The following is a 54,139-nucleotide window of genomic DNA, read 5'->3' on the forward strand; positions in this document are numbered from 1 at the left end:
TGGCGCGGCCGCCGGTCTTCGCGCTCTACATCGCCCTGTCGCTGACCGGCGCCTTCGCCGCCGGGCTGCTGTTCCAGGCCTGGAGCGCGCTGGCATGAGACGGCTGACCGTGGCCGTGGCCTCGCCGCTTGCGGGGCCGCTTCTGGTGCCGGTCGGGATCGCGTCGCCCCATGGCATGATCCGCGGGCTCACGGTCGAGGGCGGGCGGATCGCGACGCTCGTCAACGAACCGGAACTGGGTCTTTGCGCCGCACTGGTCGCCCATGACGGCGGGCCGGTCACGTTGGAATACCGGGTGGAGCCTGCCCCCGACGACACGCCCTATCCCGAGGCGGTCTTCCGTCCGCGCGCCAATCGCTACACCACCGCCGCCAGCGCGCTTGCCGAGGCGAGCCGCACCATCGCGCGCGCCGCGGGCGGTGGCGACGCGGGGATCGAGGCACTGGTGGCCGAAGCGGAGAGCCGCTTCGCTTATGACCATCCGGAAACGCGGTTCAACGACGGAACCGACAGCGTCCCGCACCTGTCCTGCGGGCTGACGCCGGGGTCCTGCGTGGACATCAACACCTATCTCGTGGCGAGCCTGCGCGCGGCGGGCTTCGAGGCGGGCTATGTTTATGGGTACTTCTTTCCTGCCGAGCGCGGGGGGCGCACCGACGACGGCCATTGCTGGGTCGTCACGCGCCACGGCGGCACGGTGCGCGAATGGGACATCGCCCATCATCTGAAGGCCGGGCTAGGGCCGACACGGGCCGCGCCGAACCCCCTTCCGGGCGAACGGGTGGCCCTGACCCATTCCATGGGGCACAGCTATGCCCTGCCGGACCGGGCGCTGTTCCTGAAGATCTTGGGCGAACCGCTGCACCTGCCGCCAGACGGTCCGCCCTGCTGGACAACGCTGGATGCGCGTCTGTCGCCGGTGGATGCGACACCCTGACCGGCGAGGCGCACGACGGCACCCATGGTCGCGACCGGCCTGCCTCGGTGTCGCCCCCCGACACAAGGGCGCGTGGCCGTGGCGGCACCGGTCGGCCGTGGTGGGCACGCTGCCAAGAACTTTGTGGCGCTGCCTGTGCACGGGGGGTGGTCTTCGGCCACGCTGACGGTGTCCAAGCTGTCCGCGGTCTGGTTGACGGCGGGGATCGCGATGGCAGCCACGTGCGCGCGTTTTCTGCTGCGCAAGACCTGAGCCGATCTATGCTCAGTCCATCAGCGGCGCGACAGCCAAAGGCTGGCCCGGTCTGACCACGGCCATGTTCGGCGGGATGACGGCGATGCCCATGGCCTGCGCGAGGGGCCACAGCGCGGCGGAGGCGCCTTGCCCCAGCCGGTCCAGCACCGGCCGCCCCACCGGATCGCGCCGATGCCACGTCACAGGCACATACTCGCGCCGCCCCGTTGCCCGCGCATAGGTGAACCCGGCGACGGCGGGCAGCCAATGATCGGGGTCCTCGGTCAGCCCGGCCACCCGGCGCAGGGCGGGACGCGCGATCTGGGAAAAGGTGATCGCCGCCGCATAGGGATTGCCGGGTAGCCCGAAAAACAGGGTCTGACCAAGCCGCCCCACGGTCAGCGGCTTGCCGGGGCGGATCGCGACCTTCAGCACGTCAAGTTCCGCCGCTTCTGCGCGCAAGGCGTCGAGGATGTGATCCTCCTCCCCTGCCGATACGCCGCCGGACGAGATAACGACATCATGGGACCCGGCGGCGGCGCGAAGCGCGGCGCGGATGTGGATCGGGTCGTCGGGCAAGATGCCGAGATCGGTCAGCGCAACCCATGGCAGTCGGTCCAGCGTCGCCCGGAGCAGCACGCGGTTGGAATTGAAGATCTGCCCGGGGCCGCGCGCGCTGCCCGGTTCCACAAGCTCGTTGCCCGTGGACAGGATCGCCACCCGCACCCGGGGGCGCACCGACACGCTGGCCACGCCGCACCCCGCCAGCAGGGCAAGCCGTGGCGCGGTCAGCGCGAGGCCGGCGGTCAGCGCGGGGGCGCCCTCGGCCACGTCCTCGCCCCTGCGCCGGATGTTCTGCCCGGGTCGCGGGCGGGCCGTCAGGATGATCGTATCGCCCCTGCGCGTGACCTGTTCCTGCATGACGACCGCATCGGCACCGCACGGCACCGGCGCGCCGGTGAAGATGCGGGCGACCGTCCCCGCCGCAAGGGTCAGGGCACGCCCGTCCCCGGCCGCGATGCGGGCCGACACGGGCAGGTGCCACGGGCCATCTCCGGTCAGGTCGGCGAGGCGTACCGCGTAGCCGTCCATCGCGGAATTGTCGAAGGGCGGCAGCGCCGACGCCGCGGTGACGTCAGCCGCCGTCACCCGCCCGACCGCAGCGTCGAGCGCAAGTACGTCGTGGCCCGCCACCGGGCAGGCTGCCGCCTCGGCACGCAGGCGTGCGGCATCGACCGACAGGATCGGTCCGGGTTTTCCCGCAGAACACCCCGCCAGACCGGCCATCGTCAATCCCCTTGCTAGACCCGCCCCAACAGTGAGGGGCGGGTCGGTCCTGTCATGTCAGAGCACGATCTCGTGCGCCTTGAACGAGATGCCGCGCGTCTGGGCCGTCGCGTCCGAGATCTTGCGGATGTCTCCCCAGCAGTGCTTGTAGTCCGGCAGCACCAGTTCGTTCACGCCCGGGTTCACTACATTGCCCTGGCTGCCCGCGGGGGCACCGAAGACCATCGCCACCGTGTTCCGCTTCAGCGTCGACATCGGGTAGGCCATGCCTTGCGTCACCCCGTTGTCGTTGATGATCTCGAGCAGGTCACCGGGGTTCAGCCCCAGCTCGACCATGTCATCGGGATGCATCTCGACGAAGGGATGCGGATAGCGATCCTGCACGAAGTCGTTCTTCTGGTCGAGGAACTGGTTCTGCCAGAAGATGTTGGCGCGCACGTTGTTGATCCAGAACCGGTGCGCGGCCTGTTCGCGCGCCTTGCCCGGTGCCTGCCAGCCGCGCCAGCCTGCCGCACAAAAGAGCGCGCGGCCGTCCTCGCGCCCGTGCCGGGTGAACACGCCGTCGGTATAGAGCCGCTTCGTGCCGACAAGCTGCCCGTTCTCATAGCCCGTGACCGGTTCCTGCACCCCGTTGTTGCCAGCGGCGCGCAGGCGGTCGTAGGTCACGTCCGGATGCGCGCGCCCGTAGCCGTCCATGAAGGCGTCTTCCTCGGTGTCCCAGTCGTAGCCCTGGAACTGATCGGCATAGGCATCCTCGCCCATCTCGCGCAGCACGCGTTCCATGTGCTGGGCCAGTCTTGCGGCGATCAGTGCGTCGGGCAGCGAATTGCCGAACGGATCCATGTATTTCTCGGACAACCGCAGCCGCCGCTCGCCGTTCATCGAGGTGAGGTTCATCTCATTCGACTCGCAAGCGGGCAGGATGACATGGGCGTTCTGGCCGATCTGGCTGTGGATGATGTCCACGTCCACCACGAACAGGCCGCCCGCGTTGACGGCCGACACGATGGCATCGACCACCTGTTCGCGGCTACCGCCGGCGGCGCTGTCGATCGCATCCTTGACCATGTCCGACCGGCGCTTGTGGACGCGCTTGAACTCGGATGCGTTCAGCGTCGTCTTGTAGTGGTCGCAGGCCCAGATGTGATGGACACCGCCAAGGCCGCGGATGAGGAACTGGTCCACATATTCCGCCGGCCGGCCCACATGTGCTTCCGAGGGGCGGAAATAGCCTTCTTGGTGGCCACCCAGACGACACGCGCCGCCGCCCTCCCGCCCGATATTGCCGGTGGCCAGCGCGATGTTCACCAGCGCGCCGATCGTGCGGTAGTTGTCGTTGCCCCAGATGATGCCCTTCTCATAGCAGGTCACGCATTTGCGGCGGCTGCCGTCGTCATGGGGCTGGGCGATCCACTCAGCGGCCTTGCGAATATCGTCAGCCGGGACGCCACAGATATCCGCCGCCGCGTCGAGCGAGGTCCGGCAGGTCTGCATGGCATAGTCGAGGCTGCCGAGCCCCGCCGGATGAGCGGCATCCTGCGCCACGGCTTCCCCGTCGGGATAGGTCGATGCGGCGATGAAATCCGCGTCCACCCAGCCCTGATCGACGATATGGGTCAGGATCGCATTGAAGAGCGCCATGTCCGTGCCCTCGGCGATGGGCAGGTGCAGCACGTTCTCGGGCCCGGCGAATTGCTCGGACGACGCGATGGTCAGGGTCCGGCGCGGATCGACCACGATCATCTTCGCACCGCCCTGAAGACCGGGCACCATGTGGTTCAGGTACAGGTTGGTCTGTGTCTCCATCGAGTTCGCGCCGACCATGAAGATCGTGTCGGTAAGGGTGTAATCCTCGTAGGCGTAGTTCAACTCGTCCACACCCATGTCGCGCGAGGAATGCACCTCGGAATTGTAGGCGGGGCGATTGTGGATGCGGCAGTTCTTGATCTTCATGCTCTCGAAATAGAGCTTGCCGGTGCCCCATGTGTTCTCGTAGCCACCCGCCGAGCCGCCATGGTCGAACATCGAGACCACGATGTCATCCTCGGACCCCTGCAGGACGACCTTCGCCGTGACCCGCGCCACGAGGTCAAGCGCGTCGTCCCAGCTTGTCGGTTGCCAGACGCCGTTGCGCCATACCAGCGGATCGGTCAGGCGCTGCGCCTGCGTGCCCGTCACGCGGGAGGGACGGTTTTCCGCCATGCGCCCGCCGCGGATCGACCCGAGCCCGGAATTGACCACGCAGTCCACATCGGGTTTCACCACCAGATGAACGTCGCGGCCGTTCTGGCGAACGATGTTGTACATCGACGGCGCATACCACGCCTCGGTCTCCAGCATCTGCTGTTCGCTCAGGTCCACGCCGAACTTGTTCTCGCCCGGCGCCGTGCCGCCCTGCCTGTTCATCGGCCATGTGTAGGCCTTGTAGCCGCAGCCGACGATGCAGTAGTGGCAGGTGACGTTGAATTCGTCCGCATCCGCGGGGATGATCGGCAGACGGTCGATCTGTCTCTTGTAAGCCATTGATCTCTCTCCCTCAGAGCACGTTGGACAGGCGGCCGTAGATCAGTTCGTCCACGCCGTCGGCGTAGATGTCGCCCTGATCGTCCACCCGGAGCAGGAACTGCGCGAGATTGCTGGTGGCATGGCCCCAGATCTGCTGGCCGCCCGCCTCGCAATCGAACCGCGAATGGTGGCCGGGGCAGTTGAGCGACTTGTCCGCCGCCGAATAGCTCATGGTCCAGCCCTTGTGCGGGCACAGCACCGAGAAGGCGACGATATCGCCGTCCGGCCCGACCCCGCCGTCGACCGCCTGGCCGAGCTTGAGCAGCACGCCGGGGCTCGCTTCGTCGGGGTAGGTCACATCAAGGGGCGTGTTCACCGCCAGATCGGCGATGTTGGCAAGGCGGTTCGCCGGATACTCGACCCGGGCCAGCGACCGGGCCTGCGCCTGCGCCTGGTCCGGCGACATCACGGTGGCGGCGGCGGCCCCGGCGGTGGCCATGACACCGCCCCGCAGGAACTGCCGACGCCCCGCGTCGACCAATCTGTTGCACTTCATTGGCTGGTTCCTCCCCTGGCGCAGCAAGTGATGAGCCAGAGAATATCCAGCGCGAAGGGCGCACACGACCGGACCTAGGGGCGTGCTGCAGCGCGGCTTGTGCCTGTTCCAGCACTTGAAAATCTCATGTTCGGAAATCCGGACATGGCGCCGGCCTGGTCACGAGCCGGACAGATCGAATTTCTGCATCTTTTCCCACAGCGTCGTGCGGGCGATGCGCAGACGCTTCGCCGCCGCGCCGATCTGGCCACCTGTCCGGTCGAGTGCGGCGATGATCTGTGCCTTCTCGGCGGCGTCTCGCGCCTCGGCCAGCGACATCAGGTCTCCCGGTGCCGCAACCCGTTCGGGGAACAGGTCCGACGGGTGCAACAGCGGGCCGGTAGCCGTGGCAAGACCGCTGCGCAAGCGGGCGCGGAGTTCCCGACCGCCGCCGGGCCAGTCATGGGTACGCACCGCGTCGTCGCACAGGGCACTGATCGCCGTGACATCCGGTGCCAGTCGTGGGGCCAGTTTCCCGAACAGCTGCCCCATGAGCCAGACCGCATCGTCCGGCCGCCCGGCCAGCGGCGGGATCGGGATCTCGGTTCCCGCCAGCCGATACAGCAGCTCTGCGTCGAACAGCCCGGCCGCGACCAGCGTGTCCAGATCGTGGCCGCAGGCCGCGATCACCCGCCCGTCGACACCGCCATCCAGCCGCGCCAGCAGCCGCGCCTGCATTTGCGCGCCCATGCGGCTGACGGCGTTGATGAACAGCGTGCCATCGCCCACCGCGTCGAACCCACGTCCCGGCGCGAACAGGACCAAACCAGGATCGGCTTCGCGGGCAAGGTTGACGATGACGAACGGGGCCGCTGACCGGTCCGACAGGTCGTGGATGCGCCGTGCGACAAGGTCCTTGCCCGTGCCCGGCCCGCCCCGGATCAGCGCGGGACGGCTATCGGCCGCGGCCCGCGCGATCAGCGTTTCGACCCGGCGCGCAGCGGGCGAGATGCCGAGCAGCGGGGGGAAATCGTCGTCGGGCCGCGGGTCTTTCCGGGCGCCCATGAGCAGGCCGAGCCGCCCGAGGAAATCGGGCAGATCGAACGGCTTGGCGATGTAATCCGCCGCCCCGGACTTGATCAGCCGCACGGCCTGCCCGATGCCGCCTTGGCCCGTAATGAACAGGAAGGGCGGCGGCGTGCCCGTGCGGGCGAGCGTGGCAAACAGCTCTTCCCCCGTTCCGTCCGGCAGACCGATATCGCAGATGACCGCGTCCACGGGCTGCCGGGGGGTGCGGATCGCGCCAAGCGCCCGGACCATCTGTTTCAGCCACACGACCCGCGCGCCTTCGAGTTCGAGCCGCTGCACCAACGATCCGCCCATGATCTCGTCATCCTCGACGAGGACGATGTATCTGTCCTTCAGCATGCAGGCCCCCCGGTGCCATGGGCAGCCTGCACGCTCCCCTGCGTGGGCAATGCAACCGTCACGCGGGTTACGCCATCCGTCCGCACATGATCTACAATGCCACCCATACGCGTGGCGAGGTCCCGGACGATGCGAAGCCCAACGCCGCCGCCGGGCGACAACGGCCCATCGCCCAGCAGGCGCTCAAGCTCGGCCTGCGACATGCCGGAGCCGGTATCGGCAATGTCCAGCCGAAGTGCGTCGGCTTCCCGCCAGACGTGCAGACCGATGCGGCCGGACGGCGAGGCAGCGGCACAGGAATTCAGCAGAAGGTTGAGCGCGATCTGCCGCACGGGCCCGGCGGGTATTCCGGGCGGGTCGTCTGCGTCAAACTCGACAGACCAGTCGAGCACGAGCGCCCGGCGCGTCACCTCGGGCTGGATCAGCAGCTTCAGATCCTCGAAATCCTCGGGGCCGAGCGGCTGTTCCACGCGGTCCAGCCGGTTCTGGTCAAGTGTCGCGCGCGTCACGTCGCGCAAATGGCGCAGGCCCCTGTCCAGAAGGTCGGCCGAGTGGCGCACCACATCGGGCCGATCCGCGAAAGACCGGATCGTGTCGGTGGCATTCAGAAGCCCGCCCAGCGGGTTGTTGATCTCGTGCGCCAGCGACGACGACAGGCGGCCAAGGGCCACGAACCGCTCGCGCGCGGCCAACCGCCGTTCCGCTTCGGCCTTGTCGGCGACCGCGCCGACCATGGTGTTGTAGGTCCGCGCGAGCCGGGCAAGCTCCCCATGCCCGCGCGGGATGTCCGTGTCGGCAATCGGGTGCGGCTCGCCCTGCGTCTCGGTCATCTGGCGCGCGAGTGTCGTGACCGGGCGCAGCATTCGGCGCAGCGCCGCAAACCCCGCCAGCGACAGGATGCCGACCGCCATGGCGTTGCCGACAAGCAGATACACCAGCGCCTGCCGCCGTTCCGCCAGAAGGTCTGACACGTCCAGTTCGGTTGCGATCTGCCCGACCGTCCGCCCCTGATAGCTCAAGGGTGCGAGCAGGCTGAGAACGCCGGCAGACCCGTCCACCGACAGGTTTTCCAGCGCCACCGCATCGCGAGCGAGGTCGGCGATGTCGCTGTCGATGGGCACGCGCCGCGGATCGGTCGCGGCCAGCACGCGGCCCCGTTCATCCGCAACGGCGGTTAGGACCATCCGGCGCCCCTCGCCAGCCTGTGCCGCGCGGTCGAGCGTGTCGTAGACCTCCCAGATGTCATGGCGCAGCACGAGCGGCCCAAGGGCCACCGACAAACCTTCCACATGCATCTGCGCCAGTTCCTGGATGCGCGCGTCCTGAACCCGCGCCAGCGCGCGCAGGACCTGCTGGGAGGCCACTGCCCCCACAAGCACCATCATCGCCGCCGCAAGAATCGGCAGCTTGATCGACAGGGGAAACGGGCCGAGCCACTTCAAACTCTCATGTCTCCAGATCGCGCATCCGGTCCGCAATCCCGTCGAACAGGTCTGGCGTCGCCTGCTGAAACCCGTCCAGATGCAACGCAGCCAGCGCACGTCGGCCTTCGTCGGTCGTCGGCAGGTCCATGAGGGCGCGTTGCAGGGCCTGAACGGGATCGGAGCCCAGCATGTCGCGCCGCGCGCAAACCGGCGGGAAGCCCAGCCATTCCGACCGCCCGACGATCCGCGTCCGCGCGGTCAGGTCCGGCTCGATCGCCGCCAGTGCCTCCCAGACATAGCCATCGACGCTGCCGGACCGGACAAGGCCATCCGCCACCGCGCGCACCACGTTGCGATGCCCGAAGGTGAAGATCGACCGGCTGAAGAAGGTGTCGGCGCGTTCACCCATGCGCCGCAGGTCCGTGGCGGTGACCAGATAGCCGGAGTTCGAATCCGGGTCGGAAAATGCGTGTGTGCCCCCGCGCAGGTCTGTGAGGGTGCCCGCAGGATCCGCTGCCGCAGCAATAAGATAGGATTGATAGCTGGGCGCGCCGCGCCACACGGGCACAGCGACAAGCCCGAGAAGATCGGCGTGCTGCAAATATGGATAGCCACACAGCCAAGCCGCATCCACGCCACGCTCCAGCAGCAGCCCGGTGATGTCCTGGTATGTGCGGCGCTGCACGAGTTCGATCTCGCGCCCCATCCCGCGCGACAGCGCGCGGCGCAGACCGTCGATCACCGCGGCATCGTTGTCGAGAAAGACAGGCGTCAGCCCCAGGCGAAAGACGGGTTGCGCCCAAGCACGCCCTGCGACCAGCGCTGCAAGCCCCGCGCCGACAAGGTCACGTCGCCCGATGAGACATGCCATGGCTCTGGTCCCTCCCAAGACCTTGATCGCCACCGCCGGGAATGATGGTTCCCGGTTGCGCGAACCGCGTCGTGCGACCGGCGCCGCGTCCCGCTCTCCTTCTCTCCTTCAAGCCTAGCCCGCGCGTGCGCTCGACAGAAGGGGCTTGCGTTCCGCCTCCATCAACGGTGCCGACACGCCGGTTCGTTCTGGGCGGCGGTTGCCCACTGATTGACCGATGACGACCCGAAGGGCAGCACCGCGACGCGCGCGACACCTGCATCGGGGCACGGCTGACAGGGAACCTGCGTCTGCGCCAGTGTCAGACCAAGGTCGCGCCAAGCGCGTAGGCCGGCGCCTGGAGGCGCACCGCGATCATGTGATGAACCGCAGATGGAGAGGGCCAATCTGGCTCCTGTCATGAAAACTCCACATTGGCGGGATACCCATACCTGACCCCCATATCTGCCTCCAGAACAGGGAATCACGGGATGATCGAAATGGGAATCCAGAATCCGATCAGGGGCGACACGCTCTAGAACGAGGCAGCCCCAGGACGAAACCACGGTCATGCGGTAGCCAACCCGCGTATGAGAGCTTGCCAACCGTCGTCTCAGTTCCGTCTCCTACCTTGCGCATCTACACTCTGTCGCGCTCGGCCCCGCCGGGATAATTGCTTTGGAACAAGTCCTTGACAGCGATCATGAGAGGTCAGTCGGGACGGGCTCTCGCGCTTGCAATCGGCCGCGGAGGCATTCGCCCGCGCCGAGGTCGACCGGATCGCCGGGGCAGTCGTCGACGATCTGCGCGCTCGACCGGCCAACGACACCTTCGGCGATGTCGCGACCCGTCACCTGTGGGACGAATACTGCTGGTCGCTGCAGGAGGGACCGTTCGATGACGACATGGGCTGGGACGACGTTCGCCTCGGCTCGCTGTCGGGCGCATTCGAAGACGTGGTGCGCGCATCTATCCAGACCGAGGTGGAGAAGCTTCCCAGGCACGCGCTCGTCTTTCTGAGCGCGCGAGCCTTCGAGGAGGACGACGACAACGACGAGGACGAAAGCCTCGGCGGCATCTGGATAGACGGGATCGTGTCTCTGGTCCTCGACGAGGTGAACAGCCGCGCATCACGCCGGACCCTCGACCTCATCGGTCCGCACCGCAGCGACGTGATCGGCTACGAAGTTGAAGGCTCGGGGATGGTCTGGTCCGTCGTGTCGGACAGGGGCGAGGCGCTCGACCTCATCGCCAGCCACTGCGACGCGCTGATCGACCCGGAGGGCGACCTGTCCGATCTGGCTGACGAGATGGTCGAAGCCTTCATGGCAGCGGCGGCGGAAGACGACGAGGGAGCGGTGGTCTCTGTATTTCTCGAGCACTTCGAAGACGAGGTGCGCACGCTGGTCCGAGAGAAGGACGTGGTGCCGTCGCTCGAGGACATGCGGGCCGGACTGCTCGATCGGCTGGACGCTTGACCATGACTGTTGTCGAGGCGCCCCAATCTTTCGTGACCCGCCAGGAATGCGACAAGGTCGCCTTCCAGAACGGATTCCGCCGGACTCATGGCGAGACGGATGGCTGGCGGCGGTACAGTTCGACAACAGCGCAGGGCTCGATCTGGCGCGCGCGTGACGCTGCCGCTGGCTGGCTGCTCGCCCTCGACCATGGAGGCGTGATCGAAGAGCTCGACGACGACGCCGATGCGATCGAGGGACCCGGGCTGGCCCGCTACGCCTTCGCGACTCTCGGCGACCTCTACGACCTGATGCCGAGGGTCTATCAGCTGGCGGCCAGTCTACCGGATGCTCCGCTCGCGCAATTCCAGGCCAAGGTGAAGGACCTGCCGACGAGCACCGAGGCCGAACGGCTGGTCGTTCAGCGGATCGGCCAGGATGTCTTTCGGTCCGGACTGCTCGAATACTGGCAGGGCCGCTGCCCCCTGACGCGCATCACGGACGCCCCCCCTTCTTCGCGCGTCGCACATCATTCCCTGGCAGGACTGCACGAGCGACGTCGAACGCCTTGATGTTCACAATGGATTGCTTCTCTCGGCGCTCTGGGACGCCGCATTCGACCGTGGGCTCGTAAGCTTCGACGACATCGGGCAGCCGCTTTTTTCTCCCGCCCTTGGCGAGCACGCCCGCTCGGAGCTTCGCTGGCAGCAGCCGATTTCGTTGACCGACAAGCACCGTGCCCGCCTCTCCTGGCACCACTCTAACCTATTCCAGCCCGAAACGTAGGCGTGCATCATCGCATGGTCTCGTTGAGAGGCGTCCCGCGTGAGCAAGAGTCCCGACCGTGCGATTTGGGGCGGCCCAGCCGCCCCTTTTTCGTTTTTCGGCGCATTGGGAAAGACTTTGCCCGTTTTGGCGCGACTATGCCCGTTCTTGGGAACAACTATGCCCGCCACACCAACATATGCCGTCCTCAACTGCACCCGCTCGTGCCGCCGCAGGTGTTGCACTTCATGCAGGTGCCGTTGCGCACCAGCGTGTAGTTGCCGCACTCGCCGCAGGGGTCGCCCTCAAAGCCTTGGATGCGGGCCTTGGCGCGGGCGTCCATCGCCGGGGTCTCCAGCACCTCGACCGCCGCCGACACGCTCAAGTCCCTGTCGAACGCGATCGCACCCCCGGCCCCGCCCTGCAACAGCACCAGGTCTTGCGGCATCCGCTTGCGCAGGTAACCCGAGGAGGAAATCTGCTTGAGCACCGCCAGCGATTTGCTGGCCGCGCTTTCGCTGACAGGCACCACATTGGACGACCCCGCCTTTCCTTCCGCCTCGCCGCCGCCGAGATCGTCGAAGGACGCGCCCTCCGGCTTCACATGCGCCAGATCCGTGCGGTCGAGATAGCTAACCGCGAGTTCCCGGAAGATGTAGTCGAGGATCGAGGTCGCGTTCTTGATGCTGTCGTTGCCCTGCACCATGCCGGCCGGCTCGAACCGGGTGAAGGTGAAGGCGTCCACGAACTCCTCCAGCGGCACACCATATTGCAGGCCCACGGACACCGCGATGGCGAAGTTGTTCATCATCGCCCGGAAGCCCGCGCCTTCCTTGTGCATGTCGATGAAGATCTCGCCCAACTGGCCGTCCTTGTATTCGCCCGTGCGCAGATAGACCTTGTGCCCGCCCACGATGGCCTTTTGCGTGTAGCCCTTGCGCCGTTCGGGCAGCTTTTCGCGGTGGGAGCGGACGACTTCCTTGACGATGACCTTCTCGACGATCTTCTCGGCCAGCACCCGCGCCTTTTCGTGCTGCGACCCGGTGGCGAGCACCTCTTCCGCCTCCTCGTCGTCCTCCACCAGGGCAGAGGCCAGCGGCTGGGACAGCTTGGACCCGTCGCGGTAAAGCGCGTTGGCCTTCACCCCGAGCGACCAGGACAACTCATACGCCTTCTGGCAGTCCTCGATCGTGGCGTCGTTGGCCATGTTGATCGTCTTGGAGATCGCCCCCGAGATGAAGGACTGCGCCGCCGCCATCATGGTGATGTGGCTTTCCACGCCAAGATACCGCTTGCCCTTCTTGCCGCAGGGATTGGCGCAGTCGAAGACATGGTAATGGGCGGGGTCGAGATGCGGCGCCCCTTCCAGTGTCATGGTCCCGCAGACATGGTCGTTCGCGGCCTCGATCTGCGCCTTGGTGAAGCCGAGCGAGGTGAGCATGTCGAATGTCGGATCGGCCAGTTTCGCCGCGGGAATGCCCAGCACATCCGTGCAGAATTCCTCCCCCAGCGTCCACTGGTTGAACACGAAGCGGATGTCGAAGGCCGAGGGCAGCGCCGCCTCGATCCGGTCGATCTCCGCCGCGCCGAAGCCGTGACCCAGCAGTGCGGTGTGATTGATCCCCGGCGCGTTGCCCAGCGTGCCGTGACCCACGGCGTAGCTCACGATCTCCTCGATCTGCGCCGAACCATAGCCCAGCTTTTCCAGCGCCGCGGGGACAGACCGGTTGATGATCTTGAAGTATCCGCCGCCCGCGAGCTTCTTGAACTTCACCAGCGCGAAGTCCGGCTCGATCCCCGTGGTGTCGCAATCCATCACCAGCCCGATGGTGCCGGTGGGTGCGATCACCGTGGCCTGCGCGTTGCGATAGCCGTGCTTCTGGCCCAGTGCCAGCGCCTCGTCCCAGGCCTGCCGCGCAAGCTCGGACAGGCGCGCGTCGGGGCAGTTGTCGTGATCCAGCGGCACGGGCTTCACCGCCAGACCTTCATAGCCCGACACCTTGCCGTGCGCCGCGTTGCGGTGGTTGCGGATGACGCGCAGCATGTGTTCCGAATTCGCCGGGTAGCCGGGGAAGGCGCCCAGTTCGCCCGCCATCTCGGCCGAGGTCGCATAGGACACGCCGGTCATGATCGCGGTCAGCGCACCGCAGAGCGCGCGGCCTTCGTCGCTGTCATAGCCGTGGCCCATCTGCATCAGCAGGCCACCGATATTGGCATAACCCAGCCCCAGCGTGCGGAAGTCATAGGACCGCTGGGCGATTTCCTTGCTCGGGAACTGCGCCATCAGCACGCTGATTTCCAGCGTGACGGTCCACAGGCGCGTGGCGTGGATGTAGTCTTCCGCCTGGAACGTGCCGTCCTTCCAGAAGGTCAGCAGGTTCATGGACGCGAGGTTGCAGGCCGTGTCGTCAAGGAACATGTATTCCGAGCACGGGTTCGAGCCGCGGATCGCCCCGTCCGCCGGGCAGGTGTGCCACGCGTTCACGGTGTCGTGGAACTGGATGCCCGGATCGGCGCAGGCCCAGGCTGCGTGTCCGATCTGTTCCCACAGGTCGCGCGCCTTGATCGTCTTGGCGACCTTGCCGTCGGTGCGGCGGATCAACTCCCAATCCGAGTCGTCGCGCACGGCCTTCAGGAAAGCATCGGTGACGCGGACCGAGTTGTTGGAATTCTGCCCCGACACGCTGGAATATGCTTCCGAATCCCAGTCGGTGTCATAGGTCGGGAACTCGATGCTGCCGTAGCCCTGCCGCGCATAATCGAGCACGCGCTTGACGTAGGTTTCGGGGATGGCAGCCTTCTTCGCGGCCTTCACGGCCGTCTTCAGCGCCGCGTTGACCTTCGGGTCCACCGCATCGTCAAGACTGCCATCCCACCCACGAATCGCGGCGAAGATATCGTTCAACCGCGCTTCGTGGCTCTTGCTGCCGGCGACCAGCGACGCAACCTTCTGCTCCTCGATCACCTTCCAGTTGATGAACTGTTCGATGTCGGGATGGTCCGCGTCGCAGATCACCATCTTGGCCGCGCGCCGGGTTGTGCCCCCGGATTTGATCGCGCCGGCCGCTCTGTCCCCGATCTTCAGGAAACCCATCAGACCCGAGGACCGCCCACCGCCCGAGAGGGCCTCGCCTTCTCCCCGCAGGGAGGAGAAGTTCGTGCCGGTGCCGGACCCGTACTTGAACAGCCGCGCCTCGCGCACCCACAGGTCCATGATCCCGCCATCGTTCACCAGATCGTCCGCGACGGACTGGATGAAGCAGGCATGGGGCTGGGGGTGTTCATAGGCGCTGGCCGACTTGGTCAGCTTGCCGGTCTTGTGGTCGACGTAGAAATGGCCCTGGCTCGGCCCGTCGATCCCGTATGCCCAATGCAGCCCGGTGTTGAACCATTGCGGGCTGTTGGGGGCTGCACGCTGGGTCGCCAGCATGTAGCGCATTTCGTCGAAATAGGCGCGGGCGTCGGCTTCCTTGGTGAAATAGCCGCCCTTCCAGCCCCAATAGGCCCAGGCGCCCGCCAGCCGGTCGAAGACCTGCCGCGCTGTCGTCTCGCCGCCGAAACGCTGATCCTCGGGCAACTCGGCCAACGCGTCCTCGTCGGGCACGGAGCGCCACAGGAACTCGGGCACGCCCTTTTCGCGCACCTTCTTCAGCCGCGCCGCCACGCCCGCCTTGCGGAAATACTTCTGCGCCAGCACGTCGGACGCCACCTGCGACCAGCCCGCAGGCACCTCCAGCCCTTCCAGCCGGAACACGACAGTACCGTCGGGATTGCGGATCTCCGACGTGGTCGTGGTGAAGGCCAGATCGGCATAGGCGTCCTGCGCGTCACGGGTGAATTTGCGTTCGATTCTCATGGTCCGATCCCTCGTGCTGTCGTCCGGCGCGGCGGCAGCCCGGTCCAAGGCAAACCTTTCCCGGCGCCTGCACCGCGATGCAGGCGTGGGTCGGGCGGGCGCCTCTGGATGATGGGGTGTCCACCAGATGTGGTGGGCCGTCGCAGTGATGTACGCAAATAAGCCGGATTCGCGGGCCGGGGTCAAACCGACTTTTCGCTAAATCTGGTGTTTGTTTGCTTGACTACCACAAGAGCCGCGTTCCGACTCAAAAGGTTCACAAAGCGTAAATGCGCAGCCGCGACGTTAACGCGCGCCGTGCGTCACAGCGCCAACCACAGCACCAGTCCGGGAAAAGCCAACAGCAGCCCCACCCGCACAAGGTCCGCGACGATGAACGGCGCGACCCCGCGATAGGTCACACCCAGCGGCACATCGCCCGCCAAGCGGTTGATGAGAAACAGGTTCAGCCCCACCGGCGGCGTGATCAGCCCGATCTCCACCACGATCAGGGCGAGGATGCCGAACCAGATCGCCGTGGCTTCCGCCCCCAGCCCGAAATCGAGGCCGGACACGATGGGAAAGAACACCGGGATCGTCAGCAGGATCATGCTCAGGCTGTCCATCACGCACCCCAAGGCGAGATAGATCAGCAGCATCGCCAGCAGCACCAGCATGGGCGACGCCCCCTGCCCCGCGACCCACGCCGCCAGCGCCTGCGGCGCCTGCGTGAACGCGAGGAACGTGTTGAACATCTGCGCGCCCAGCAGGATGGCGAAGATCAGCCCCGTCGCCATCGCGGTCTCCATCACCGCCGCGCGCATGTCGCGCCACGACAGCCCGCCGGTCAGCGCCGCCGCGAGGGCCGTCGCCACGACGCCCACGGCGGCCCCTTCGGTCGGGGTGAACAACGCCTGCACGCCGGGGCGGACCCAGTTCCAGTCGCCCACGATCCCGCCCATCACCAGCGCGAAGATCGCCACGACCGGCCAGACATCGCGCAGCGCCGCCAGCCGTTCGGCGCGCGGCAGCCGCGGGCTGCGCGGGGCCGCCGTCGGGTCGCGCCACACGACGACACGGACCGCCAGCATGTAACCGATCACCGCCAACAGGCCGGGCACCAGAGCGCCCGCGAACATGGCCACGATGTTCTGTTCGGTCAGGATGGCATACAGGACCAGCACGATCGATGGCGGGATCAGGATGCCCAGCGTCCCGCCGGCCGCCAGAACCCCCGTCGCAAGACCGTCGGCATAGCCGCGCGCGCGCAATTCCGGCAGGGCCACCTGCCCCATGGTCGATGCGGTGGCGAGCGACGAGCCGCACACCGCGCCGAAGCCCGCGCAAGCCCCGACCGACGCCAGCGCCATGCCGCCCGACCGGTGACCGACCAGTGCCGCCGCCCCCCGGAACAGCGCCGCACTCATCCCCGACCGGGCCGCGATCTGCCCCATCAGCAGGAACATCGGCACGATGGACAGCGAATAGCTGGCGAATGTGTCGTAGCTGAGCGTCTTGAGCTGGCTCAGCCCCGCGTTGGGCGACCCAAGCACCGCCCATGTCCCGAAGAACCCGGTCAGCCCCATGGCCGCGGCGATGGGCAGGCGCAGGAATATGGCCAGCAGCATCACGCCGAAGCCCGCCAGTGCGAGGGTCAGACCTGTCATGTCGGCGCGGGCTCCCGGCCTGCCGCGACCCAGACAGCGCTGCGCCAGACCGTGTAGCCGCACACCACGGCCAGCCAGACCGCACCGATCAGCGAGAGGCCGAAGGGTATCCAGACCTCGATCTGCAATTCATACGTCGTCTCGGCAAAAAAGGGTGGCGGCCCCAGTCCCAGCGCTTCCCGCAGGGCCGGGCCGCCATGAGGAAACCGCTCGCCGAACGCGCGGGCCAGTTGCATCGCCACGACCGCCGCGCAGACCGTCAGCGCGACATTGCCCACAAGTCCCAGCACCGCATGGACGCGCGGCCCCAGCCGTTCCGACAGGATATCGACCGTCACATGGGCGCGCCGTATCTGCGCCAGCGGCAGCGACCAGAACACCGCGAGCGCGCAGCCGATCGTGACCAGTTCGAAATCGCCGCGCACGGGTGCCAGCCCGAACCCGGCCAGCGCCCGGCCCACGACCGACACGACCGTGACCAGCGCCATCCCGGCCAGCACGATGCCACCCGCGACCGCGAAAGCCTGCGAGACCGCGTCGAAGATCCGCCCCAGTCGGGGCTCCGTGGGTGCCGCCATGGCCATCGCCTGCTGCCTCCTGCATCGTTGCGCGACCCCTAGCCCGCGGCGCCCGCCACCTGCAACGTGGAATGTAATGTCGCGCGCTTGACCGTCCCGCGCCGTGCGGCCATAGCCATGGCGCAGGGATTACGGGGTGTCGCCATGCTGCGCGGGTTGTACGACTGGACGATGGGACTGGCCGAAAGCCGCTACGCGCTCTGGGCCCTCGCCGCCGTCGCCTTCGTCGAAAGCTCGGTCTTCCCGATTCCGCCCGACATCCTGATGATACCCATGATCCTCGCGGCACCCCGCCGCGCCTGGCTGATCGCCGGTGTTTGCACCGTGTCGTCGGTGCTGGGCGGCCTCGCGGGCTACTACATCGGGTGGGGCCTGTTCGAAACAGTCGGCCGCCCCGTGCTGGAATTCTACGGCAAGGACGCCTATTTCGACGCATTCTCGCTGCGCTACAACGAATGGGGGGCCTGGGCCGTGCTGATCGCGGGCGTGACGCCGTTTCCCTACAAGGTCATCACCATCATGTCCGGCGCGACCGGCCTGTCGCTGAGCGTATTCATGGTGGCCTCGGTCATCGCGCGCGGGCTGCGGTTCTTCCTCGTCGCGGCCCTTCTGTGGAAATTCGGCGCGCCGATCCGCGATTTCATCGAACGCCGCCTCGGGCTGATGTTCACGCTGTTCTGCGTGCTGCTGGTGGGCGGCTTCTACGTGGTGAAATACCTGTGACGGGGCGTGCGCTGGGATATCTTGCCGGGGCCGGGTCGGCGGCGCTGCTGGCCGCCGCCTTCGCGTTCCAGCATATCGGCGGGTTGCCGCCCTGCGCGCTGTGCATCTGGCAACGCTGGCCCCATGTCGCGGCAGCGTTCCTGGCCGCCGCGCTGCTGCTGGCCCCCGCGCCGCTGCGCCGCCCGCTGCTGGCGCTCGGCGCGCTCGCCGCGCTGACCACTGGCGGGATCGGCATCTATCACACGGGCATCGAACAAGGATGGTGGCCGGGCCCCACGTCCTGTTCCGGCAGCGGGCCGGGGTTGTCGGGCATGTCCGGGGCGGACCTTCTGGACATGACCGCGCCCGCGCAGGTCGTGATGTGCGACGAGATCCCCTGGGCCTTCGCGGGCCTGTCCATGGCGGGATGGAACGCGGTGTTGTCGCTGGGTCTGGCCGCGCTCTGGCTCGCGGCCCTGCGGCGGCCTAGTGCAAGGTGAACTCGCCCGTCACGTTGCGCCATTCGCCGGGCGCGATCATCTTGCGATGGGTGAACCGCACCGAGTGGAGCGGCCCCTCGATCTCCTTCTGCCAGAACTCGATGAACTCGAACAGGCGCGGATGATCCGGGGCAAGGTCGTAATCCTGCCAGACGAAGCTGTTCAGAACGTTGCGATAATCGGGCATCCGATAGAACATCTCGGCGGTGGTCAGCCCGTATCCCTTCAGCATCAGCTCGGTTTCGCGGTGGTCCATGGCGATCCTTTCCTGTATCCACCCCCTCACGATGCCCGAGTCGTCTGAATAATCAATGACCACAGTATGTTAGCACTCCCGCGCCCCGGCTGATGCCAGCACCGGGCCGCGCGGGTTGCCCCCGCCCGAACCCCGGTGATATACCCGTGAAACCAACGGGCAGAGCAGCATAACCGCAAGGGCGAAATACTTGAACGATACGCCGGAACCCCCCGAAAACGATCGCGAAATCCCGGAAGGCCCGGCCCCCGTGCCGCATGGCCCCACGATTTCCATCGCCGACGAGATGAAGGCGTCGTATCTTGACTACGCCATGAGCGTGATCGTGTCGCGCGCCATTCCGGACCTTCGTGACGGCCTGAAACCTGTGCATCGGCGCATTCTTTACGCAATGCACGAGACGGGAAACACCCACGACAAGCCCTATCGCAAGTCCGCGCGGCCCGTCGGCGACGTAATGGGCAAGTATCACCCGCATGGCGACGGCGCGATCTACGACGCGCTTGTGCGCATGGCGCAGGATTTCTCCATGTCCCTGCCGCTCTTGGACGGGCAGGGCAATTTCGGGTCCATGGATGGCGACAACCCCGCCGCCATGCGCTACACCGAGGTCCGCATGGACAAGCCCGCGGGCGCCTTGCTGGCCGATATCGACAAGGACACGGTCGATTTCCAGGACAATTACGACGGCAAGGACCGCGAACCCTCGGTCCTGCCCGCGCGCTTCCCGAACATGCTGGTCAACGGCGCGGGCGGTATCGCCGTCGGCATGGCCACCAACATTCCGCCGCACAATCTGGGGGAGGTGATCGACGCCACGCTCGCGCTGATCGAGAACCCCGATCTCGAGTCCATCGACCTCATGCAATACGTCCCCGCCCCCGATTTTCCCACGGGCGGGCTGATCCTTGGCCGCTCCGGCGCGCGCAAGGCGTATCTCGAAGGGCGCGGCAGCGTCATCATCCGCGCGAAGACCCATATCGAGGAGTTGCGCAAGGACCGCTTCGCCATCGTGCTGGATGAAATCCCCTACCAGGTGAACAAGGCCTCGCTGGTGGAAAAGATCGCCGATCTGGTGCGCGAAAAGAAGCTCGAAGGCATTTCCCACGTGCAGGACGAATCCGACCGGGTCGGCGTCCGCGTGGTGATCGAGCTGAAGCGCGACGCGACCCCGGACGTGGTGCTCAACCAGCTTTTTCGCTTCACGCCCATGCAGACCTCCTTCGGGTGCAACATGCTCGCGCTCAACGGCGGGCGGCCCGAACAACTGACCCTGCGCCGGTTCCTCACGTCCTTCATCGAGTTCCGCGAACAGGTCGTCGCCCGGCGCACCGCGTTCGACCTGCGCAAGGCGCGCGAACGCAGCCACGTGCTGTGCGGCCTCGCCGTCGCGGTCAGCAACGTGGACGAAGTGGTCGCCACCATCCGCGCGTCGACCGACGCCGCCGAGGCACGCGCCAAGCTGATGGAACGCCGCTGGCCCGCCATGGACATCGCCGATTACATCCGCCTGATCGACGACCCGTCGCACACGATGAACGACGACGGCACCTATTACCTGTCGGAAACGCAGGCCCGTGCGATCCTCGACCTGCGGCTCCAGCGCCTCACGCAGATCGGCGTGAAGGAAGTCACGGACGAACTCGAAGACCTTGCCGCGAAGATCAAGGATTACCTCGACATCCTGCGGTCGCGCGCCCGCGTCATGGACATCATTTCCACCGAACTGCGCGAGGTGCGCGAGGCCTTCGCCGTCCCCCGCCGCACGGAGATCGTGGACTGGTCCGGCGACATGGAGGACGAGGACCTCATCGAGCGGGAAGACATGGTCGTCACCGTCACCCAGTCCGGCTACATCAAGCGCACGCCGCTCGCCGAATTCCGCGCCCAGAAGCGCGGCGGCAAGGGCCTTGCGGGGATGAACATGAAGGACGACGACGTCGTCACCACCCTGTTCGTCGCCAACACCCATACCCAGCTTCTGTTCTTCACGACCGACGGGATGGTCTACAAGATCAAGACGTGGCGCCTGCCCCAGGGCGGGCGCGCGTCGCGCGGCAAGGCGCTGGTGAACGTTCTGCCCATCGCGGGCGGTGTGGGCGTGGCGGCGATCATGCCGGTGGACGTGCCCGAAGCGCAATGGGCCGACATGCAGATCGTCTTCGCCACCTCGGACGGCTCGGTGCGCCGCAACGCGCTGTCGGATTTCACCAACGTCATGCGCAACGGGAAGATCGCCATGAAGCTGCCCGAGGATGTTTCCCTCGTGCGCGCGCAGATCTGTTCCGAAGACGATGACGTGATCCTGTTCACCGCATCGGGCCGCGCGATGCGCTTCCGCACCACCGACGTGCGAGTGTTCAAGGGCCGCGACAGCACCGGCGTGCGCGGCATCCGGCTGGCCAAGGGCGACCGGGTCGTCGCCATGTCCACCATCCGCCATTTCGAGGCGACGCCGGGCGAACGCGCCGCATACCTGAAAATGCGCCGCGCGGTCGAAGGCATGGTGGACGAACCCGAACGGGACGAGGACGACGAACAGGTCGCGGACGAGGCGCTGAGCCAGGAACGCTACGCCGCCATGTCCGCCGCCGAACACCTGATCGTCACGATCACCGCGCGCGGCGCGGGCAAGCTGTCGTCGTCCCACGACTACCCCGTGCGCGGGCGCGGCGGCATGGGCGTGGCGGCGATGGACCGCGCCATGCGCGGCGGGCCTATCGTGTCAGCGTTCCCGGTGGAGCTTGACGACCAGATCATGCTGGCGACCTCCACCGGCCAGTCGATCCGCTGCCCCGTCAACGGCATCTCCTTCCGCTCCCGCGCCGCAGGCGGCGTGCGCGTGTTCAACACCGCCGCCGGCGAACAGGTCGTGTCGGTCGCGTGGATCGCCGACCAGCCGGAGGATGACGCGGGCGAAGGAGGCGGCGATGCCGACTCGCCGCCAGCCACCTGAGCCATTCGACGCGGTCGCACCGACGGCTTGAAGCCCCAGCTCCGCCTTGGACCTGCACCGGGGCAGATGGCGCTGGACGTTTCACGTGGTCTTCGGCTCGATGGCTGCACATCGCGGGGAGGTGGGTATGGACGAAGTGGCGACCGGACAATGCCTGTGTGGCGCAGTGACGTTCCGCATAGCGGGAAAGTTCGAAAGCTTCTTCCTGTGTCACTGCGCGCGATGCCGCAAGGATAGCGGCTCGGCCCATGCGGCGAACCTGTTCTCCTCCACGGCGAAGATTGTCTGGTTATCGGGAGAGGAAAACATCCGGGAATTCAGGCTGACCGGGTCGCAACATGTGAAATGCTTCTGCACGACTTGCGGTTCTGCGCTGCCGGTTTCTCAGGCGAACGGTGGTGTGCTTGTCGTGCCGGCAGGTTCCCTGGACAGCCCGATTGCCATTCGACCGCATGCGCATATCTGCTTTTCCAGTCGCGCGAATTGGGACAACGACCTCGGTTCGCTGGACAGGATCGACGGACTTCCCGGTTGAATGACGCATCCCGGGCCGGGTCATGGCGGGCGATCGAACGACACCGAACGGGGCGTCAGTTCTGTCCGCACGGCGGGCCGTGGCCAACGGAATGGAAACCGGCAGAGTGCAGTTCGCGGACACCAGGACGGACCTTGCCCGCATTCCGGCTGAAACCTTGCCGACACGCAGCCGCACCCTGCTCCGGGTTCTTTTCTTTCGCGCAAAACCCGCCCCACGACATATCCGCATCGTTTTTGGCGGTTGACGCCCCGGTTCTCGCGGCCTATCAGGCGGAACGTGGTGGGAGAGCGAGACGATGACACCCCTTGTCGTACTTCGAGACAGATGGCGCATGGGCCGGTAACGGCACCCATATCAGACCCATGCGCCCCCGAGTAACACCGGGGGTTTTTTTATGGCCCTCCCCCAGACCGCACAGAACGCGAACGGAGCAAGCAGATGACCCAGATGAGCGGCGCCCAGATGGTGGTTCAGGCCCTGAAGGATCAGGGGGTCGAGGTAATCTTCGGCTATCCCGGCGGCGCCGTGCTCCCGATCTATGACGAGATCTTCCAGCAGACCGACATCCGCCACATCCTCGTCCGCCACGAACAGGGGGCCGTGCACGCCGCCGAAGGCTACGCCCGCGCCACCGGCAAGCCGGGCGTCGCTCTCGTGACCTCCGGTCCCGGCGCCACCAACGCGGTCACCGGCCTGACGGACGCGCTGATGGACTCCATCCCGATCATCGTGCTGTCGGGACAGGTGCCGACCTTCATGATCGGCAACGACGCCTTCCAGGAAGCCGACACCGTCGGCATCACCCGCCCTTGCACCAAGCACAACTGGCTGGTCAAGGACACCGCGGACCTGTCGAACATCATTCATCAGGCGTTCCACGTGGCGACCCATGGCCGCCCCGGCCCCGTGCTCGTGGACATCCCCAAGGACGTGCAGTTCGCCACCGACACCTACACGCCGAAAGCCCGCGCCAGCACCAAGCACTACCAGCCGCGCGTCAAGGGCGACATCGACCAGATCACCCGGCTCGTGGAGATGATGGAAACCGCTGAGCGGCCGATCTTCTACACCGGCGGCGGCGTCATCAACTCCGGCCCCGCCGCGAGCCAGCTTCTGCGTGAACTCGTCGCCGCCACCGGTTTTCCCATCACCTCCACGCTGATGGGGCTGGGCGCCTATCCCGCGTCGGGCGACAACTGGCTCGGGATGCTCGGGATGCACGGGCTTGTCGAAGCGAACCTCGCCATGCATGGCTGCGACCTGATGATCAACATCGGCGCGCGCTTCGACGACCGCATCACTGGCCGCGTGCAGGATTTCTCGCCCCACTCGCGCAAGGCGCATATCGACATCGACCCCTCGTCCATCAACAAGGTGATCCACGCCGACGTGCCGATCATCGGCGATGTGGGCCATGTTCTCGAAGACGTGCTCAAGGTCTGGAAGGCCCGCGGGCGCAAGACCAACGCGGGCGCGCTGCCGAAATGGTGGGCGCAGATCGACGAATGGCGCAAGGTCCGCTGCCTGTCCTACAAGAACTCCGACACGGTCATCAAACCGCAATACGCGCTCGAACGCCTCGAGGCGCTGACCAAGGACCGCGACCGCTACATCTGCACCGAGGTCGGCCAGCACCAGATGTGGGCCGCGCAGTACCTGGGGTTCGAGGCACCGAACCGCTGGATGACCTCCGGCGGCTTGGGCACCATGGGCTACGGCACCCCGGCGTCGATCGGCGTGCAGGTCGCCCACCCCGACGCGCTGGTGATCAACGTCGCGGGCGAAGCATCGTGGCTGATGAACATGCAGGAAATGGGCACCGCCGTTCAGTTCCGCCTGCCCGTGAAACAGTTCATCCTGAACAACGAACGGCTCGGCATGGTGCGCCAGTGGCAGGAATTGCTGCACGGCGAACGCTACAGCCATTCGTGGTCGGAATCCCTGCCCGATTTCGTGAAACTGGCCGAGGCGTTCGGGGCCAAGGGCATCATCTGCAAGGACCCGGCGGATCTCGATGACGCGATCATGGAGATGCTCGACTATGACGGGCCGGTGATCTTCGATTGCTGCGTGGAAAAGCATGAAAACTGCTTCCCCATGATCCCGTCGGGCAAGGCCCATAACGAAATGCTGCTGGGCGACGCCTCCACCAAGGACGCCATCGGCGCCGGCGGCGGGGTGCTGGTCTGACAATGCTTGTGCGCACCAGAATTGCGGCTGTCGTTGCGCTCTTCGTCTTCGCTGGAAGCGCTATGCCGACGATAGCCAGCGAACGCGAAGATGCCTTGGCGCTTCTTGAAGCCGCCGCCGCCGATCTTCCAAGGGGTATTGCGGGCATACCTGCACAATGGTTCGAGATGAATTCGGCCATCGGCTGGGAAAAAATGATGCTGGTGTTCGGCTACGCTGATAACCGAACAGCCTGCAATAATATGATGGAACTGGCATACGCGGAAACCACTGAACGTGACTTCCGCTGTACACCGGCGAACTGAAGGAAGCTCTAGTTTGCGTTTCCGGGTCGTGAAAGCGTCACGAAGCTGCCCTCACCCCAGCCGCGTGCCGCGCACCTGGTACACGGCCGCCGCGACCACAGCGAACAGCACATGACCGACAAGCGCCACCCATGTAATCCCGGTGAACCCGAGAAACGCCGGATTGCCCGCGATCAGATGCGCCATGATGTAAAGCGCGAAGACCCACAGCCCGATGCCATAGGCCACGGCAGCGGCGGACCACGGCAATTGCGGCACGAACCGGCGGGCCAGCGGTTCGGCCACCAGCAGCCAGCCCAGCGGATAGGCGACCATCCCGGCGAAATAATGCAGGAAATGCGCCCCCGGCGACCAGGTGGACCCGAAAATGGTCTGGATCACCTGGTTGGCCAGCGGCACCGGGGCGAGATTGGCGAAACCCAGCCCCGGGCTGACCGACTGGCCGAAGAAATCGAAGGCGATGGTCGCCACCGCCCCGGCATAGAGGGTGCTGGCGGCGATCCCCACCGTGCCGGTGGCATGTGCATCGGTGATGTCGGCATGGGCAGTCATGGCAGTCCTCCTCGTGGGTGTGTGTCCGTCTGCCTGCAGTATCGCCGCCATGGCCCCGCCGGCCAATCTGCGCTACGCGGACGTGACCGCGCGCGATCACGGCCCCCGATATCGCCCGCCCGGCGTGATCGTCATTGTAACAATCGGCCCCGCAAGGCCCCGAAACCGCCCCTGTTCGCGCCCCGCCGCGCCCATGGCTGAAACAAAGGACCCGCCCATGTCGCCGCTTCAGATCGAAAAAGGCTCGTCGCAGCACTCCGCCTATGACCTGCGCAGCCACCTGTCGCAGGATACCGAACGCCACACGCTCGCCGTGATCGTGGACAACGAATCCGGCGTGCTCGCCCGCGTGATCGGGCTGTTCTCGGGGCGCGGCTACAATATCGACAGCCTGACCGTGGCCGAGGTGGACCATACCGGCCATCGTTCGCGCATCACCATCGTGACCACCGGCACGCCGCAGGTGATCCTTCAGATCAAGACGCAGCTCGAACGGATGGTTCCCGTGCACGAGGTCCACGACCTCACCGTCGAAGGCGCGTCCGTGGAACGGGAACTGGCGCTCATCAAGGTGCGCGGCACCGGCGACAAGCGGGTCGAAGCCCTGCGGCTGGCCGACATCTTCCGCGCCAAGGTGGTCGATACGTCGCTCGACAGCTTCGTGTTCGAAATCACCGGCACCCCGGAAAAGGTCGACGCCTTCGCGGAACTGATGCGCCCCCTGGGGCTGTTCGAGGTCGCGCGCACCGGCGTCGCGGCCCTGTCGCGCGGCGCGGTCGCCCGCTGACCGTGCCGGGGGACGATCCCGGCACCGGGTCTGGCCCGAACGCGTCCCGGCGCGGCAACCGCCGCGGGCTTCTGGTCTTCGCCGCCGCAGGGGCCGCCGCCATCGCCGCCCCGCGACTCTGGTCGGTTTTCGCACCGCCCCCGCCCGGCACGGCGATCCCCGGCCTGCCCGGCTTCGTACGGCTTGACGACAGCCCGGTCAGCGGCGCGGCGGACCCTTTCGCCGGGCTGGACGTCCCCGCCCCGGACGCCATCGCGCCCGCGCCGATGCCCGAAGCCGGACCTGCGCTCTGTGCCGCGCTGTTCCGCGACGGGATCGCCCCCGGCACCGTGCCCATGGCCTTCTTCACCGACATCAACTGCCCGTTCTGCCGCGCGATGGAACGCTGGCTGCCGGATATCGGGGGCGACCGGGCATCGCTGACATGGCACGACCTGCCGCTGCTCGGCCCCGCCTCCCGCGCCGCGGCGCGGGCCGTGGCCGCGGCGCATCTGCAAGGCGCGGGCAACGCCATGCGCGCGCGGCTGCACCGGGCGCGGCTGCAACCGACGCCCGACTACATCCGCAGCCTCGCCGACGGTATCGGGCTCGACGCCGACCGGCTGGCCGCGGACATGACCGGCGCGGCGGTCACCGCGCGGCTGGCGCAAAGCCTTGGCCTGTTCCACGGGTTCCGCGCGGCAGGCACGCCGACGCTCGTGGTCGGCGGTACGCTGGCGGTCGGGCAGCGGTCCGAGGCGTTCGTGGCGGGCCTGATCGACACCGCCGCCGCCCGTCCCGACCGCCTGCCCTGCGCCTGACCGCGCGGGCGCGGCGGATTCGGAGTCATACGAGAGTCATACAAGAGTCATACGCGAATCCTACACCGCGCCGACCGCCGCTTTCTCCGGTTGCGCCGCCGCAAGCGTCGGCAGATCCAACCGCACCACGCGCCCCTCGGCCGCCGATTGCTGCGCCGCCAGACCCATCAGGACCGCACGCATCCCGTCTTCCAGCCCGACCTCCGGTTCGGCCACGCCGCGCACCACGTCGAGAAATCGCTGGTGCTGGAAATAGGTCGACCCGTTGTGATCGCCCGCCTCCAGAAGCGTCTCGGGTACCGGAATATCCCGTGTTTCCGGGCCTTTGGGGTGGCGCGGGCTCAGGATCAGCTTGGGCGTCGGCGCCGGTCCAAGCGCTTCGGGCCAGAACCGCCCCGGCCCCGGCACCAGCGCCTGGATCTTGCCAAGCCCGCCCACGGCGGTGATCTCTTCCTGGTATTCCGCGCCTTCCGCGAACATGCACAGATCGAGCATCGCCCGCGCCCCGCGCGCGAATTCCACGATCACATAGCCATGGTCCCACACATCCGCCTCACCGATGTGATTGACCGCCTGCCCCCCGCTCGCCATCACCGCAACCGGTTCATCTTGCAGGATGAATCGCATCAGGTCGAAGAAATGGCAGCACTTCTCGACCATCGTCCCGCCGCTCCGCGCTTCCCGCCGGTTCCAGCCCCCGACCTTGTCGAGAAACGGAAACCGATGCTCCCGCAACGTCAGCATCCGCACCCCCCCGGTCACCGTCGCGGCCTCCTGCACCAGCGCCGCGACCGGCGGCATGTAGCGGTATTCCATCGCCACCCACACGGGCACCGTGTAGGTCGCGCGGAAAGCCTCCAGCCGCGCCACGTCGGACGGGCTTGTAAACAGGGGCTTTTCCACGAGGATCGGCAGGTGCCGACCCGCCGCGATCCGCTCCAGCTGGTCCATGTGGCAATCGTTCGGCGACGCGATCAGCAGCGCGTCCAGCGTCTCGTCGGCCAGAAGTGCGTCGATATCCGGGTACACGACCGCATCGGGCACCAGCGCCGCCGCCTGCGCGCGCATGCCCGCGTCGGGTTCGAAGATCGCCGCGACGCGCGCACCGTCCAACAGCGCGATATTGCGGATGTGTTCCTGCCCCATCATGCCCGCGCCGATGATGCCGTAGTTCTGTATCGTCATGTTCCGACTGTCTTTCCTGTGGTCAGCGCCGCGCCACATACCGCGCGCGCGCCGGGTTGAACCATGTGAACGAGATTTCGGGGCAGTCGCCCTCGGGCGTCGTGCTGCGCCGTTCCACGTAGCCGCAGGGCGCACCCGCGGCACAGCCCATGGCATCGCCCCATACCGGGACGGCATCGAGGCCGATTCGATCTTCCACCGCCGCGATCCACAGACCGAGCCGCTCGCGGTAGAAAAGGTACAGCGATTCCGACAGGTCGTCCGGCGACAGCCGCGCTGCGCGCGCCCCGTCCAGCCAGATTTCCTCCACCGCGACGACGACGTCGTCGAGCAGACGCAAGCGCCGGATGCGATGACCCTGCCGATCCAGGCCGAAGGGCGGGAGGTCGGCAGGCTTGTCCAGCCGGTCCACCGACAGCACACGCGCGCGCGGAAGCCCCCCGCCATCCATGCGTTCGAGCCGGAAGAACGAATAGACACCGATGTCTTTCCCGGCGTCCTTGATGTAGTTCCCCGACCCTTGCAGCCGCGCGATCACGCCGTCCTGCTGCAATTGCGCCAGCGTCTTGCGCAAGGTGCCCACGGCCACGCCAAGGTCCTGTGCCAGCGTCCGTTCGGGCGGCAGGCGGTCACCGACGCGCAGCCGCCCCGCCGCGATCTCACGCAGCAGCACCTCGCGCAGCTGCAGGTATTTCGGCAGCGCGGTGCGGTCTGCAACGGCGGTGGGCGGGGCGGCCATAATTGTCTCCGGCGCGAATTGATTTATGATTGATGCACCATTCGAGAGGTGATAGGCAAGCAAAAAACAAGGAGACCCAACCATGACCATCGTGCCCATCACCTCGCCCGATCTCGACGCGGTCGAGGTGTCGTGGTTCTCGGCGCTTTGCTCCGACGACTATCGGTTTCTGGGCGTGCCCGATGGCGACCTGCGGTCTAGCTTCGCGCATTGCTCGGCCATCGTGCGCGAGGCCGAATCGCAGGGGTTCCGCAACATCCTGTGCCCGTCGTCGTTCCAGGTCGGACAGGACGTGCTGACCTTCGTGGCCGGCTGCGCGCCGCTGACAGAGCGGATCAATTTCCTCGCCGCCGTGCGCTGCGGCGAACTGCACCCACTGATGCTGGGCCGCACCATCGCCACGCTCGACCACATGCTGGAGGGACGGCTGACGGTGAACATCATCTCCAGCGACTTCCCCGGCGAGACGGCCGACAGCGCCTTTCGCTACCAACGCTCGCGCGAGGTCGTGGAGATTCTCAAGCAGGGCTGGATACGGGACCGGATCGATTATCACGGCGAGGTCTACGACTTCACCGACATGCCGACGGACCCGGTACGCCCCTACCAGACCGGCGGGCCGCTGCTGTATTTCGGCGGCTACTCGCCCGCGGCGCTCGACCTGTGCGGACAGCATTGCGACGTGTACCTGATGTGGCCCGAACCCAAGGAACAGATCGCCGAACGCATGAAGGCCGCTGCGCAAGCCGCGGAAAACTATGACCGCACGCTCGATTTCGGCCTGCGCGTGCATGTCATTGTGCGCGACACAGAGACCGAGGCACGCGAATATGCCGAGCATCTCGTGAGCCAGCTTGACGACGAATACGGCAAGCTTATCCGCGACCGGGCGCACGATTCCATCTCGCTCGGCGTGTCGCACCAGTCCCGTGCACGGGAGTTGGCGGATCAGTTCGGCTATATCGAACCCCACTTGTGGACCGGGATCGGGCGTGCCCGGTCGGGCTGCGGTGCCGCCCTTGTCGGGTCCACCGATCAGGTCATGTCCGAACTGGAGGCCTATCGCAAGATGGGCATCCGCGCCTTCATCCTGTCCGGATACCCCCACCAGGACGAATGCCGCGCCTTCGGGTCGCGCGTCCTGCCCCAGATGAAGACCTGTTCGCTGCCCGAAGCCTATGGGCGCGTGCCCGCAACCACACCGCCCACGCCGCTGGGCACCGGAGACCGTCACTGATGCAACGTGCCATTCTTGCCCCTGATTTCTCGCTCTCGCGCATCGTCTACGGAATGTGGCGGCTGGGCGATGACGACGACACCGGCCCCGCCCACGTGCAGGCCAAGATCGAGGCGTGTCTAGACCAGGGCATAACGACCTTCGACCAGGCCGACATCTACGGCGGCTACACGGCCGAGGCGATCTTCGGCGGCGCCCTCCGCGCGGCCCCCCATCTGCGGGAGCGGATGGAGATCGTCACGAAATGCGGGATTGTCGCACCTGCGGGCCGCCACGAAGACGCGCGGGTGAAACACTACGACACGTCCGCCGCGCATATCACGGCATCGGTGGATCAGTCGCTGGCAGATATGGCCATCGAACGGATCGACCTGCTGCTGATCCACCGCCCCGATCCGCTGATGAACCATGCGGAAACCGGCGGGGCGCTGGATGCGCTGGTGGCGTCGGGCAAGGTGCGTCATGTGGGCGTGTCCAACTTCAAGCCCCATGACTGGACGCTGCTGCAATCGGCCATGCGCACGCCGCTGGTGACCAACCAGATCGAGATCAGCCTGCTGCACACCGACCCCTTCACGAACGGCGACATCGCGTTCCTTCAGGAACGCGGCGTGGTACCGATGGCGTGGTCCCCGCTGGGCGGCGGCGCGCTTTTCAAGAAAAAAAACAAGCGGCTGGCGAAGATACTGGACGATATCGGCGAGCGTTTCGACGTCGACGCCGCCGCGGTCGCGGTGGCGTGGCTGATGCATCACCCGGCATGGATCGCGCCGGTCATGGGCACCAACAGCCTGTCGCGGATTGCGACGCTGGGGGATGCGTGCAAGGTGCAACTGGACCGGGAGGACTGGTTCGCGCTCTATACCGAGGCCAACGGGGAGGAAGTTCCCTGATGGACGGGACAAAGGATGTCGACATGACCCAATTCCTGCCGGGCCCGGGCATGGAGCGCCCGTATCGCGACGCGCTCGGCACCTTCGCGACCGGCGTCACCATCGTCACGGCAGCGGCCCCAGACGGCCCTGTCGCGATCACAGTGAACAGTTTCGCATCCGTGTCGCTGTCGCCTGCGCTGGTGCTGTGGTCCATCGATCTCGGGTCGGACCGTTGCCCGCTTTTCCGTAACGCCACCCACAGCGCGATCCACGTGCTTGGTCGCGAACAGGCGCTCCTGGCACGGCATTTCGCCAAGAACGGTCGGGATTTCAACGGGCAGGACTGGTCGCTGTCGGACATGGGCGTGCCGCTTCTGGCGGGGTGCCCGGCGCGGCTGGAATGTGAACTGGTGGCGGATCATCCCGGGGGGGACCACCGTATTCTGGTGAATCAGGTGCTGCGGGTGACGCGGGCGCCAGGTGAGCCGCTTCTGTTCGCCGGCGGGGCTTTCGGGCAGGTCGCGCCGCTGGTCTGACCCGGCGCGGAAGGTGCGACACCCGCGGCAAACGCGGGGACGAGGCGGCCGACATCAGGCCGATACAAAGGGAGGGGACTGCGCCATGGCGATCTTGCTGGGGCTGATTGCGCCGTTGCAAGCGTTGAACACAACGCTTGGGCGGCTGGGACATTGGGCGACGGTGATCGCCATGGCGCTCATGGTCACGGTGATCGTGTTGCAGGTGGTGTTCCGGTACGTTCTAAACAACGCGTTGCCATGGCCGGACGAGGCCGCGCGCTTCTTCATGCTATGGATGACCGGCCTGATCGCACCGGTCGCCTATCGCAGGGGCGGGTTCGTGGCGATCGACATGCTGGTGCGCGCCCTTCCCGCCCGGATCGGCGCGGCACTGGCCTTTGTGCTGCTGCTCGTGGCCATGCTCGTGCTGATCAAGGGTATCCAGCTCGGCCACGCACACACCATGTCGGGCTGCCTGTTCCGGTCTGGATCTCTGTGGCTACCGTTCTCCGTGCAGTTCGCGCTGCCCGTGCCCGGGTCCGGCATGTCGCTGACGCTCTGCACAGCTGCGGATTTCGCGCTTGGCGTGACATGGGGCTGGGCCAAACTGCCGCTTGCGACGATGTATGCCTCGCTATTCCTGGGGTTCGTGCTTCTGACGCTCGTGAATCTCGAACTCATCCTCCGCGCGCTTGTGTCCATGCTGGGCGGCGCGCAGGATCTCAAGCCCATTCCGGGCGGTGTCGTGGGAGCCGAATGACATGCTGATCTGGTTTCTTCCCGCCTTTCTCGTGCTGCTGATGATCGGATTGCCGGTCTTCTTCGCCATGCTCGCCGCACCCGGCATCATGCTCTGGCTCAACGGACAGGAACGCGATCTGTCCCTGCTTTACCGCAATGTGTATAACGGGATGGACAGTTTCCCGCTCATGGCGATCCCGTTCTTCATGCTGGCGGGCGAATTGATGAACCGCGGCGGCATCACCATGCGGCTGGTGGAGTTCAGTCAGGCCATGATCGGGCATCTGCGCGGCGGGCTTGCCCATGTGAACGTGATGTCGTCGATGCTGTTCGCGGGGCTGTCCGGTTCGGCCGTCGCCGATACCTCGGCGCTCGGGTCCATGCTGATCCCGGCGATGGAGAAGCAGGGCTACACCCGCCGCTTCGCTGCCGCGATCACCGCCGCCAGTTCCGTCATCGGCCCGATCATCCCGCCCTCGGGCATCATGATCATCTATGCCTATGTCATGGGGGAATCCGTTGCGGCCCTGTTCCTTGCCGGGATCGTGCCGGGCATTCTCGTCGGTCTCGGCCTGATGTTGATGATCAAGGTCATGGCCGACCGCTACGACTTTCCCATCGCATCGCAGCGCACAACGTGGGGCGAGGCCGGACAGGCCAGCCTGAAGGCGTTCTTTCCGCTGATGACGCCGGTCATCATCCTCGGCGGCATCCTCGCGGGCGTGTTCACCCCGACCGAGGCGGCGGCGGTCGCGGTGGCCTATGCGCTCGTGATCGGGCTGTTCGTTCTGCGCACCCTGAAGCCCGGCGACATTCCCGAGGTGCTGGCCAATGCAGGCATGACCTCGGCAGTGGTGCTGCTGCTCGTGGGGGCCGCGATGGCGTTCAAGACCGTCGTGTCGCTGGCACATGCGCCTGAAACGCTGGCGGCGATCATCCTCGGGCTGTCCGAGAACCCGCTGATCCTGCTGTTCCTCATCAACCTGCTGCTGTTCGTGGTCGGCATGTTCCTCGACGCGGGGCCGGCGATCATCATCCTCGGGCCGATCCTCGGGCCGATCTTCACCGATCTCGGGGTGGACGGCGTGCATTTCGCCATCATCATGTCGGTGAACCTGACCGTGGGGCTGGCGACACCGCCGATGGGGCTGGTGCTGTTCGTGGCGTCCAGCGTATCGGGCGAACGGGTGGAATCCATCGCCCGCGCCATCCTGCCCTTTCTCGCCGTGGAAATCGCCGTGATCTTCCTGATCACCTTCGTGCCCGCGATTTCCCTGACCGTGCCCCGCCTTGCGGGTTTCCTGAACTGAAGAGCAACCGGGAGGACCAAACATGCTCAGACAACTCACCACACCGCTTCTGGCCGCGGCACTGGCCGCTGCCCCGCTGACGGCGCTGGCGCAGGAATACACCCTGCGCGCCACCGCGAATTCGAACACCGATGACGAGGATTACGACGGACTCGTCGTCTTCAAGAACTATGTCGAGGCGGCATCGAACGGCGCCATCGAGGTGGAACTCTATATCGGCACGCAGCTGTGCGGAAACGGCGCCGAATGCCTTCAGGGCGTGGCCGACGGGTCCATCGACATCTTCATCTCCACCTCCGGCGGGGCAGCGGGGATCTTTCCCTATGTCCAGGTGCTCGACCTGCCGTACCTGATGACTGGCGACCGGATCGCGGAAACCGTCCTGCAGGGCGATTTCGTGCGAACCATGCGCGACATGGCGCTGGAGGATTCCGGTGGGCTGATCCGGCTGATGACCATCGGCAATACCGGCGGCTGGCGCAACTTCGCCAACACCGAGCGCCGGGTGCAGACCCCCGCTGACCTCGAGGGGTTGAAGATCCGGACCGTGGTCGCCGACCTGCCGCAGGAACTGACCCGCGCGCTGGGGGCGTCGCCCACACCGATCCCATGGCCCGAACTGTTCACCTCGCTTCAGACGGGCGTCGTGGAAGGCACCAAGAACGGCATCACCGACATCATGGGCATGAAATTCCCCGAGGCCGGACTGCAGTACATAACGCTCGACGGGCACGCGTACATGGGCGCGCTGTGGTGGATGAACAACGACCGGTTCCTGTCGATGCCCGAGGATTTGCGCCGCGTGGTGATGGACGGGTTCTACCAGTTGCAGCAGGCGACCTTCGCCAGCCCCAAGCGCAAGTCGATCCCGGCCTATGAAGCCTTCGTGGAAGGCGGTGGCGACATCTACGTGCCCACGCCCGAAGAAAAGGACGCGTTCCGCGAGGCGGCGGCACCGGTCTATGACTGGTTCCAGACCAACGTTCCGCGCGGCCCCGAGATCTACACGGCGCTCCGCGATGCGGTGGCAGATGCTGAAGCGGAGCTGAATGCGGCCAACGCGCGTGACCTGAACTGATCCGGACGGTGCCGCACCTGCCCTTTCGCGGCGCCAACCCTGTACGAAAGGATACCGCCATGCAGCCTTTGCATGGCGGTATCGCCTTAAGGCAACCTTCACGGCAGCCCTCCGGACTGCCATATGACTGCCAACACGGAGGGTTGTCCCATGAAACGTCTTGCCATCACGATCGCATTTGTCGCCACCATGACGCTGGCCGGTGCCGCGGGCGCCGCGACGATCGTTTCGAACGAAATCGATGCGCCGGGCGGCGACTATTCCAACAGCCACGCGAACCCCACGGCATTCGCGCAGGACGTGGCGCTTGTCACAGGCGCGCAGAACCGCAAGCCGGATGTCGACTGGCTTCTGTTCGACGGCTTCGCGCCGGGCACGGAGCGGCTGGAATTCACCTTCACGAATCCCGGCGGCGGCTGGGGAGGGCTGAACCTGCGGCTCAAGGAAGAAGCGTTCAAGAACGTCAATGACTGGTGGCCGCTGCTCGACAGTTGGTCGATCAGCAACGTGACCGACGCGCGGTCCGTGACGGTGTCGTATGTCCTGAACGGATATACCGGCCCGATCTACGCGGCACTGGATTTCTACAAGGACAACGATTTCGGAAACGGCAACGGGCTCCAGTACAGCGTCGCACGCATCGGCGGGGTCTATCAGCCCGAAACGGGCGCCGCGCCGGCCGCTGTGCCGCTGCCTGCGGCGGGTGTGCTTGGGCTTGCCGGGCTGGCCGCATTGGCGGCGCTGCGGGCCCGCCGCCGGGCCTGACCCATCTTTCCGCGGGGGTCGTTCAAGGCCGCGCCTGTCAAAGGGCGCGGCTTTTCGCGTGCTGGGGCAAGTACATGGCCCCGCGACTCATGTTAGCGCCCAGCATCAAGCTTCTTCTTGCCATCCTGCCAAGCGACCCCACGGGGGGCGGCGATTTTGTCACACCGCACCGAGCGCACCTGCCGCGCATTTTCGCGGTATGGATCCGGTGCGCTTGGGCCAGGCGCGCAGGGACAAGGGACGGAAATTCTTGCACATTTCATCGGCAGTCACGGAAGTTTACGGATTTTCCATGGCGTGGGAAAAGATGTTTACAGAAAAGCCGCGCCATTCCCTAGGGTTATTCCGTGATTTTCCAAAGATGGTATTGTTGCCGCGGGAGCACTGGCCCCCGCTGCGCAGCCATCTTCGCCTGCCCGGGTGCCGAACAACGCAAGTTGACACAAGGACGGGAGGACTCAGATGACGAGTCAGACAGAGGGCGCTGCACGCACCTATCCGCCGAGCGCGGACTTCGCAGCGAACGCGCATATCGATGCCGCCACATACGACGACATGTACGCCGCATCGCTCGCCGACCCTGAGGCGTTCTGGGGCGAGCATGGCAAGATGCTCGACTGGATCAAACCCTATGGCAAGGTCAAGGACGTCAACTTTGCGCTCGACGACCTGCACATCCGCTGGTTCGAGGACGGAACGCTGAACGTCTGCGCGAACTGCGTCGACCGGCACCTTGCGACCCGGGGCGACCAGACCGCGATCATCTTCGAACCCGACAATCCGGACGAACCCGCCAAGCACATCACCTACAAGCAGCTTCACGTCGAAGTCTGCAAGATGGCCAACATTCTCGAAGGTCTCGGCGTGCGCAAGGGCGACCGCGTGGTGCTGTACCTGCCGATGATCCCGGAAGCCGCCTATGCGATGCTGGCCTGCGCGCGGATCGGCGCCGTGCATTCCATCGTCTTCGCGGGCTTTTCGCCCGACGCACTGTCGGCCCGGATCAACGGCTGCGACGCCAAGCTTGTCATCACCGCCGATTACGCCCCCCGCGGCGGCCGCAACACGCCACTGAAATCCAATGCCGATGCGGCGCTGCTGCACTGCAAGGACACGGTCAAGTGTCTGGTGGTCAAACGTACCGGCGGCCAGACGACCTGGATCGACGGGCGCGATTTCGACTATGCCGAGCTGCATGCGGAGGCCGACGACACGGCCCGCGCGGTTGAGGTGAACGCTGAGGACCCGCTGTTCATCCTCTATACGTCCGGCTCGACCGGCCAGCCCAAGGGTGTGGTGCACAGCTCTGGCGGCTATCTGCTCTATGCCGCGATGACCCACAAGTTCACATTCGATTACAAGGACGGCGACATCTTCTGGTGCACCGCCGACGTCGGCTGGGTCACGGGGCACAGCTACATCGTCTACGGGCCGCTTGCGAACGGTGCCACGACGGTCATGTTCGAAGGCGTGCCGACATACCCGGACGCCAGCCGCTTCTGGCAGGTCTGCGAGAAGCACAAGGTCAACCAGTTCTACACCGCCCCGACCGCGATCCGGGCGCTGATGGGCAAGGGCACGGAGTTCGTCGAGAAGGCCGACCTGTCGTCCCTGCGCATCCTCGGCACCGTCGGCGAACCGATCAACCCGGAAGCGTGGAACTGGTATAACGACAATGTCGGCAAGGGCCGCTGCCCGATCGTTGACACGTGGTGGCAGACCGAAACCGGTGGCCACCTGATGACCCCCCTGCCCGGCGCACATGCGACCAAGCCGGGGGCCGCGATGAAGCCCTTCTTCGGCATCGAGCCCGTCGTTCTCGACCCGCAATCGGGCGAGGAGATCCACGACAATCCGACCGAGGGCGTTCTGTGCATCAAGGACAGCTGGCCGGGGCAGATGCGCACCGTCTGGGGCGACCATGAGCGGTTCGGCAAGACCTACTTCTCGGACTACAAGGGCTACTACTTCACCGGCGACGGCTGCCGCCGCGATGCGGATGGCGATTACTGGATCACGGGGCGGGTCGATGACGTCATCAACGTGTCCGGCCACCGCATGGGCACCGCGGAAGTCGAAAGCGCGCTCGTGGCCCATGCCAAGGTGGCCGAGGCCGCGGTGGTGGGCTATCCGCACGCGGTCAAGGGCCAGGGCATCTATTGCTACGTCACGCTGATGAACGGCGAGGAGCCGTCGGACGAATTGCGCACCGAGCTGCGCAACTGGGTCCGCAACGAGATCGGCCCGATCGCCAGCCCGGACCTGATCCAGTGGGCGCCGGGCCTGCCCAAGACCCGTTCGGGCAAGATCATGCGCCGTATCCTGCGCAAGATCGCGGAAAACGACTTTGGCAGCCTTGGCGACACGTCTACGCTGGCCGAGCCCGCGGTGGTTGACGACCTGATCGAAAACCGCATGAACCGGGCCTGAGACCATGGACGGAGTGAACCACGTGACGACAACACCCGCAGTGCTGATCCTGCTGGGGCCTCCGGGCGCCGGCAAGGGCACCCAGGCACGGATGCTCGAAGAGAAATACGGCCTTGTGCAACTGTCCACCGGCGACCTGCTGCGCGCGGCCGTGGCCGCAGGCACCGATGCCGGACAGGCCGCAAAGGCGGTGATGGACTCCGGGGGGCTCGTATCCGACGACATCGTGCTCGCCATTCTCCGCGACCGCATGGCCGATCCGGACACACAGGCCGGCGTGATCCTCGACGGGTTTCCGCGCACAACCGGTCAGGCCGAGGCATTGGATGCACTTCTGGCCGAGAGCGGCCAGAAGATCGACGCCGCCGTGTCGCTCGAAGTCGAGGACGAGGCGATGGTGGAACGGGTCTCCGGCCGCTACACCTGCGCGAAGTGCGGCGAGGGCTATCACGACACGTTCAAGCGGCCCAAGGTCGAGGGCGTGTGTGACAAGTGCGGCGGCACCGAGATGAAGCGCCGTGCCGACGACAATGCCGAGACGGTCCGGTCGCGGCTTGATGCATATCATGCACAAACCGCACCACTGATCGGATACTACGACAGCCGCGGCGTTCTCCGGCATGTCGATGCCATGGCCGATATCGGCGATGTCGCCGACGCGCTGGGTCGGATCGTGGAAAGCGTCCGGCACTGAAACCTTCGGTGCCCGGAGGGAGGGCGCCGATGATACGACCACCCGCAGAAGGCAAGGGCACGGAACCACGCGGTTCCGTGAACGGAGATCTGCACCATCAAAAAAGGGAGCGACCGCAATGGCGGACAATTCTTCGAACAACGAATATTGGGCGGCCAATATTCGGATCATCAAGATATGCCTCGTGATCTGGGCACTGGTGTCCTTCGGGTTCGGCATCCTGCTGCGCCCGCTGCTGATGGGCATCCCCGTCGGCGGGACCGATCTGGGCTTCTGGTTCGCCCAGCAGGGTTCGATCCTCGTCTTCCTCGCGCTGATCTTCTTCTACGCGTGGTACGTGAACCGGCTCGACAAGAAATTCGGCGTCGAAGAATAAGGGACCCAGGGACCAATGGATCAGTTTACACTCAACCTGCTGTTCGTGGGCGCGTCATTCGCGCTCTACATCGGCATCGCGATCTGGGCCCGCGCAGGGTCCACGTCTGAATTCTACGCCGCCGGGCGCGGCGTGCACCCCATCACCAACGGGATGGCCACGGCTGCGGACTGGATGTCCGCGGCGTCCTTCATCTCGATGGCGGGTCTTCTCGCCTTTGGCGGCTATGCGACATCGTCCTACCTGATGGGCTGGACAGGCGGCTACGTGCTGCTGGCGCTTCTGCTCGCGCCATATCTGCGCAAGTTCGGCAAGTTCACCGTGCCAGAATTCATCGGTGACCGGTTCTACAGCCCGACCGCGCGCATGGTTGCCGTGGCAGCGCTCATCATCGCATCGATCACCTATGTGATCGGGCAGATGACCGGCGTGGGCGTGGCGTTCTCGCGCTTTCTCGAGGTCGACAACACCACTGGCCTGCTGATCGGCGCGGCCATCGTGTTCTTCTACGCCGTGCTTGGCGGCATGAAGGGCGTGACCTACACGCAGGTGGCACAATACTGCGTGCTCATCACCGCCTACACGATCCCGGCGATCTTCATCTCGCTGCAACTGACCGGCAACCCGCTGCCGTGGCTCGGACTGTTCGGTGAGCATTCCGCGTCCGGTGCGCCTCTGCTGGCCCGTCTTGACGACGTGGTGACGGATCTCGGCTTCAACGAATACACGCTTCAGGACGGCACGCCGTCGGCGGTCATCAACATGGTGCTGTTCACCCTGTCGCTGATGATCGGCACGGCGGGCCTGCCCCACGTGATCATCCGGTTCTTCACCGTGCCCCGCGTTGCGGATGCACGCTGGTCGGCCGGCTGGGCACTTGTGTTCATCGCGCTGCTGTACCTGACGGCGCCGGCCGTGGGCGCCATGGCGCGGCTCAATCTGATCGACACGGTCTATCCCAACGGCGTCGCGGAAGAACCGATCGAGTACGAAGCGCGCCCCGACTGGATGCGCAACTGGGAAGTCACCGGTCTGCTCGGCTTCGAGGACAAGAACGGCGACGGCCGCATCCAGTGGTACAACGACCGAAATGCCGAGTTCCAGGCTTCGGTCGCCGACCGCGGCTGGGAAGGGTCGGAACTGACCGTGAACAACGACATCCTCGTGCTGGCCAACCCGGAAATCGCGCAGCTTCCCGGCTGGGTAATCGGCCTCGTGGCCGCGGGCGGTCTTGCCGCGGCGTTGTCCACGGCGGCAGGTCTTCTGCTGGCGATCTCGTCCTCGGTCAGTCATGACCTGTTCAAGGGCCAGCTCACCCCGAACATGAGCGAAAAGGCCGAACTTCGGGTCGCCCGCGGATCCATGGCCGTGGCGATCGCCGTGGCCACATATCTGGGCCTGAATCCTCCGGGCTTTGCGGCGCAGACGGTCGCGTTGGCCTTCGGCCTTGCGGCATCGTCGATCTTCCCGGCGCTGATGATGGGCATCTTCTTCAAGCGCATCAACAACTACGGTGCGGTTGCGGGCATGCTGACCGGCCTGATCTTCACGCTGGTCTACATCTTCATGCACAAGGGCTGGTTCTTCATCCCGGGCACCAACCAGTTCCCGGACACGATTCAGGGCTCGCTTTTGGGTATCCAGTCCACCGCCATCGGGTCGGTGGGTGCCGTCCTGAACTTCATCGTGGCCTACTTCGTGTCCAACGCGACCGAAGAACCGCCGCAGGACATCCAGGACCTCGTGGAAAGCATCCGCATTCCCAAGGGGGCCGGTGCCGCTGCTGCGGATCACTGACCCCCGGTTCCGGCAGGCCGCCCCCCGGCCTGCCGGTTCCCAGAAGATCCGGATGCGCGGCACGATTGCCGCGCATCCGCCATTTTCCCGAAGCGTGCGGAGCACAGCATGGATCACGACCCCGACCCGATCCGTGATTTCCTGACCTCGGTCCATCCCTACGACACACTTCCCCTTGACGAGCTTCACGCCGTCATCGACCGGATGCGCGATGCGAACTTCGAGCCGGGTGAGGCGATATACCAAGTCGGTGACACGCTCGAAGGTCTGTGCCTCGTGATGTCCGGTTCGGTCGAGGTCCGGGACCCTTCCGGTTCGCAACTGTCACTGTTGGGGCCGCGCAATTCCTTCGGCGAACGTGGATTGCTGCGCAGCGGCACCGCTGTCACGTCGGCCTTCGCGGCGGCGCGCTCGCGCATCCTGATCCTGCCAAGGGCCGAATTCGACCGGTTGCGCGACACCCATGGCAGTTTCGCGAAGTTCTTCGACCGCAGCGGTCCCGAGCGGCACCGCGCGCTGTCCCTGGCCACGACGCAGGTGTCCAACCTGCTCACCGGCCCGCCCATTTCCTGTCCGCCCGACACGACCATCCGGGATGCAGCCCGCCAGATGCGCGCGCGCAACATATCGAGCCTCGCCGTGGTGGAAGACGGCGCACTGCGCGGCATCGTCACGACAACCGATCTGTCGCACCGGGTCGTGGCCGAGGCGATCGACGGCGCCCTGCCCGTCACGACCATCATGACGCCCGATCCGATCACCCTGCCGCCCGATGCGCTCGCCTCGGACGTGCTGCACATAATGCACGAACGCCATATCGGCCACCTGCCGATCAGCGAGCATGGCAAGCTGATCGGCATGGTCACGCAGACCGACCTGACACGCCTCCAGGCGGTCACGTCCGCGCAGTTCGTCAGCGACATCGCCCATGCCCGGACGCCCGAAGGCATGTCGCGCACCACGGCGCAGATCCCGCAACTCCTCGTCCAGCTCGTGGCCAGCGGCAACCGGCACGAGGTCGTCACGCGGCTGATCACCGATATCGCCGATGCCGCAACCCGTCGGCTGCTGAAGCTGGCGGAGGACAAGCTGGGCCCGCCGCCGGTTCCCTATGCGTGGCTGGCCTGCGGCAGCCAGGGCCGGCGCGAACAGACCGGCGTCAGCGACCAAGACAACTGCATCATCATCGACGACCGCGCGGCCGACGGCGACATGGCCTATTTCGAGCGGCTCGCCGATTTCGTCTGCGACGGGCTGAACACCTGCGGCTATGTCTATTGCCCCGGCGACATGATGGCCTCCAACCCGCGCTGGCGACAGCCCCTGCGCGTCTGGCGGCAGTATTTCGACGGCTGGATCGCAAAGCCCAGCCCGGAATCCCAGATGCTGGCATCTGTCATGTTCGACTTGCGCGTGATCGGCGGCACGGCGGACCTGTTCACGGGGCTCCAGCAGGACACGCTCAGGCGCGCGGCGGCCAACAGCATCTTCGTCGCGCACATGGTGTCGAACGCCATGAAGCACACGCCGCCGCTGGGCCTTTTGCGCGGGTTCGCCACGATCCGGTCCGGCGAGCACAAGAACGCCATCGACCTGAAGCATAACGGCGTCGTGCCGGTCACGGATCTCGCGCGGGTCTATGCGCTGCAAGGGCAGCTGGCGCCGGTGAACACCCGCGCGCGGCTCGACGCGGCGGCCAGGGCGAACGTCCTCAGCAAGACAGGGGCCAGCGACCTGACCGACGCCTATGACCTGATCGCGCAGACCCGGCTTGAACATCAGGCGAACCGGGTGCGCCGCGGCCTTGCGCCGGACAATTTCCTGACACCCGGCGATCTGTCGGACTTTGAGCGAAGTCATCTCCGGGATGCCTTCGTCGTGATAAAGACACTGCAATCGGCCATCGGCCACGGGCGCGGCATGCTGGGCTAGAGCAGCCGCGACCGCCGGACAACAAGGGGGGAGCCATGTTTCTGGAACTCATCGCGACATTCGTCACCGGCTTTGGCGTGGCGGGGATCGTGCTGTTGCTGAACAAGATGCTGCGCGGCCGGCTGCCGCGATGGCTCGTGCCGGCCTCGGGCGGGCTGGCGATGATCGCCTTCGCGATCTGGTCGGAATATTCATGGTACCCGCGCACCGCCGGGCAGTTGCCCGCGCCGGTCGTGGTCGCGTGGCACAACAGCGAAAGCGCGCCGTGGAAACCCTGGACCTATGCCGTGCCCCAGACCACGCGGTTCGTCGCCGTGGACACGGGCACGATCCGCACCAATGACGCGCTGCCGGGTCAGCGGATGGTAGATCTCTACCTGATGGGCCGCTGGGCGCCCGGGCGGCAAGTCCGTGTCGTGCTGGACTGCGACGGCGCGCGCCGGGCCGACCTGATGGAAGACGTGGCGATGGACGAAAACGGCGCGGTAGACCCCGCCGCCTGGGTACAGATGGACCCGTCCGATCCGGTGCTGACAACCGCCTGCGACGCGGAGGTGGGGTGATGCCCGGCACGTTCCGCCCCACGCAGCCCGTGGCAAGGCATACGGTGGCGATCCTCTGCGGTCCGCCGCCTCTTGCGCGTCTTTGCGAAACCACGCTTGAGCGGATGGGTCTGGCCCCGCGCCGCCTGTCCGATGGCGCCGATGCGATGCGAACACTTGAAACCGCGCCGCCGGACCTGCTGCTGGTTCTGCTGATGGGCCGTGATCCTGCCGCGCTGGCGCTGTGTCAGGCTGTCGGACAGGAACCCGCGTTTGCCGGCACCCGGCTTGTCGTCGTGCAGGACAGTGCCCGCGACATCGACCGGCGCCGCGCCCGCGCGCTGGGGGCGGATGCCGTGCTGCCGCTGCCACTCGATCCCGGCATGCTCGACCGGGCGATCCGTCCGCTTCTGGCGGTACCGGCCTGACATGCTGACGCGCCTGTCCCTGCGCCTGCGCATTTTCCTTTTCTTCGCAGCAATGGCGGCGGGGGCGGTCGTCACCATCGGCGGCAGCCTCTGGTTCGGCCTGTCACGCGCCGGGGGCGATGCGATATCGGCGGTCATGACGGGCGGCATCCTGTCCGTCTTCGTCGTGGTGGGGATGATCCTCGCCGTCTGGCGGCTTTTCGACGAAAACGTGGGCCGCGCGGTCGAAAGACTGTCATCCGAGCTGCGCGCCCGCACCCATGGCGGGGTCGCCCGCGATATCGACACCGCGCCGGCACGTTATCTCGGCGATCTGGCCCCCGCGGCAGGCGCCGCGATCGAGACCCTGGCGGCGACGCGCAGCAAACTGGAATTGAGCGTGGCCGAACAGACCCGGCGGCTGGAGGAACAGACCGCCCAGCTCAGCGCGCTGCTGTCCGACATCCAGGCGGGGCTGATCCTGTGTTCGCCGGCGCATCGCGTGGTCTTCTACAACGGCCCGGCGGTCGCGTTGCTGCGCGACACGGGGCGGCCGCGGCTCAACCGGTCGATTTTCGACCTGCTGCGCGAGGGGCCCGTGCAGCGCACCTATCACCGGCTTCTCGACAATGACGAACTGGACGATGCCGAATTGCTGGTCTCCACGACCGGCTGCGGGCGGGTCATCGCGGCGCATATGCGGCTTGTCCGCGGCGCGCTGGGACTTGGCGATGTGCCGGGCTACGTGCTGACGCTGCGGGACGTGTCGGCGGATCTGCGGCTCCATGCCGAACGCGAACGCTTGCTGACCGAGACGCTGGAGGCCCTGCGCGGCCCGGCGGCCAACCTGCGCGCCCTTCTGGACATGGCCGACGACGAAGTCGCGGCCGACCGGTCCGTGGCGCGCGACATGCGCCGCGCAGCGCTGGAACTGACCGATATCGTTCACGAGACGGCCGCACGCCACGACGCGCGCGAGGATACGTGGTGGCCGATGCAGGACGTGCGCGCCTCGCACCTGATCGACGCGCTGCGTGGCCAGCTTGGGCCCGACGGCCCGACCATCGCGGCGCCGACTGTCTTCCTGCGCCTGCGCTGCGACGCTTTCGCGCTGGTCAACCTGCTGGCCGAGATCATCGACCGCATCGTGGCCGAAGGGCTGGCGCAGGCGTTCACCATCGATGTGACCGATGACGATCCCGGCGCGCTCATTGTCATCGGATGGGATGGAGAGCCGGTCGGGTTGGATACGCTTCGGGCGCTGCTCGACGACCCCGTGCCTGACAGCCCGCTGGCCGTGACGGGGCGCGAGATCCTCGATTTCCACAATACCGATATCTGGCCAGAACGGCGCGCGGACGGGCGCGCGGCGCTCGTTCTGCCCCTGCGGGAGGCGGAGCGAACCCAGCCCGTCAACCTGGTCGCCGACCGTATCGCCGAGCGCCCGACCGTCTTCGACTTCGACCTGCTCAACCGGGTGCCCGACGACACCAAGATCGGGCGCGGCCTGCGCGAGCTGACCTATGTCGTGTTCGACACCGAAACCACCGGGCTCGACCCGCGCGGCGGGGACGAGATCGTGCAACTGGCCGCGGTACGGGTCATGAACGGCCGCCGGGTGCAGGGCGAGGAACTGGACCTTTTCGTCAATCCGGGCCGGCCGATCCCCGCCGCATCGACCGCCGTGCATGGCGTGACCGACGCGATGGTCGCCGACGCACCGGCCATCGATGCCGTGGGCGCGAAGTTCTTCCGCTATTGCGAGCATGCTGTGCTGGTAGCGCATAACGCACCCTTCGACATGGCGTTCTTCCACAAGCACGCCGGGCGGATCGGCGCGCGGTTCGAACACCCGGTCTTCGACACGGTTCTGCTGTCTGCGATCCTGTTCGGGCAGGGCGAGACGCATACGCTCGATGCGCTGGCGGACCGGTTCGGCGTGGTGATCCCCGAGGCCGAGCGCCACACCGCCATGGGCGACACCAAGGCCACGGCGGACGTGTTCCAGCGCATGGTCCCGATGCTCGAGGCGCGCGGGATCGACACGTTCGACAAGGTGCTGGACGCGATGCGGAAGAATTCGCGCCTGATGCGTGAAATGCAGGCGCGTGTCGGCGACTAGGCCCGCCGACCGCGCAACCGGCCCACTACACCCGCCGGAAAGAAATACACGCTGAGAACGAACAGCACGCCCAGCCACAGAAGCCAGCGGTCCGGGTTCAGCAACTCGGGCAGCACGGGCAGGTCGGCAATGGCGGGCGGCAGGGACTCCAGGAGGTTGGGGCCCATCAACTCGCGCAGATAGGTCTGTGCCAGCACCAGCAGCACCGCGCCGATCACCGCGCCGTAAAGCGTGCCCATGCCGCCGATCACCACCATCAGCAGGATGTCGATCATCAGATCGAAGCTCAGCGTCACGTCCGGGCCCACATAGCGCAGCCAGATCGCGTAAAGCGCCCCGGCGAACGACGCGATCACCGCCGAGATCACGGTGATCCCGATGCGATAGCGCAGCACGGAATAGCCCACGGCCTCTGCCCTGTGGTCGTTTTCGCGGATCGCCTGCAATACGCGCCCGAACGGCGACGCGACCAGCCGCAGCATCACGAGAAACAGGGCCAGCGCGCAGCCGAAGACGAGGTAGTAATTGGCGATCTTACCGCTGATGCGCAGACCGTCGAACGCGATGGGCCCAACCGCGAAGGCCGGGATCGTGCCATAGGTCTCGGCGGCGGTCAGGGCACGTGGAATGCGATAGGTCAGCCCGTCCTCGCCCCCCGTCAGAGTCGATAGCTGCGACACCAGCACCGCCACGGCCGAGGCCACGGCGAGCGTGATCATGGCAAAGAAGATCGCCCGCACCCGCAACGAGAAAAGTCCGATCACCAGCGCCAGCACGGCGGCGGCGGCGGCCCCGGCGGCGGTGCCCGCCAGCAGCGCCTCCGGCCCGCGGCCCATGTGCAGGCTGGCCAGCGCGACGCCGTAGGCCCCCATACCGAAGAACATCGTGTGCGCGAAGCTGACGATGCCCGCGTAGCCCAGCAGCAGATCGAAACTGGCCGCGAGCACGATCATCACGCAAAGCCGTGCCGCGGTGTCGAGCGCGCGGCTGCCTTCGAACAGCACCGGCGCGAAAGCCAGCGCCACGAGCACGGCAAGCAGGATCAGCCGCAACAGGACCGGCCCCGCCCGCGTCATGACATCCGGCCCGACTGCCGCGCCAGCATCCCCGCGGGCCGCCACAGTAGCACCAGCACCAGCACCGCGATGGTGGACACGAGCGCCAACTTGGGTTCCACGAAGGCGGTGTAGTTCTGCGTAAGCCCGATCATCAGCGCCGCGAGAAAGCAGCCCGTGACCGACCCCAGCCCGCCGATGATGACGGTGATGAACACGAGCACCATAAGGTCCGCGCCCATCTGCGCCGTCACGACCTCCTGGTACAGGGCCCAAAGCACGCCTCCGAGACCGGCAAGCGCCGACCCGGCGATGAACACGGCAACGCAGACACCGCGCAGGCGGTATCCCAGTGCCTGCACCATCTCGCCGTCCTGCACGCCCGCGCGCACGATCAGCCCGATTCGCGTATAGCGCAGCACGAGGGCCAGCAACGCGAAGACGGTCAGCCCCGCCGCCACTGCCAGCAATCGGTAGGTTTCAAGCGCCGCGCCGTGAAACACGATGGCGCCCTTCAACGCGGCGGGCCGGTCGATATAGATCTCTGCCGGCCCCCAGATGACGTGGATCAATTGCTCCGCGATGATAAGCCCGCCGACGGTCACGAGGATTTGCTTCAGGTGCGATCCGCCCGCCGGGCGAACGATCACCCGCTCGAAGAGCGCCCCCGCCGTGCCGGCCACCGCCATCGCAACCAGTGCCGCAAGACCGATGGCCGCGAGGTTAAGCGCCAGATCGGTCGATGCCGTCCAGCCCCCAAACCGGGCCAGCACGCTGACGGCGACGAAGGCGCCGAGCGACACGAACGCGCCATGCCCGAAATTGATCACGTCCATCAGCCCGAACACCAGTGTCAGCCCGGATGCCATCAGGAAGATCATCATACCCATGGCCAGCCCCGCCAGCGTCAGCGTGATCCACGAGGGCGCAATGGCGGGCAACGCGGCGGCGGCACGGTCCGCCCACAGGTCCGGCGTTCGTAAGAGCGCGGCAAGCGTCTCCTCCGGACCCGGCATCGCCTGCACGACCATCGCCAGCCCGCCAAGGGCCGCGATCAACGGCACCAGCAGCCATGGCATGGCGGCACCGATGCGCGCGCCAATGCCGGGCCGGTGCGGGTCGGCCACTCCGTCGGTCGTCATATTCGTCACGCCGCGTCCCCGAGATCGAGCCCCATGAGCCGCGCCTGAAGCGCCGGATCGTCGGCGAGCGCCGCCATCGTGCCGGACCAGGCCACCCGACCGCCGTCGATCACGGCGCAGGCATCGCCAAGCGCGCGCGCCACGGCGAAATTCTGCTCGACCATCAGGATCGTGGCCCCCTGGAGTTTCAGGTCGCGCAGGGCGGATACCACGGTCTCGACGATGACGGGGGCCAGCCCCTTGGTCGGCTCGTCAATAAGGTAGAGCCTGCGCCGTTCCACCAGCGCACGCGCCAGCGCGAGCATCTGCTTCTGGCCACCCGACAGGTTGCCCGCCGGGGACCGCCAGAAGGTCGCGAGCGGCGGGAAAAGCCCCGTGAGCCAGTCCAGCCGGTCGCCCGACACGGGCCCCGTTCGGGCACCGAGCGCGATGTTCTCGGCCACGGTCAGGTCGCCGAAGATGGACATCGATTCCGGCACATATCCGATGCCGGCCCGCGCGATACGGTGCGTGGCCCAGCGGTCGATCCTTTCGCCCGCAAGGACGATCTCGCCGGCACGGGCGCGCCACAGCCCCATGACCGTGCGCAGGGTCGTGGTCTTGCCCGCGCCGTTCCGCCCGAGAAGCATGGTCACGGCACCGCGGGGCACATCCAGCGTCACGTCCTCCAGAATGCGGTAGCGCCCGATATCCGTCGCCACCCCTTTCAGCGCAAGCAGCGCCGCGGCAGTCGCCGGGGACACGGGCGGAGCCGGCGCAACGGGCGCAGCGGGCACGAGGATACCGGGGGCGTCACCCAGTTCCACGGCGGTGCCGCGCGTGTCGGCCCGATCCCCCGAAGGCTCCGGCGCCGGTTCTGGCAGGTGGAAATCCGGCGTCAGCAGCAGGGGCGACCTGTCCGGCGGAGCCATGCCCCGCGCCTCCGCCCGCGTGTGGCCGGGTTCGGGCGCCGCCGGGGGGTGATGCCGGACCTGTCTTTCGGTCGCGGGCGGGTCCGACCTGTCCGACTCTTCGGCCGACGGGGCGACACGAGGCACGGCGTCCGGGGGCGTCGCGTCCATGTCACCGGGACCCTCCGCGGCATCCCCGTGCGGGCCGGTCGGCGCGGACGTTGGGACAGGGTCACCCGCGATTTCAGGGGGCACGGCGCGCCGTTCCTGGGCGGCGTCGGCTGGCGGCGCAGTGTCGGCTTCGGCACGGGCACGGGCGCGCGCGGCCTCCATGGCCGCCGCAAGCCGATCGACCCGCAGCCGCAACCCCCCAGTGCCGCCTCCGTTGCCGTCCTCGTCAGCCATGCTCAGCCATCGGCCAGTTCCTGCCCCATATACGCCGCCTGCACGGCGGCAGACTCCATGACCATGGCGGGTGTCCCGTCCGCCACGCAGCGCCCGTCCTGAAGCACGACGACCCGATCCGCAAGCGCGCGGATCACATCGAGCTTGTGCTCCACCAGCAACACGCAACGGTTGCGGTCCCGGCGCAACCCGTCGATCAGATCCAGGACGCCCGGTGCCTCGTCCGCGGACATACCCGCCGTCGGTTCATCGAACATGAACACGCGCGGCTCCAGCGCCATCAGCACCGCGATGTCCAGCTTGCGCTGGTTGCAATGGGACAGTTCCGACGCCAGCCTGTGCTGCTGCGGCGCCAGGCGCACCTGGCCGAGCACGCTGTCCGCCGCCGCAAGCACCTTGCGGTCGGCATCGGCCCGGCGCAGCATCCGGCCGCCCTTGCGCTGGCGCGCCTGCACCGCAAGCCGGACATTTTCCCGCACCGTGAGATTGGGAAAGAGACTGGTCTGCTGAAAGCCGCGCCCGATGCCCCGCCGCGCCCGTGCGGCGACCGAAAGCCGCGTGATGTCCTCGCCCAGAAGCTCGATCCGGCCCGCGCTCGCCCGGACCTGCCCGGAGATCAGGTTGAACAGCGTCGTCTTGCCCGCCCCGTTCGGTCCGACGATGGCCGTCACCTCGCCCTGCCGGAAATGGCAGCTCACGCCATCGACGGCCCGGTGGCCGCCGAAGCGCACGGCCAGATCAAGTGTTCTCAGCATCCCCGCGCCTCCACCGCGCGGTCAGTCCCGCACCGGAACGGACAGGTCGTCGATGCCCAGTTCCCGGACCAGTTCGGGGATGGCCCAGTCGACGCCGTCCTCCACACGGATGCGGAAATGATACATGGATTGCAGCGCCTGGTGGTCCTCCGGACGGAACCGCATGGTGCCCTTCGGGGTCTCCCATTCCATGCCTTCCATCGCGCCGATCAGGTCTTCGGTTTCGGTCGAACCCGCGCGCTCCAGCGCCGCCACCACGGCCAGACCCGCCGCCATGCCGCCCGCGGTGAAGAAATCCGGCGGCGTGCCGAAGCGGTCCATGTGCTGTTCGACCAGCCAGTCGTTCACCGGGTTGTCGGGGATGTCGTGGTAGTAATAGGTGGCCCCCTCCATCCCCGGAAAATCCTTGTAGGCGGCAAGCGCCGCGAGGATGTTGCCGCCTGTGGCGATCTCGATTCCGAAACGGGACGGGTCCATCGCACCGATCTTGCCCATCGGGTTCCCCGCCCCTGCCCAGATCAGGAACAGCCGCTTTTCGCCATCGAGATCCTTCATCGCGTTGAAGATCCGCTCGGCCGCGGCGGTGAAATCGGTGGTGTCCGTGGGCACGTATTCCTCGTGCACCAGTTCGGCGCCCGTGTCCGCAAGCGCTTCCCGGAACGCCGCGACACCGTCCCGCCCGAAGGCGTAATCCTGCGCGAGCGTGGCGACCTTCACCCCCGGCGCGCCGATGGCAACGGCGTTGGCGATGGCGTCCTGGCTCGAATTGCGGCCCGTGCGGAAGATATAGCGGTTGCGGTTCGCACCCGTGATGGAGTCCGCCACGGCCGGCTCCACGATCAGGATGCGTTCGTATTCTTCCGCCACCGGCAGCATCGCCAGCGCGACCCCGGAACTGACAGGCCCGACCGCCAGAACCGCGCCGTCATCGGCATAGGCTTCCTCCAGAAGCGCGCGGCCTTGCGCAGGGTCAAGCTGCGTGTCCTTCTCGATCACGACGATGGGTTCGCCCAGAACCTCCATCGTGCCGCCGGTGGCGTATTCCAGCCCCATCATCAGCCCTGTATGGGACTGCGCGGCATACGCCTCCAGCGGGCCGGTCTTGCCATAGACATGGGCGATGCGGATCTCGGCGGCGAGCGGACCGGCCGCGACAAGCGCGGCAAGGGTCACGGTGGCAATGCGTCGGGTGAGTGTCATCGGGGCCTCCGGTTCGGCGGTTGCGTGGCCGAACGGCCCGCGGTCCCGGCAGGTTAGGCAGGGACCGGACCACGTTCAACCGCGCATTGCGGCTTGCGCTCGGCGGTCCGTTCGGCAAGTCCTAGGCACCGGACTGAGATATCCATAAGGGGGGAAAGACCCATGACAGACGCAGCCAGCTACGGCTTCGACACGCTTCAGGTGCATGCGGGCGCGCGGCCCGATCCGGCCACCGGCGCACGCCAGACACCGATCTACCAGACCACGGCCTATGTATTCCGCGACGCCGAACACGCCGCGGCGCTGTTCAACCTGCAAGAGGTCGGGTTCATCTATTCGCGCCTGACCAACCCCACCGTGGCCGTCCTGCAGGAACGGCTCGCGACGCTCGAAGGCGGCGTCGGCGCGGTCTGCTGCTCGTCCGGGCATGCAGCACAGATCCTCGCGCTGTTCCCGCTGATGGCGCCGGGGCGGAACATCGTCGTGTCCACCCGGCTCTACGGCGGAACCGTGACCCAGTTCAGCCAGAGCATCCGGCGCTTCGGCTGGTCCGCGCGCTTCGTGGATTTCGACGATCTCGACGCGGTCAAGGGGGCCATCGACGATGACACTCGCGCCGTGTTCTGCGAGGCGATCGCCAATCCGGGCGGCTACATCACCGATCTCGACGCCATCGCGAAGATCGCAGATGACGCCGATCTGCCCATGATCGTGGACAACACCTCGGGCACGCCGTACCTGTGCAAACCCATCGATCACGGCGCCACGCTGGTCGTGCACTCGACCACCAAGTACCTGACCGGCAACGGCACGGTGACCGGCGGCGCCATCATCGATTCGGGCAAGTTCGACTGGTCCGCGTCGGGCAAGTTCCCGTCGCTGTCGGACCCGGAACCCGCCTATCACGGGCTGAAGTTCCACGAAACCTTCGGGCCGCTCGCCTTCACGTTCCATGGCATCGCCATCGGGTTGCGCGATCTCGGCATGACGATGAACCCGCAGGCGGCGCATTACACGCTGATGGGAATCGAAACGCTGTCGCTGCGGATGCAGCGCCACGTGGAGAACGCGGTGAAGATCGCGGCGTGGCTCGAACAGGATTCGCGGGTGGAGTATGTCACCTATGCGGGCCTGCCTTCGTCGCCCTATCACGACCGGGTGGCGCGGATCTGCCCCAAGGGTGCGGGAGGTCTGTTCACCTTCGCCGTGAAAGGCGGCTATGATGCCTGCGTCAAGCTGGTCGACGCGGTGGAGATTTTCAGCCACGTGGCGAACCTTGGCGATACGCGGTCGCTGATCATCCACTCGGCATCGACCACGCACCGGCAGCTGACGGCCGAACAGCAGCGCGCCGCGGGTGCGGCGCCCGAGGTCGTGCGCCTGTCCATCGGGATCGAGGACGCGGACGACCTGATCGCCGATCTCGACCAGGCGCTGGACAAGGCCACGGCCTGATATCCGGCGATCCAGGGACAGAGGGGCGGCGAACGCTGCCCCTTTTGTTTGCGCGACGGTCAGTCCCCGATGGCGAAGCGCATGATCACCTCGGCGCTCAGCCGCAGGCTGCCCGGCGCGATGGGCACACCCGCCTCGGCGGCCATCATCCGCCCCATGGGCGCCGGCCCGCCACCGGGCGCGTCGCGGATCTCCAGCACCGGGCCAAGCGTCACCCCCGCCGCGGTCGCATAGACGCGGGCGCGATCCATCGCGTCTTGCACGGCTTCCGCCCGCAGACCGGCCAGAACGCTCTCGGGGTCGGACAGCCCGAACCCTATGCCGTCGATCCGGTTGGCGCCCGCCCGCACCGCCGCATCGAGAAGTGCGCCCAGCGTATCGAGATCGCCCAGCGTCACCGACACGAGCGTCTCGGCCTCGAACCCGGTGATGCGCGGCGCGCGGCCGGGCTCGGGGGGTGCGTTCGGGTCACGCACAGCCCGCAGGTCCAGCGAGCCGGTGCCGACGTCGCCGTCGGGAATACCCGCCGACTCCAGTGTCTCGAACAGCGCGGCCGCACTGCGGCGCATCCGGTCGACGGCATCCGCCGCCGTGCGCCCCTCCGCCAGCACGCCAAGATGCAGCTTCGCCCGGTCGGGCGGCAGCATAGCCTCCGCCTGTCCGGTGACGGTGATCCCGGGCAGCGCCGCGTCCGCGGACTGGCCATGGGCAACGGGCGCGCAGAGCATGAGCGCGGCAAGGAGAACGGACAGAAGACGGCGCATGGCGGACCCTCGAACATGGCGCGGCATGACCGCGTTTGCGGCTGTGCTGCGGGAAAAACTCTGATAGACTGAACGCTAAAGAGCAGAGAACACGATCGCGGCCAAGAGCCGGGCAGGCACATGACTGAATTTCACGCGCTCGACCTTTCGGGGGACCGCGCCGCGCTGCACCGCTGGGACGGGCGTGGCTGGCATCCGGTGGCATCCGCGCCGGGCGCCGAAGGGCACAGCGCCCGCGCAATCGCGGATCTGCTCGCCCCGGTGGCGGGCAAGTCTGTTGCCGTGGCCCTGCCGCCCGATCGTGTCGCGGTACGGGATGTCGATACGGCCTCGGACGCCGTCATCCCGCCCGATACCTGCGTCGACTGGGTGGCGCGCGACGGCGGCGGATGGCGCAGGCTCACCCTCCCGCGCGCGGCGCTGCACGAGATCGAGACGTTTCTGCGCGCGCTCGGCGTCACGCCCGCCGGCTGCATGGCCGAAACCGGGGACGGGCTCCCCCCCGCATGGTTCGGCACCACCGACAGCCCGGCCCCGGAAGGCCGCTCGCTGGACCGGCCCGCCTGCCTCGGCCCCGCCAGCCCCGCACCCGAGACCCGTATCGCGGCGGCGCGGCGGCGGGCCGAGGTCGCGGCGC

Annotated in this window: 48 protein-coding genes; 29 read left to right on the forward strand and 19 right to left on the reverse strand. The window is 66.7% G+C overall.

Going from position 1 to position 54,139, the window contains the following annotated elements:
• The first annotated feature begins 94 nt into the window (after positions 1-94).
• Positions 95-937 (forward strand): transglutaminase-like domain-containing protein, encoded by an 843-nt coding sequence (locus DDE13_RS09385; protein ID WP_111403745.1) that lies wholly within the window; start codon positions 95-97, stop codon positions 935-937.
• 264 nt (positions 938-1,201) lie between these two features.
• On the opposite strand, the gene DDE13_RS09395 is transcribed toward DDE13_RS09385, so the two are convergent.
• The 6 genes from DDE13_RS09395 to DDE13_RS09420 form a co-directional block, all read right to left on the reverse strand.
• Positions 1,202-2,458 (reverse strand): molybdopterin molybdotransferase MoeA, encoded by a 1,257-nt coding sequence (locus DDE13_RS09395; RefSeq protein WP_111403747.1) that lies wholly within the window; start codon positions 2,456-2,458, stop codon positions 1,202-1,204.
• A 57-nt stretch (positions 2,459-2,515) separates the two neighbouring features.
• Positions 2,516-4,981, reverse strand: a complete 2,466-nt coding sequence (locus DDE13_RS09400) for an arsenate reductase (azurin) large subunit (RefSeq protein ID WP_111403749.1) — start codon at positions 4,979-4,981, stop codon at positions 2,516-2,518.
• 13 nt (positions 4,982-4,994) lie between these two features.
• On the reverse strand, positions 4,995-5,519 hold the full coding sequence (locus tag DDE13_RS09405; protein ID WP_111403751.1) for an arsenate reductase (azurin) small subunit: 525 nt from the start codon (positions 5,517-5,519) through the stop codon (positions 4,995-4,997).
• 159 nt (positions 5,520-5,678) lie between these two features.
• Positions 5,679-6,926, reverse strand: a complete 1,248-nt coding sequence (locus DDE13_RS09410; protein ID WP_111403753.1) for a sigma-54-dependent transcriptional regulator — start codon at positions 6,924-6,926, stop codon at positions 5,679-5,681.
• Complete coding sequence (locus DDE13_RS09415) at positions 6,920-8,368, reverse strand: sensor histidine kinase (protein WP_111403755.1); 1,449 nt, start codon at positions 8,366-8,368, stop codon at positions 6,920-6,922. The genes DDE13_RS09410 and DDE13_RS09415 overlap by 7 nt, the downstream gene beginning before the upstream one ends.
• Before the next feature lie 4 nt (positions 8,369-8,372).
• On the reverse strand, positions 8,373-9,221 hold the full coding sequence (locus DDE13_RS09420) for a substrate-binding domain-containing protein (RefSeq protein WP_111403757.1): 849 nt from the start codon (positions 9,219-9,221) through the stop codon (positions 8,373-8,375).
• A gap of 713 nt (positions 9,222-9,934) precedes the next feature.
• Here DDE13_RS09420 and DDE13_RS09425 point away from each other — a divergent pair.
• Genes DDE13_RS09425 through DDE13_RS23720 form a run of 3 tightly spaced genes read left to right on the forward strand, consistent with a single transcriptional unit; the run spans position 9,935 to position 11,443 of the window.
• The gene (locus DDE13_RS09425) at positions 9,935-10,678 is read left to right on the forward strand and encodes a hypothetical protein (RefSeq protein WP_111403759.1); all 744 of its coding nucleotides are present in this window, start codon (positions 9,935-9,937) and stop codon (positions 10,676-10,678) included.
• A gap of 2 nt (positions 10,679-10,680) precedes the next feature.
• On the forward strand, positions 10,681-11,229 hold the full coding sequence (locus DDE13_RS09430) for a hypothetical protein (RefSeq protein WP_222626064.1): 549 nt from the start codon (positions 10,681-10,683) through the stop codon (positions 11,227-11,229).
• Entirely contained in the window at positions 11,189-11,443 is a 255-nt protein-coding gene (locus tag DDE13_RS23720) for an HNH endonuclease (protein WP_369333209.1), read from the forward strand. The genes DDE13_RS09430 and DDE13_RS23720 overlap by 41 nt, the downstream gene beginning before the upstream one ends.
• Positions 11,444-11,630: 187 nt before the next feature.
• On the opposite strand, the gene DDE13_RS09435 is transcribed toward DDE13_RS23720, so the two are convergent.
• The 3 genes from DDE13_RS09435 to DDE13_RS09445 all read right to left on the reverse strand — a co-directional run bounded on the left by DDE13_RS09435 (position 11,631) and on the right by DDE13_RS09445 (position 17,502).
• Complete coding sequence (locus tag DDE13_RS09435; protein ID WP_111403761.1) at positions 11,631-15,278, reverse strand: vitamin B12-dependent ribonucleotide reductase; 3,648 nt, start codon at positions 15,276-15,278, stop codon at positions 11,631-11,633.
• Between the two features lie 302 nt (positions 15,279-15,580).
• Positions 15,581-16,924, reverse strand: a complete 1,344-nt coding sequence (locus tag DDE13_RS09440) for a TRAP transporter large permease (protein WP_111403763.1) — start codon at positions 16,922-16,924, stop codon at positions 15,581-15,583.
• Positions 16,921-17,502, reverse strand: coding sequence for a TRAP transporter small permease (locus tag DDE13_RS09445; RefSeq protein ID WP_162630926.1), 582 nt, complete (start codon positions 17,500-17,502; stop codon positions 16,921-16,923). Before DDE13_RS09445 ends, DDE13_RS09440 begins: the two co-directional genes overlap by 4 nt.
• Before the next feature lie 144 nt (positions 17,503-17,646).
• Here DDE13_RS09445 and DDE13_RS09450 point away from each other — a divergent pair, with 144 nt between their 5' ends.
• Positions 17,647-18,225, forward strand: a complete 579-nt coding sequence (locus DDE13_RS09450; protein ID WP_111403767.1) for a YqaA family protein — start codon at positions 17,647-17,649, stop codon at positions 18,223-18,225.
• Positions 18,222-18,704, forward strand: coding sequence for a disulfide bond formation protein B (locus tag DDE13_RS09455; protein WP_111403769.1), 483 nt, complete (start codon positions 18,222-18,224; stop codon positions 18,702-18,704). Before DDE13_RS09450 ends, DDE13_RS09455 begins: the two co-directional genes overlap by 4 nt.
• Here DDE13_RS09455 and DDE13_RS09460 read toward each other — a convergent pair.
• Complete coding sequence (locus DDE13_RS09460) at positions 18,691-18,960, reverse strand: usg protein (RefSeq protein WP_111403771.1); 270 nt, start codon at positions 18,958-18,960, stop codon at positions 18,691-18,693. The two genes, DDE13_RS09455 and DDE13_RS09460, sit on opposite strands and share 14 nt — an antisense overlap.
• 190 nt (positions 18,961-19,150) lie before the next feature.
• Here DDE13_RS09460 and gyrA point away from each other — a divergent pair, with 190 nt between their 5' ends.
• The 4 genes from gyrA to DDE13_RS09480 all read left to right on the forward strand — a co-directional run bounded on the left by gyrA (position 19,151) and on the right by DDE13_RS09480 (position 24,949).
• Positions 19,151-21,916 (forward strand): DNA gyrase subunit A, encoded by a 2,766-nt coding sequence (gene gyrA / locus DDE13_RS09465; protein WP_111403773.1) that lies wholly within the window; start codon positions 19,151-19,153, stop codon positions 21,914-21,916.
• Between the two features lie 127 nt (positions 21,917-22,043).
• The gene (locus tag DDE13_RS09470) at positions 22,044-22,451 is read left to right on the forward strand and encodes a GFA family protein (protein ID WP_111403775.1); all 408 of its coding nucleotides are present in this window, start codon (positions 22,044-22,046) and stop codon (positions 22,449-22,451) included.
• A gap of 441 nt (positions 22,452-22,892) precedes the next feature.
• Entirely contained in the window at positions 22,893-24,644 is a 1,752-nt protein-coding gene (locus tag DDE13_RS09475) for an acetolactate synthase 3 large subunit (protein ID WP_111403777.1), read from the forward strand.
• Positions 24,645-24,706: 62 nt separating this feature from the next.
• Complete coding sequence (locus DDE13_RS09480) at positions 24,707-24,949, forward strand: hypothetical protein (RefSeq protein WP_162630927.1); 243 nt, start codon at positions 24,707-24,709, stop codon at positions 24,947-24,949.
• A gap of 51 nt (positions 24,950-25,000) precedes the next feature.
• On the opposite strand, the gene DDE13_RS09485 is transcribed toward DDE13_RS09480, so the two are convergent.
• The gene (locus DDE13_RS09485; protein WP_111403781.1) at positions 25,001-25,501 is read right to left on the reverse strand and encodes a hypothetical protein; all 501 of its coding nucleotides are present in this window, start codon (positions 25,499-25,501) and stop codon (positions 25,001-25,003) included.
• Between the two features lie 217 nt (positions 25,502-25,718).
• Here DDE13_RS09485 and ilvN point away from each other — a divergent pair, with 217 nt between their 5' ends.
• Positions 25,719-26,288 carry an acetolactate synthase small subunit gene (gene ilvN / locus DDE13_RS09490; RefSeq protein WP_111403783.1) on the forward strand — a complete coding sequence of 190 codons (570 nt, stop codon included), beginning with the start codon at positions 25,719-25,721 and terminating at the stop codon, positions 26,286-26,288.
• A gap of 2 nt (positions 26,289-26,290) precedes the next feature.
• Positions 26,291-27,088, forward strand: a complete 798-nt coding sequence (locus DDE13_RS09495; protein ID WP_111403785.1) for a DsbA family protein — start codon at positions 26,291-26,293, stop codon at positions 27,086-27,088.
• A 60-nt stretch (positions 27,089-27,148) separates the two neighbouring features.
• Here DDE13_RS09495 and DDE13_RS09500 read toward each other — a convergent pair whose 3' ends face one another.
• Both DDE13_RS09500 and DDE13_RS09505 read right to left on the reverse strand, forming a co-directional pair.
• Positions 27,149-28,273, reverse strand: coding sequence for a Gfo/Idh/MocA family protein (locus DDE13_RS09500; RefSeq protein WP_111403787.1), 1,125 nt, complete (start codon positions 28,271-28,273; stop codon positions 27,149-27,151).
• 22 nt (positions 28,274-28,295) lie between these two features.
• Positions 28,296-29,012: a GntR family transcriptional regulator gene (locus tag DDE13_RS09505; RefSeq protein ID WP_111403789.1), complete on the reverse strand. Its 717-nt coding sequence runs from the start codon at positions 29,010-29,012 to the stop codon at positions 28,296-28,298.
• An 82-nt stretch (positions 29,013-29,094) separates the two neighbouring features.
• On the opposite strand from DDE13_RS09505, the gene DDE13_RS09510 reads away from it, so the two are divergent.
• The 15 genes from DDE13_RS09510 (at position 29,095) to DDE13_RS09580 (ending at position 45,836) form a co-directional block, all read left to right on the forward strand.
• Positions 29,095-30,249 (forward strand): LLM class flavin-dependent oxidoreductase, encoded by a 1,155-nt coding sequence (locus DDE13_RS09510; protein ID WP_111403791.1) that lies wholly within the window; start codon positions 29,095-29,097, stop codon positions 30,247-30,249.
• Entirely contained in the window at positions 30,249-31,142 is an 894-nt protein-coding gene (locus DDE13_RS09515) for an aldo/keto reductase (protein WP_111403793.1), read from the forward strand. The genes DDE13_RS09510 and DDE13_RS09515 overlap by 1 nt, the downstream gene beginning before the upstream one ends.
• Before the next feature lie 23 nt (positions 31,143-31,165).
• The gene (locus DDE13_RS09520; RefSeq protein ID WP_111403830.1) at positions 31,166-31,660 is read left to right on the forward strand and encodes a flavin reductase family protein; all 495 of its coding nucleotides are present in this window, start codon (positions 31,166-31,168) and stop codon (positions 31,658-31,660) included.
• Between the two features lie 85 nt (positions 31,661-31,745).
• On the forward strand, positions 31,746-32,402 hold the full coding sequence (locus tag DDE13_RS09525; protein WP_111403795.1) for a TRAP transporter small permease: 657 nt from the start codon (positions 31,746-31,748) through the stop codon (positions 32,400-32,402).
• A 1-nt stretch (position 32,403) separates the two neighbouring features.
• The gene (locus DDE13_RS09530) at positions 32,404-33,693 is read left to right on the forward strand and encodes a TRAP transporter large permease (protein WP_111403797.1); all 1,290 of its coding nucleotides are present in this window, start codon (positions 32,404-32,406) and stop codon (positions 33,691-33,693) included.
• 22 nt (positions 33,694-33,715) lie between these two features.
• On the forward strand, positions 33,716-34,771 hold the full coding sequence (locus DDE13_RS09535; protein WP_111403800.1) for a TRAP transporter substrate-binding protein: 1,056 nt from the start codon (positions 33,716-33,718) through the stop codon (positions 34,769-34,771).
• Positions 34,772-34,921: 150 nt separating this feature from the next.
• Entirely contained in the window at positions 34,922-35,536 is a 615-nt protein-coding gene (locus DDE13_RS09540; RefSeq protein ID WP_111403802.1) for a hypothetical protein, read from the forward strand.
• A gap of 462 nt (positions 35,537-35,998) precedes the next feature.
• Positions 35,999-37,966 carry an acetate--CoA ligase gene (gene acs / locus DDE13_RS09545; RefSeq protein WP_111403804.1) on the forward strand — a complete coding sequence of 656 codons (1,968 nt, stop codon included), beginning with the start codon at positions 35,999-36,001 and terminating at the stop codon, positions 37,964-37,966.
• A gap of 4 nt (positions 37,967-37,970) precedes the next feature.
• Positions 37,971-38,660, forward strand: coding sequence for an adenylate kinase (locus DDE13_RS09550; RefSeq protein WP_111403806.1), 690 nt, complete (start codon positions 37,971-37,973; stop codon positions 38,658-38,660).
• Between the two features lie 118 nt (positions 38,661-38,778).
• On the forward strand, positions 38,779-39,036 hold the full coding sequence (locus DDE13_RS09555; protein ID WP_111403808.1) for a DUF4212 domain-containing protein: 258 nt from the start codon (positions 38,779-38,781) through the stop codon (positions 39,034-39,036).
• Positions 39,037-39,051: 15 nt separating this feature from the next.
• The gene (locus DDE13_RS09560; RefSeq protein ID WP_111403810.1) at positions 39,052-40,833 is read left to right on the forward strand and encodes a sodium:solute symporter family protein; all 1,782 of its coding nucleotides are present in this window, start codon (positions 39,052-39,054) and stop codon (positions 40,831-40,833) included.
• A gap of 108 nt (positions 40,834-40,941) precedes the next feature.
• Entirely contained in the window at positions 40,942-42,765 is a 1,824-nt protein-coding gene (locus DDE13_RS09565) for a DUF294 nucleotidyltransferase-like domain-containing protein (RefSeq protein ID WP_111403812.1), read from the forward strand.
• Between the two features lie 35 nt (positions 42,766-42,800).
• Positions 42,801-43,328, forward strand: a complete 528-nt coding sequence (locus DDE13_RS09570) for a hypothetical protein (RefSeq protein WP_111403814.1) — start codon at positions 42,801-42,803, stop codon at positions 43,326-43,328.
• Positions 43,328-43,735, forward strand: coding sequence for a DNA-binding response regulator (locus DDE13_RS09575; RefSeq protein WP_111403816.1), 408 nt, complete (start codon positions 43,328-43,330; stop codon positions 43,733-43,735). The genes DDE13_RS09570 and DDE13_RS09575 overlap by 1 nt, the downstream gene beginning before the upstream one ends.
• 1 nt (position 43,736) lies before the next feature.
• Positions 43,737-45,836 carry a 3'-5' exonuclease gene (locus tag DDE13_RS09580; RefSeq protein WP_111403818.1) on the forward strand — a complete coding sequence of 700 codons (2,100 nt, stop codon included), beginning with the start codon at positions 43,737-43,739 and terminating at the stop codon, positions 45,834-45,836.
• Here DDE13_RS09580 and DDE13_RS09585 read toward each other — a convergent pair.
• The 5 genes from DDE13_RS09585 to DDE13_RS09605 are packed head-to-tail and all read right to left on the reverse strand — an operon-like array spanning position 45,833 to position 51,283.
• The gene (locus tag DDE13_RS09585) at positions 45,833-46,912 is read right to left on the reverse strand and encodes a branched-chain amino acid ABC transporter permease (RefSeq protein WP_111403820.1); all 1,080 of its coding nucleotides are present in this window, start codon (positions 46,910-46,912) and stop codon (positions 45,833-45,835) included. The two genes, DDE13_RS09580 and DDE13_RS09585, sit on opposite strands and share 4 nt — an antisense overlap.
• A complete protein-coding gene (locus DDE13_RS09590) occupies positions 46,909-48,033 on the reverse strand; it encodes a branched-chain amino acid ABC transporter permease (protein ID WP_394340295.1) in 1,125 nt (374 codons plus the stop codon). The genes DDE13_RS09585 and DDE13_RS09590 overlap by 4 nt, the downstream gene beginning before the upstream one ends.
• Before the next feature lie 5 nt (positions 48,034-48,038).
• Complete coding sequence (locus tag DDE13_RS23800; RefSeq protein WP_394340294.1) at positions 48,039-49,328, reverse strand: ABC transporter ATP-binding protein; 1,290 nt, start codon at positions 49,326-49,328, stop codon at positions 48,039-48,041.
• Positions 49,329-49,330: 2 nt separating this feature from the next.
• Complete coding sequence (locus DDE13_RS09600) at positions 49,331-50,083, reverse strand: ABC transporter ATP-binding protein (RefSeq protein WP_111403822.1); 753 nt, start codon at positions 50,081-50,083, stop codon at positions 49,331-49,333.
• A 21-nt stretch (positions 50,084-50,104) separates the two neighbouring features.
• On the reverse strand, positions 50,105-51,283 hold the full coding sequence (locus DDE13_RS09605; RefSeq protein ID WP_111403824.1) for a substrate-binding domain-containing protein: 1,179 nt from the start codon (positions 51,281-51,283) through the stop codon (positions 50,105-50,107).
• 162 nt (positions 51,284-51,445) lie between these two features.
• Here DDE13_RS09605 and DDE13_RS09610 point away from each other — a divergent pair, with 162 nt between their 5' ends.
• Positions 51,446-52,738: an O-acetylhomoserine aminocarboxypropyltransferase/cysteine synthase family protein gene (locus DDE13_RS09610; protein WP_111403826.1), complete on the forward strand. Its 1,293-nt coding sequence runs from the start codon at positions 51,446-51,448 to the stop codon at positions 52,736-52,738.
• A gap of 59 nt (positions 52,739-52,797) precedes the next feature.
• On the opposite strand, the gene DDE13_RS09615 is transcribed toward DDE13_RS09610, so the two are convergent.
• Positions 52,798-53,502 (reverse strand): SIMPL domain-containing protein, encoded by a 705-nt coding sequence (locus DDE13_RS09615; protein ID WP_162630928.1) that lies wholly within the window; start codon positions 53,500-53,502, stop codon positions 52,798-52,800.
• 120 nt (positions 53,503-53,622) lie between these two features.
• Between DDE13_RS09615 and DDE13_RS09620 the strand changes: the two genes are divergently transcribed.
• On the forward strand, positions 53,623-54,139 hold a 517-nt coding region (locus DDE13_RS09620; protein WP_222626065.1), incomplete at its 3' end, for a hypothetical protein.

It is taken from the genome of Meridianimarinicoccus zhengii (assembly GCF_003254465.1).
Lineage (GTDB): Bacteria > Pseudomonadota > Alphaproteobacteria > Rhodobacterales > Rhodobacteraceae > Meridianimarinicoccus > Meridianimarinicoccus zhengii.

Excerpts from the sequence above, each read along its gene's own strand:
- DDE13_RS09385 (WP_111403745.1), top strand. The coding sequence starts at position 95 with ATGAGACGGCTGACCGTGGCCGTGGCCTCGCCGCTTGCGGGGCCGCTT.
- DDE13_RS09395 (WP_111403747.1), bottom strand. The coding sequence starts at position 2,458 with ATGGCCGGTCTGGCGGGGTGTTCTGCGGGAAAACCCGGACCGATCCTG.
- DDE13_RS09400 (WP_111403749.1), bottom strand. The coding sequence starts at position 4,981 with ATGGCTTACAAGAGACAGATCGACCGTCTGCCGATCATCCCCGCGGAT.
- DDE13_RS09405 (WP_111403751.1), bottom strand. The coding sequence starts at position 5,519 with ATGAAGTGCAACAGATTGGTCGACGCGGGGCGTCGGCAGTTCCTGCGG.
- DDE13_RS09410 (WP_111403753.1), bottom strand. The coding sequence starts at position 6,926 with ATGCTGAAGGACAGATACATCGTCCTCGTCGAGGATGACGAGATCATG.
- DDE13_RS09420 (WP_111403757.1), bottom strand. The coding sequence starts at position 9,221 with ATGGCATGTCTCATCGGGCGACGTGACCTTGTCGGCGCGGGGCTTGCA.
- DDE13_RS09430 (WP_222626064.1), top strand. The coding sequence starts at position 10,681 with ATGACTGTTGTCGAGGCGCCCCAATCTTTCGTGACCCGCCAGGAATGC.
- DDE13_RS09435 (WP_111403761.1), bottom strand. The coding sequence starts at position 15,278 with ATGAGAATCGAACGCAAATTCACCCGTGACGCGCAGGACGCCTATGCC.
- DDE13_RS09440 (WP_111403763.1), bottom strand. The coding sequence starts at position 16,924 with ATGACAGGTCTGACCCTCGCACTGGCGGGCTTCGGCGTGATGCTGCTG.
- DDE13_RS09445 (WP_162630926.1), bottom strand. The coding sequence starts at position 17,502 with ATGGCGGCACCCACGGAGCCCCGACTGGGGCGGATCTTCGACGCGGTC.
- DDE13_RS09450 (WP_111403767.1), top strand. The coding sequence starts at position 17,647 with ATGCTGCGCGGGTTGTACGACTGGACGATGGGACTGGCCGAAAGCCGC.
- DDE13_RS09460 (WP_111403771.1), bottom strand. The coding sequence starts at position 18,960 with ATGGACCACCGCGAAACCGAGCTGATGCTGAAGGGATACGGGCTGACC.
- DDE13_RS09470 (WP_111403775.1), top strand. The coding sequence starts at position 22,044 with ATGGACGAAGTGGCGACCGGACAATGCCTGTGTGGCGCAGTGACGTTC.
- DDE13_RS09475 (WP_111403777.1), top strand. The coding sequence starts at position 22,893 with ATGACCCAGATGAGCGGCGCCCAGATGGTGGTTCAGGCCCTGAAGGAT.
- DDE13_RS09480 (WP_162630927.1), top strand. The coding sequence starts at position 24,707 with ATGCCGACGATAGCCAGCGAACGCGAAGATGCCTTGGCGCTTCTTGAA.
- DDE13_RS09485 (WP_111403781.1), bottom strand. The coding sequence starts at position 25,501 with ATGACTGCCCATGCCGACATCACCGATGCACATGCCACCGGCACGGTG.
- ilvN (WP_111403783.1), top strand. The coding sequence starts at position 25,719 with ATGTCGCCGCTTCAGATCGAAAAAGGCTCGTCGCAGCACTCCGCCTAT.
- DDE13_RS09500 (WP_111403787.1), bottom strand. The coding sequence starts at position 28,273 with ATGACGATACAGAACTACGGCATCATCGGCGCGGGCATGATGGGGCAG.
- DDE13_RS09505 (WP_111403789.1), bottom strand. The coding sequence starts at position 29,012 with ATGGCCGCCCCGCCCACCGCCGTTGCAGACCGCACCGCGCTGCCGAAA.
- DDE13_RS09510 (WP_111403791.1), top strand. The coding sequence starts at position 29,095 with ATGACCATCGTGCCCATCACCTCGCCCGATCTCGACGCGGTCGAGGTG.
- DDE13_RS09515 (WP_111403793.1), top strand. The coding sequence starts at position 30,249 with ATGCAACGTGCCATTCTTGCCCCTGATTTCTCGCTCTCGCGCATCGTC.
- DDE13_RS09520 (WP_111403830.1), top strand. The coding sequence starts at position 31,166 with ATGACCCAATTCCTGCCGGGCCCGGGCATGGAGCGCCCGTATCGCGAC.
- DDE13_RS09525 (WP_111403795.1), top strand. The coding sequence starts at position 31,746 with ATGGCGATCTTGCTGGGGCTGATTGCGCCGTTGCAAGCGTTGAACACA.
- DDE13_RS09530 (WP_111403797.1), top strand. The coding sequence starts at position 32,404 with ATGCTGATCTGGTTTCTTCCCGCCTTTCTCGTGCTGCTGATGATCGGA.
- DDE13_RS09535 (WP_111403800.1), top strand. The coding sequence starts at position 33,716 with ATGCTCAGACAACTCACCACACCGCTTCTGGCCGCGGCACTGGCCGCT.
- DDE13_RS09540 (WP_111403802.1), top strand. The coding sequence starts at position 34,922 with ATGAAACGTCTTGCCATCACGATCGCATTTGTCGCCACCATGACGCTG.
- acs (WP_111403804.1), top strand. The coding sequence starts at position 35,999 with ATGACGAGTCAGACAGAGGGCGCTGCACGCACCTATCCGCCGAGCGCG.
- DDE13_RS09550 (WP_111403806.1), top strand. The coding sequence starts at position 37,971 with ATGGACGGAGTGAACCACGTGACGACAACACCCGCAGTGCTGATCCTG.
- DDE13_RS09555 (WP_111403808.1), top strand. The coding sequence starts at position 38,779 with ATGGCGGACAATTCTTCGAACAACGAATATTGGGCGGCCAATATTCGG.
- DDE13_RS09560 (WP_111403810.1), top strand. The coding sequence starts at position 39,052 with ATGGATCAGTTTACACTCAACCTGCTGTTCGTGGGCGCGTCATTCGCG.
- DDE13_RS09565 (WP_111403812.1), top strand. The coding sequence starts at position 40,942 with ATGGATCACGACCCCGACCCGATCCGTGATTTCCTGACCTCGGTCCAT.
- DDE13_RS09570 (WP_111403814.1), top strand. The coding sequence starts at position 42,801 with ATGTTTCTGGAACTCATCGCGACATTCGTCACCGGCTTTGGCGTGGCG.
- DDE13_RS09575 (WP_111403816.1), top strand. The coding sequence starts at position 43,328 with ATGCCCGGCACGTTCCGCCCCACGCAGCCCGTGGCAAGGCATACGGTG.
- DDE13_RS09580 (WP_111403818.1), top strand. The coding sequence starts at position 43,737 with ATGCTGACGCGCCTGTCCCTGCGCCTGCGCATTTTCCTTTTCTTCGCA.
- DDE13_RS09585 (WP_111403820.1), bottom strand. The coding sequence starts at position 46,912 with ATGACGCGGGCGGGGCCGGTCCTGTTGCGGCTGATCCTGCTTGCCGTG.
- DDE13_RS09590 (WP_394340295.1), bottom strand. The coding sequence starts at position 48,033 with ATGACGACCGACGGAGTGGCCGACCCGCACCGGCCCGGCATTGGCGCG.
- DDE13_RS23800 (WP_394340294.1), bottom strand. The coding sequence starts at position 49,328 with ATGGCTGACGAGGACGGCAACGGAGGCGGCACTGGGGGGTTGCGGCTG.
- DDE13_RS09600 (WP_111403822.1), bottom strand. The coding sequence starts at position 50,083 with ATGCTGAGAACACTTGATCTGGCCGTGCGCTTCGGCGGCCACCGGGCC.
- DDE13_RS09605 (WP_111403824.1), bottom strand. The coding sequence starts at position 51,283 with ATGACACTCACCCGACGCATTGCCACCGTGACCCTTGCCGCGCTTGTC.
- DDE13_RS09610 (WP_111403826.1), top strand. The coding sequence starts at position 51,446 with ATGACAGACGCAGCCAGCTACGGCTTCGACACGCTTCAGGTGCATGCG.
- DDE13_RS09615 (WP_162630928.1), bottom strand. The coding sequence starts at position 53,502 with ATGCGCCGTCTTCTGTCCGTTCTCCTTGCCGCGCTCATGCTCTGCGCG.